Annotated in this window: 58 protein-coding genes and 2 tRNA genes (2 of these 60 running past the window's edge); 36 read left to right on the top strand and 24 right to left on the bottom strand. The window is 66.0% G+C overall.

Translation table 11 applies throughout. The features are described from left to right. The 4 genes from IEY28_RS03540 to IEY28_RS03525 form a co-directional block, all read left to right on the top strand. A protein-coding gene (locus IEY28_RS03540; protein ID WP_188994569.1) for a TatD family hydrolase crosses the window boundary here: on the top strand, nucleotides 1-730 show its 3' portion. The gene continues 71 nt to the left of window position 1, outside the view; the window shows 730 of its 801 coding nt (coding positions 72-801); the start codon falls outside the window, past its left edge; the stop codon is at nucleotides 728-730. 1 nt (nucleotide 731) lies between these two features. Continuing rightward, nucleotides 732-1562 (top strand): sugar phosphate isomerase/epimerase family protein, encoded by an 831-nt coding sequence (locus tag IEY28_RS03535; protein WP_188994567.1) that lies wholly within the window; start codon nucleotides 732-734, stop codon nucleotides 1560-1562. Then, the gene (locus IEY28_RS03530; RefSeq protein ID WP_188994565.1) at nucleotides 1553-2485 is read left to right on the top strand and encodes a UbiA family prenyltransferase; all 933 of its coding nucleotides are present in this window, start codon (nucleotides 1553-1555) and stop codon (nucleotides 2483-2485) included. Before IEY28_RS03535 ends, IEY28_RS03530 begins: the two co-directional genes overlap by 10 nt. A 70-nt stretch (nucleotides 2486-2555) precedes the next feature. Beyond that, on the top strand, nucleotides 2556-3404 hold the full coding sequence (locus tag IEY28_RS03525) for a sugar phosphate isomerase/epimerase family protein (protein WP_188994563.1): 849 nt from the start codon (nucleotides 2556-2558) through the stop codon (nucleotides 3402-3404). Nucleotides 3405-3418: 14 nt separating this feature from the next. Here IEY28_RS03525 and IEY28_RS03520 read toward each other — a convergent pair whose 3' ends face one another. From IEY28_RS03520 to IEY28_RS03500, 5 genes are all read right to left on the bottom strand, one after another. Continuing rightward, on the bottom strand, nucleotides 3419-4162 hold the full coding sequence (locus tag IEY28_RS03520) for an MBL fold metallo-hydrolase (protein WP_188994561.1): 744 nt from the start codon (nucleotides 4160-4162) through the stop codon (nucleotides 3419-3421). A 58-nt stretch (nucleotides 4163-4220) separates the two neighbouring features. Continuing rightward, nucleotides 4221-5873: an ATP-dependent DNA ligase LigA gene (gene ligA / locus IEY28_RS03515; RefSeq protein WP_188994559.1), complete on the bottom strand. Its 1653-nt coding sequence runs from the start codon at nucleotides 5871-5873 to the stop codon at nucleotides 4221-4223. Nucleotides 5874-5911: 38 nt separating this feature from the next. Continuing rightward, a complete protein-coding gene (locus IEY28_RS03510; RefSeq protein WP_188994557.1) occupies nucleotides 5912-8353 on the bottom strand; it encodes a type II secretion system F family protein in 2442 nt (813 codons plus the stop codon). A 1-nt stretch (nucleotide 8354) separates the two neighbouring features. Continuing rightward, nucleotides 8355-9977 carry a type II/IV secretion system ATPase subunit gene (locus tag IEY28_RS03505; protein WP_188994555.1) on the bottom strand — a complete coding sequence of 541 codons (1623 nt, stop codon included), beginning with the start codon at nucleotides 9975-9977 and terminating at the stop codon, nucleotides 8355-8357. Nucleotides 9978-10061: 84 nt separating this feature from the next. After that, complete coding sequence (locus tag IEY28_RS03500) at nucleotides 10062-10562, bottom strand: TIGR04206 family protein (RefSeq protein WP_188994553.1); 501 nt, start codon at nucleotides 10560-10562, stop codon at nucleotides 10062-10064. Between the two features lie 121 nt (nucleotides 10563-10683). On the opposite strand from IEY28_RS03500, the gene IEY28_RS03495 reads away from it, so the two are divergent. After that, nucleotides 10684-11115, top strand: coding sequence for a DUF5793 family protein (locus tag IEY28_RS03495; RefSeq protein ID WP_188994551.1), 432 nt, complete (start codon nucleotides 10684-10686; stop codon nucleotides 11113-11115). Here IEY28_RS03495 and IEY28_RS03490 read toward each other — a convergent pair. After that, nucleotides 11112-11870, bottom strand: a complete 759-nt coding sequence (locus IEY28_RS03490) for an NAD-dependent deacylase (protein ID WP_188994549.1) — start codon at nucleotides 11868-11870, stop codon at nucleotides 11112-11114. The genes IEY28_RS03495 and IEY28_RS03490 overlap by 4 nt on opposite strands. Nucleotides 11871-12095: 225 nt before the next feature. Here IEY28_RS03490 and sucC point away from each other — a divergent pair, with 225 nt between their 5' ends. The 4 genes from sucC to IEY28_RS03470 all read left to right on the top strand — a co-directional run bounded on the left by sucC (nucleotide 12096) and on the right by IEY28_RS03470 (nucleotide 15893). After that, entirely contained in the window at nucleotides 12096-13244 is a 1149-nt protein-coding gene (gene sucC, locus IEY28_RS03485; RefSeq protein WP_188994547.1) for an ADP-forming succinate--CoA ligase subunit beta, read from the top strand. After that, on the top strand, nucleotides 13241-14113 hold the full coding sequence (gene sucD / locus IEY28_RS03480; protein WP_166969626.1) for a succinate--CoA ligase subunit alpha: 873 nt from the start codon (nucleotides 13241-13243) through the stop codon (nucleotides 14111-14113). Before sucC ends, sucD begins: the two co-directional genes overlap by 4 nt. 366 nt (nucleotides 14114-14479) lie before the next feature. Beyond that, nucleotides 14480-15478 carry a hybrid sensor histidine kinase/response regulator gene (locus IEY28_RS03475; protein ID WP_188994545.1) on the top strand — a complete coding sequence of 333 codons (999 nt, stop codon included), beginning with the start codon at nucleotides 14480-14482 and terminating at the stop codon, nucleotides 15476-15478. Between the two features lie 178 nt (nucleotides 15479-15656). Then, a complete protein-coding gene (locus IEY28_RS03470) occupies nucleotides 15657-15893 on the top strand; it encodes an HVO_2901 family zinc finger protein (RefSeq protein WP_188994543.1) in 237 nt (78 codons plus the stop codon). 21 nt (nucleotides 15894-15914) lie between these two features. Here the strand turns inward: IEY28_RS03470 and IEY28_RS03465 are convergent, their stop codons facing one another. Further along, nucleotides 15915-16355, bottom strand: coding sequence for an SRPBCC family protein (locus IEY28_RS03465; protein WP_188994541.1), 441 nt, complete (start codon nucleotides 16353-16355; stop codon nucleotides 15915-15917). A gap of 60 nt (nucleotides 16356-16415) precedes the next feature. Here IEY28_RS03465 and IEY28_RS03460 point away from each other — a divergent pair, with 60 nt between their 5' ends. The 4 genes from IEY28_RS03460 to IEY28_RS03445 are packed head-to-tail and all read left to right on the top strand — an operon-like array spanning nucleotide 16416 to nucleotide 21293. Continuing rightward, nucleotides 16416-17318 carry an ABC transporter ATP-binding protein gene (locus tag IEY28_RS03460; RefSeq protein ID WP_188994539.1) on the top strand — a complete coding sequence of 301 codons (903 nt, stop codon included), beginning with the start codon at nucleotides 16416-16418 and terminating at the stop codon, nucleotides 17316-17318. Continuing rightward, entirely contained in the window at nucleotides 17319-19193 is a 1875-nt protein-coding gene (locus IEY28_RS03455; protein WP_188994537.1) for an ABC transporter permease, read from the top strand. Further along, on the top strand, nucleotides 19186-20274 hold the full coding sequence (locus IEY28_RS03450) for an ABC transporter permease (RefSeq protein WP_188994535.1): 1089 nt from the start codon (nucleotides 19186-19188) through the stop codon (nucleotides 20272-20274). Before IEY28_RS03455 ends, IEY28_RS03450 begins: the two co-directional genes overlap by 8 nt. Before the next feature lie 41 nt (nucleotides 20275-20315). Next, nucleotides 20316-21293: an aldo/keto reductase gene (locus IEY28_RS03445; protein WP_188994533.1), complete on the top strand. Its 978-nt coding sequence runs from the start codon at nucleotides 20316-20318 to the stop codon at nucleotides 21291-21293. 153 nt (nucleotides 21294-21446) lie between these two features. Here the strand turns inward: IEY28_RS03445 and IEY28_RS03440 are convergent, their stop codons facing one another. Together IEY28_RS03440 and IEY28_RS03435 are read right to left on the bottom strand one after the other, a co-directional pair. Further along, nucleotides 21447-21683, bottom strand: coding sequence for a DUF8145 family protein (locus tag IEY28_RS03440; RefSeq protein WP_188994531.1), 237 nt, complete (start codon nucleotides 21681-21683; stop codon nucleotides 21447-21449). After that, nucleotides 21680-22180 (bottom strand): macro domain-containing protein, encoded by a 501-nt coding sequence (locus tag IEY28_RS03435; RefSeq protein ID WP_188994529.1) that lies wholly within the window; start codon nucleotides 22178-22180, stop codon nucleotides 21680-21682. Before IEY28_RS03435 ends, IEY28_RS03440 begins: the two co-directional genes overlap by 4 nt. A gap of 93 nt (nucleotides 22181-22273) precedes the next feature. Here IEY28_RS03435 and IEY28_RS03430 point away from each other — a divergent pair, with 93 nt between their 5' ends. From IEY28_RS03430 to IEY28_RS03395, 8 genes are all read left to right on the top strand, one after another. Beyond that, the gene (locus tag IEY28_RS03430; RefSeq protein WP_188994527.1) at nucleotides 22274-22960 is read left to right on the top strand and encodes a YqjF family protein; all 687 of its coding nucleotides are present in this window, start codon (nucleotides 22274-22276) and stop codon (nucleotides 22958-22960) included. 43 nt (nucleotides 22961-23003) lie between these two features. Then, complete coding sequence (locus IEY28_RS03425; RefSeq protein ID WP_188994525.1) at nucleotides 23004-23699, top strand: DUF2071 domain-containing protein; 696 nt, start codon at nucleotides 23004-23006, stop codon at nucleotides 23697-23699. A gap of 43 nt (nucleotides 23700-23742) precedes the next feature. Next, nucleotides 23743-24375, top strand: coding sequence for a DUF998 domain-containing protein (locus IEY28_RS03420; RefSeq protein ID WP_188994523.1), 633 nt, complete (start codon nucleotides 23743-23745; stop codon nucleotides 24373-24375). Between the two features lie 80 nt (nucleotides 24376-24455). Then, nucleotides 24456-25181 (top strand): ABC transporter ATP-binding protein, encoded by a 726-nt coding sequence (locus IEY28_RS03415; RefSeq protein ID WP_188994520.1) that lies wholly within the window; start codon nucleotides 24456-24458, stop codon nucleotides 25179-25181. Next, nucleotides 25178-26575: a hypothetical protein gene (locus IEY28_RS03410; protein ID WP_229783069.1), complete on the top strand. Its 1398-nt coding sequence runs from the start codon at nucleotides 25178-25180 to the stop codon at nucleotides 26573-26575. The genes IEY28_RS03415 and IEY28_RS03410 overlap by 4 nt, the downstream gene beginning before the upstream one ends. 71 nt (nucleotides 26576-26646) lie before the next feature. Next, nucleotides 26647-28014: a sensor histidine kinase gene (locus tag IEY28_RS03405; RefSeq protein WP_188994518.1), complete on the top strand. Its 1368-nt coding sequence runs from the start codon at nucleotides 26647-26649 to the stop codon at nucleotides 28012-28014. Between the two features lie 36 nt (nucleotides 28015-28050). Beyond that, nucleotides 28051-28842, top strand: a complete 792-nt coding sequence (locus IEY28_RS03400; protein WP_188994516.1) for an HAD-IIA family hydrolase — start codon at nucleotides 28051-28053, stop codon at nucleotides 28840-28842. Nucleotides 28843-28907: 65 nt separating this feature from the next. Continuing rightward, entirely contained in the window at nucleotides 28908-29501 is a 594-nt protein-coding gene (locus IEY28_RS03395; protein WP_188994513.1) for a DJ-1/PfpI family protein, read from the top strand. A 229-nt stretch (nucleotides 29502-29730) separates the two neighbouring features. Here IEY28_RS03395 and IEY28_RS03390 read toward each other — a convergent pair whose 3' ends face one another. Further along, complete coding sequence (locus IEY28_RS03390; protein ID WP_188994511.1) at nucleotides 29731-31053, bottom strand: PQQ-dependent sugar dehydrogenase; 1323 nt, start codon at nucleotides 31051-31053, stop codon at nucleotides 29731-29733. 122 nt (nucleotides 31054-31175) lie between these two features. Here IEY28_RS03390 and IEY28_RS03385 point away from each other — a divergent pair, with 122 nt between their 5' ends. After that, the gene (locus tag IEY28_RS03385; protein WP_188994509.1) at nucleotides 31176-31424 is read left to right on the top strand and encodes an MTH865 family protein; all 249 of its coding nucleotides are present in this window, start codon (nucleotides 31176-31178) and stop codon (nucleotides 31422-31424) included. On the opposite strand, the gene IEY28_RS03380 is transcribed toward IEY28_RS03385, so the two are convergent. Then, nucleotides 31421-31921 (bottom strand): metal-dependent hydrolase, encoded by a 501-nt coding sequence (locus tag IEY28_RS03380; protein WP_166969600.1) that lies wholly within the window; start codon nucleotides 31919-31921, stop codon nucleotides 31421-31423. The two genes, IEY28_RS03385 and IEY28_RS03380, sit on opposite strands and share 4 nt — an antisense overlap. 86 nt (nucleotides 31922-32007) lie before the next feature. Between IEY28_RS03380 and IEY28_RS03375 the strand changes: the two genes are divergently transcribed. The 6 genes from IEY28_RS03375 to IEY28_RS03350 all read left to right on the top strand — a co-directional run bounded on the left by IEY28_RS03375 (nucleotide 32008) and on the right by IEY28_RS03350 (nucleotide 38782). Further along, a complete protein-coding gene (locus IEY28_RS03375; RefSeq protein ID WP_188994507.1) occupies nucleotides 32008-32160 on the top strand; it encodes a hypothetical protein in 153 nt (50 codons plus the stop codon). Nucleotides 32161-32223: 63 nt separating this feature from the next. Continuing rightward, complete coding sequence (locus tag IEY28_RS03370) at nucleotides 32224-32916, top strand: metal-dependent transcriptional regulator (RefSeq protein WP_166969596.1); 693 nt, start codon at nucleotides 32224-32226, stop codon at nucleotides 32914-32916. Next, the gene (locus IEY28_RS03365) at nucleotides 32913-33620 is read left to right on the top strand and encodes a TMEM165/GDT1 family protein (protein WP_188994505.1); all 708 of its coding nucleotides are present in this window, start codon (nucleotides 32913-32915) and stop codon (nucleotides 33618-33620) included. The genes IEY28_RS03370 and IEY28_RS03365 overlap by 4 nt, the downstream gene beginning before the upstream one ends. A gap of 41 nt (nucleotides 33621-33661) precedes the next feature. Continuing rightward, nucleotides 33662-34252 carry an AsnC family transcriptional regulator gene (locus IEY28_RS03360; protein ID WP_188994503.1) on the top strand — a complete coding sequence of 197 codons (591 nt, stop codon included), beginning with the start codon at nucleotides 33662-33664 and terminating at the stop codon, nucleotides 34250-34252. A 132-nt stretch (nucleotides 34253-34384) separates the two neighbouring features. After that, on the top strand, nucleotides 34385-37012 hold the full coding sequence (locus IEY28_RS03355; RefSeq protein ID WP_188994501.1) for a heavy metal translocating P-type ATPase: 2628 nt from the start codon (nucleotides 34385-34387) through the stop codon (nucleotides 37010-37012). 48 nt (nucleotides 37013-37060) lie between these two features. Continuing rightward, the gene (locus IEY28_RS03350; protein ID WP_188994499.1) at nucleotides 37061-38782 is read left to right on the top strand and encodes an ABC1 kinase family protein; all 1722 of its coding nucleotides are present in this window, start codon (nucleotides 37061-37063) and stop codon (nucleotides 38780-38782) included. On the opposite strand, the gene IEY28_RS03345 is transcribed toward IEY28_RS03350, so the two are convergent. Continuing rightward, the gene (locus tag IEY28_RS03345) at nucleotides 38783-40309 is read right to left on the bottom strand and encodes a cryptochrome/photolyase family protein (RefSeq protein ID WP_188995686.1); all 1527 of its coding nucleotides are present in this window, start codon (nucleotides 40307-40309) and stop codon (nucleotides 38783-38785) included. A 259-nt stretch (nucleotides 40310-40568) separates the two neighbouring features. On the opposite strand from IEY28_RS03345, the gene IEY28_RS03340 reads away from it, so the two are divergent. After that, nucleotides 40569-41114, top strand: coding sequence for a halocyanin domain-containing protein (locus IEY28_RS03340; protein ID WP_188994497.1), 546 nt, complete (start codon nucleotides 40569-40571; stop codon nucleotides 41112-41114). A gap of 25 nt (nucleotides 41115-41139) precedes the next feature. Here the strand turns inward: IEY28_RS03340 and IEY28_RS03335 are convergent, their stop codons facing one another. Beyond that, on the bottom strand, nucleotides 41140-41442 hold the full coding sequence (locus IEY28_RS03335; protein ID WP_166969584.1) for a DUF7521 family protein: 303 nt from the start codon (nucleotides 41440-41442) through the stop codon (nucleotides 41140-41142). Continuing rightward, nucleotides 41439-41801 (bottom strand): winged helix-turn-helix domain-containing protein, encoded by a 363-nt coding sequence (locus IEY28_RS03330; RefSeq protein WP_220639370.1) that lies wholly within the window; start codon nucleotides 41799-41801, stop codon nucleotides 41439-41441. The genes IEY28_RS03335 and IEY28_RS03330 overlap by 4 nt, the downstream gene beginning before the upstream one ends. Before the next feature lie 229 nt (nucleotides 41802-42030). Here IEY28_RS03330 and IEY28_RS03325 point away from each other — a divergent pair, with 229 nt between their 5' ends. Then, complete coding sequence (locus tag IEY28_RS03325; protein ID WP_188994493.1) at nucleotides 42031-42912, top strand: halocyanin domain-containing protein; 882 nt, start codon at nucleotides 42031-42033, stop codon at nucleotides 42910-42912. A 432-nt stretch (nucleotides 42913-43344) separates the two neighbouring features. Here the strand turns inward: IEY28_RS03325 and IEY28_RS03320 are convergent. The 3 genes from IEY28_RS03320 to IEY28_RS03310 form a co-directional block, all read right to left on the bottom strand. Next, nucleotides 43345-43418: transfer RNA gene (locus IEY28_RS03320), tRNA-Arg, on the bottom strand. Between the two features lie 65 nt (nucleotides 43419-43483). Further along, nucleotides 43484-43732, bottom strand: coding sequence for a twin-arginine translocase TatA/TatE family subunit (locus IEY28_RS03315; protein ID WP_188995684.1), 249 nt, complete (start codon nucleotides 43730-43732; stop codon nucleotides 43484-43486). A gap of 181 nt (nucleotides 43733-43913) precedes the next feature. Next, the gene (locus tag IEY28_RS03310; RefSeq protein ID WP_188994491.1) at nucleotides 43914-44150 is read right to left on the bottom strand and encodes a hypothetical protein; all 237 of its coding nucleotides are present in this window, start codon (nucleotides 44148-44150) and stop codon (nucleotides 43914-43916) included. Nucleotides 44151-44287: 137 nt separating this feature from the next. Between IEY28_RS03310 and IEY28_RS03305 the strand changes: the two genes are divergently transcribed. The 3 genes from IEY28_RS03305 to IEY28_RS03295 are packed head-to-tail and all read left to right on the top strand — an operon-like array spanning nucleotide 44288 to nucleotide 46090. Continuing rightward, nucleotides 44288-44761 carry a redoxin domain-containing protein gene (locus IEY28_RS03305; RefSeq protein WP_188994489.1) on the top strand — a complete coding sequence of 158 codons (474 nt, stop codon included), beginning with the start codon at nucleotides 44288-44290 and terminating at the stop codon, nucleotides 44759-44761. 46 nt (nucleotides 44762-44807) lie between these two features. Continuing rightward, nucleotides 44808-45620, top strand: a complete 813-nt coding sequence (locus tag IEY28_RS03300; RefSeq protein WP_188994488.1) for an HD domain-containing protein — start codon at nucleotides 44808-44810, stop codon at nucleotides 45618-45620. Between the two features lie 56 nt (nucleotides 45621-45676). After that, nucleotides 45677-46090, top strand: a complete 414-nt coding sequence (locus IEY28_RS03295; RefSeq protein ID WP_229783068.1) for a hypothetical protein — start codon at nucleotides 45677-45679, stop codon at nucleotides 46088-46090. A 58-nt stretch (nucleotides 46091-46148) separates the two neighbouring features. On the opposite strand, the gene IEY28_RS03290 is transcribed toward IEY28_RS03295, so the two are convergent. From IEY28_RS03290 to IEY28_RS03275, 4 genes are all read right to left on the bottom strand, one after another. Continuing rightward, on the bottom strand, nucleotides 46149-46655 hold the full coding sequence (locus tag IEY28_RS03290; protein WP_188994487.1) for an NUDIX domain-containing protein: 507 nt from the start codon (nucleotides 46653-46655) through the stop codon (nucleotides 46149-46151). Between the two features lie 57 nt (nucleotides 46656-46712). Continuing rightward, entirely contained in the window at nucleotides 46713-48077 is a 1365-nt protein-coding gene (locus tag IEY28_RS03285) for an ArnT family glycosyltransferase (protein WP_188994486.1), read from the bottom strand. Between the two features lie 709 nt (nucleotides 48078-48786). After that, a tRNA-Gly gene (locus IEY28_RS03280) sits at nucleotides 48787-48857 on the bottom strand. A gap of 103 nt (nucleotides 48858-48960) precedes the next feature. Beyond that, the gene (locus IEY28_RS03275) at nucleotides 48961-49620 is read right to left on the bottom strand and encodes a class I SAM-dependent methyltransferase (protein WP_188994485.1); all 660 of its coding nucleotides are present in this window, start codon (nucleotides 49618-49620) and stop codon (nucleotides 48961-48963) included. A gap of 318 nt (nucleotides 49621-49938) precedes the next feature. Here IEY28_RS03275 and IEY28_RS03270 point away from each other — a divergent pair, with 318 nt between their 5' ends. Continuing rightward, entirely contained in the window at nucleotides 49939-51573 is a 1635-nt protein-coding gene (locus IEY28_RS03270) for an ammonium transporter (RefSeq protein WP_166969568.1), read from the top strand. A 27-nt stretch (nucleotides 51574-51600) separates the two neighbouring features. Here the strand turns inward: IEY28_RS03270 and IEY28_RS03265 are convergent, their stop codons facing one another. Both IEY28_RS03265 and IEY28_RS03260 read right to left on the bottom strand, forming a co-directional pair. After that, on the bottom strand, nucleotides 51601-52641 hold the full coding sequence (locus IEY28_RS03265) for a tyrosine--tRNA ligase (protein WP_188994484.1): 1041 nt from the start codon (nucleotides 52639-52641) through the stop codon (nucleotides 51601-51603). Between the two features lie 60 nt (nucleotides 52642-52701). Beyond that, complete coding sequence (locus IEY28_RS03260; protein ID WP_188994483.1) at nucleotides 52702-53355, bottom strand: DUF4013 domain-containing protein; 654 nt, start codon at nucleotides 53353-53355, stop codon at nucleotides 52702-52704. Nucleotides 53356-53453: 98 nt separating this feature from the next. Between IEY28_RS03260 and IEY28_RS03255 the strand changes: the two genes are divergently transcribed. Beyond that, complete coding sequence (locus tag IEY28_RS03255) at nucleotides 53454-53891, top strand: DUF7960 family protein (protein ID WP_188994482.1); 438 nt, start codon at nucleotides 53454-53456, stop codon at nucleotides 53889-53891. A 59-nt stretch (nucleotides 53892-53950) separates the two neighbouring features. Beyond that, the gene (gene asd, locus IEY28_RS03250; protein WP_188994481.1) at nucleotides 53951-54988 is read left to right on the top strand and encodes an aspartate-semialdehyde dehydrogenase; all 1038 of its coding nucleotides are present in this window, start codon (nucleotides 53951-53953) and stop codon (nucleotides 54986-54988) included. Here the strand turns inward: asd and IEY28_RS03245 are convergent. Further along, a protein-coding gene (locus tag IEY28_RS03245; RefSeq protein ID WP_188994479.1) for a D-2-hydroxyacid dehydrogenase crosses the window boundary here: on the bottom strand, nucleotides 54985-55219 show its final stretch. The gene runs 719 nt beyond the window's last position; only the last 235 of its 954 coding nucleotides appear in the window; its start codon lies beyond the right edge, outside the window; its stop codon occupies nucleotides 54985-54987. The genes asd and IEY28_RS03245 overlap by 4 nt on opposite strands.

Below are 55219 nucleotides of genomic sequence, written 5' to 3'. Positions count from 1 at the left end.
GGGCGTCGAGTGCTGTATCGAACCGGCGTTCTGGAGCGGGCAGGACAAGCACAACGCCGGTGCCTTCTTCGACTACTTCGAACAGATAATCGGACACGAGACCCGGCGGGCGGACCGCGTGGCCGGCATCGACCACTACGTCACCATCGGCCTCGAACCGAAGGAAGCCAACTACCGAGAGATGGCCGAAACGGTCCTCGAACGCCTGCCCGAGTATCTCGACCGTGACCCGGTCGTCGGCGTCGGCGAAATCGGCCTCGATCAGGACACCGCCGACGAGGAGTGGGCGTTCCGGAAGCAACTCCGAATCGCCGACGAGCGCGAACTGCCCGTCATCGTCCACACGCCACACGAGAACAAGCCCGACGGGACGCGCCGAATCGTCGACATGATAGAAGACGAGGGCGTCACGCAGGAGCGAATCATCATCGACCACAACACGGAGCGAACCATCGACACCGCCCTCGAAACCGACTGTTGGCTCGGCTTCACGCTCTACCCCGGGAAGATAGCGATCGACGACGCTATCGACCTGCTCGAAGCGTACGGGACCGAGAAGATGATACTCAACAGCGCGGCCGACTGGGACCCGTCCGACCCGCTCGCGGTCCCGAAGGCCCGCGACGCGATGCTCGACCGGGGGTGGGACCGCGAGACGGTCCGACGGGTCGTCTTCGAGAACCCCTACGAGTTCTTCGACCAATCGCCGAACTTCGAGTACGCCCGTTAACATGCAGTTCGGATTCTCTACCAACGCGTTCCGCGACTACAGTTTGCCCGACGCCATCGACCACATCGGGGCCGCCGGCTACGACGGCGTCGAGTTGCTGTTCGACGAACCGCACCTCTATCCGGAGACCACGACCGAGGCCGACCTCGCCGCGGTTCGGGCCGCACTCGCCGACGCAGATGTCGCCGTCAGCAACGCGAACGCGTTCATGCTGACCGCAATCGAGGGGTTCCACCACCCGTCGTTCGTCGAACCCGACGAGGCGTACCGACGGCGGCGGGTCGACTACACGCACGACGCACTAAAACTCGCGGCGGCGCTCGACGTCGACACGGCGTCCATCGAGCCCGGCGGCCCGATACCGGACGGCAAATCACGCGAGTGGGCCGAAGACCGGTTCGTCGAAGGGCTCCGCGAACTGGCCGAGACGGCGGCAGACGTCGGCGTCGACGTGCTGGTCGAACCGGAACCCGACCTGCTCGTCGAGACGAGTGGGCAGTTCCTCGACCTGTTGGACCGAGTCGACTCCGACAGGGTCGGCTGTAACTTCGACGCCGGACACCTCTTCTGCGTGGGTGAGGACCCGTCGACGGCGCTGGAAGAGCTGCTTCCCTACGTCGAACACGTCCACATAGAGGACATCCCGGCCGACCGCAGTCACGAACACACGCAACTGGGCGACGGAGCGATGGACATCGACGGGTTCCTCGAAGCCCTCGAAGCGAGCGGGTACGACGGGTTCGTGACCGTGGAACTGTACCCCTACGGCGAGACGCCGGTCGCCACGGCCGAGGACGCGATGGCGTATCTGGAAGCCCACGGATGGGCCTGACGGTCGGTCCGACTACAGACTCGATGCGGGAGCGAGTGCTGGCGTACGCCGCGCTCGTCCGGCTACCGAACGTGTTCACCGCTCCGCCGGACGTGCTTGCGGGCGCGGCACTCGTCGCAGTGATGGGAGCGACGGCCGGTCCCGTCGAGGTCGGTGGACTGGCGCTGGCCTCGGCCTTCGTGTACGCTGGCGGAACCACGTTGAACGACTACTTCGACGCGAACATCGACGCCGTCGAGCGGCCGGAACGACCGATTCCTGCAGGGCTGGTCTCTCGACGGCGAGCGGTGGTGCTCGGTGTGACACTCCTCGGGTGTGGCGTAGCCGTCGCACTGGTGGCTGGTGGCCCCCAGTCGAGCGTCGCGGCGGGAACGCTCGCGGCCCTCGTCGTGGTCTACGACGGGGTGGCGAAGGGGACGCCACTCGGGTGGGGCGTCATGGGGCTGACCCGGGGTGCGAACGTGATTCTCGGGACGACGGTCGGGAGCGGCGTTCTCTCGGACGGATGGTGGGTGGTCACGGTTCCCCTCGGCGCCACGGGGTACGTCGCCGCGGTGACGTGGATGGCCGACGACGAGGCCCACGGCACGGACCGGACCGCGGTCGCCGCCGTCGCGGGCCTCGCCGCGGTGTTGGCCGTGGTCCCACCGGCCATCACGGTCGTCGCGGGGCGCGACGTAGTCCTGACGACGGTCGCCGCGGGCCTCGGCGTCGGCTTCCTCGCCTTCGTCGGCCCGCTACTCTTGGCGGCGTACCGCAGGCCGACGGCGTCTCGCGTCGGGCCCGCAGTCGGACGGTCGGTCCTCGGACTCGCGGTCGTGCAAGCCGCGGTTGCGACGGTCGCCGGTCTCGCGTGGACTGCGGCCGCGCTCGGGTGCTTCGTCGTCGCCCGGTTGTTGGCCGGCGCGTTCGACGTCTCGTAGCCACCTGTAAAGCGGTACTAACGAGTGGTACGCGATTGGTAACTATACGGAGATAGGCGTGACGGGCGGTATGGTCACTCTCGCGTTCTCGACGAACGCCTACACCGAACACTCGCTGTTGGAGGCCGCGGAACGCATCGCAGGACACGGATACGCTGGCGTCGAGATACTGGGCGACGAGCCCCACGCGTACTTTCCGTCGCTCGACACGCGGGAGACGGACCGAATCGCGACGGCGCTCGCCGACATCGGCATCGCGGTGGCGAACGTCAACGCGAACACGGCGATGGGGTACTACGACGACGCGCCACCGACGCCGTTCTTCGAACCGAGCGTGATTCGCGCGGACGATTTCGCTCGTCGGTGGCGCATCGAGTACACCAAGTGTGCAGTCGACCTCGCCGCAGCGGCGGGAGCGCCGGCTATCAGTCTCACGAGCGGCCAACCGGTGCCCGGGACACAGCCAGCGGCGGCCAGGCGACTCCTCCACGAATCCCTCCGGGAGATACTCGAATACGCCGACTGGAAGGGCGTCGACGTCGGCATCGAGTACGAACCTGACCTCCTCGTGGGCGACACCGACGACGTACTCGAACTCATAGCGGAAGTCGGCCACGACCGACTGGGCGTCAACCTCGACGTGGGCCACGCCGCCGTCAGTGGCGAAGACGTGCCCACGGCGATTCGCCGGGCGGCGGGTCACATCACGGGTGTTCACCTCGAAGACATCGTCGGCGGCCGTGGCGGGACGCACTACCACCGAATCCCGGGGGATGGCGACCTCGACTTCAGAGCGATATTCGACGCGTTCGACGACGTCGGGTACGACGGCTACGCCACACTGGAGCTGTACACGTACCCCGACGAACCGGATCGGGCCGCACGGGAGTCCTACGAGGCGCTCGTTCGGTATCTGTAACCGACGGCAGAGCCCTATCGGTCCAGCACGACCGGGACGCGCCTGCTCGCGACGTCGGCGGCGAAGGCCTCGTCGTCGGCCTCCAGCGCCTCGAACGTGTTGTAGTGCATCGGGAGGACGAGGTCAGGGTCCATCGCCTCGGCCAGTTCGGCCGCCTCGTGCCGGTCCATCGTGAAGCTCTGGGAGATAGAGGGAACGAACAGGGAGACGTCCAGTTCGGCGTGACCCGCCAGCACGTCCGTGTCGCCGGTCCAGAACACCCGGGTGTCGTCGAGTGCGAGCAGGAAGCCACAGCCGATACCCTTCGGGTGAATCGGTTCGCCGTCCGCGCCGACGTTCGGGCCGTCCGCGTGGTTGTACGCCGGCACTGTCCAGATAGGGACGCCGTCGACGAAGAGTTCGTCCTCCATGCTCACCTTGCGGACCTCGTAGTCGAGGTCAGAGAGTCGGTCGAGGTCGCGGTCGGTAGCGTGGACGTTGATGCCCTCGAACGCCACGACGGTGGCGTCGTCGGCCGCGACCCGACGGATGCCGTCCGGGTCGTAGTGGTGGACGTGCGTGACACAGACCACGTCGCCGTCTTTCGGCGCGTAGTCTCTCGTCTCGGGGTGGCCGACGCCCGGCGTATCGGGTTCCCACTCGCCGGTCAGCACGCCGTACCGGCCGGGGTCGAGGTAGACGACTGTGTCGTCGCCTTCGAGTCTGAGCGTGGCGTAGCCGAGCCATTCGGCCGTGATGCCGTCGTGTCGGATAGTCATGTGCCGGGATAGCGCTACCGACGTGATACGACTGTCGGTCAGCGCTGGTCTCACGCCGTCACGCGTTCTCGGCGAGGCGTTCGACCCGTGAGAGCGAGTCGGCGTCGGCCGGCGTCTTGTCCTCACGAACCGCCAGAAAGCGCGGGAAGCGAAGCGCGTAGCCCGAGTCGTACGTCGTCGAGGTCTGTATCTCTTCGTAGCCCACCTCGAAGACGATTTCGGGAGCGATTGCGACGCTTCGCCCGTCCTCGGCGGTGACGTGGGGTTCGAGGCGGGCGGTCAGGTCGTCGAGTTCCGCGTCCGTGATGCCGGTGGCGACGTTGCCGACCTGCGCGTAGCCGTCGTCGGTGCGCACCGACAGTTCGAACGTCCCGAGGACGTTCGCTCGACGGCCCTCTCCCCACTCGGCCCCGGTCACCACACAGTCGAGCGTCTCGACGTCGGGTTTGCGTTTCCGCCAGTTCTTCCCGCGCTTGCCCGGGGTGTAGGCCGCATCGGGATCTTTCAACATGATGCCCTCGTGGCCGGCTTCGAGTGCGTCGGCCTCCACCTCGCCGATTTCGTCGGCATCCGTCGAGAGCCACAGGTCCGAGACGACGCCGTCGTCGAACAGGGCGGCGAGGCGGTCGTGTCGCTCGCGGAGCGACGCGTCGAGCAAGTCCTCGCCGTCGACGTGCAGACAGTCGAACAGGTGGAGGCGGACGGTGACGTCTTCGCGGGTCGCCGCCACGTCGTGTTTCCGCCGGAACCGCCGCAACACCTCCTGAAACGGGAGCGGAGCGCCGTCGTCGGCCACCGCGACCACCTCGCCGTCGAGGATGGCAGGCACGTCGAGTGCATCCTCGACGGTGGCCACGACTTCGGGAAGCGGGTCGGTCACGTCCTCCATGTTCCGCGAGAAGAGGCGGGCGGCTTCGCCGTCGTAGTGGACCTGCACGCGAGCGCCGTCGTACTTCCACTCGACGGCCACGTCGTCCCAGTCCTCCAGCGCCCCGGTGACGGTGCCGGCCTGTGCGAGCATCGCCTGCACCGGACGGCCGACTTCGAGGTCGATTGCGTCGAGCCCCGTCTCGCCCTCGTCGCGGGCCACCTCGGCGACGTAGCCGTAGTCGTTCGACACCTGTAACGCGCGTTCGACGACGTCGACCGGCACGTCGAACGCCGCGGCCACGGCGTCCCGAACCGTCCCGTCGCCGACGCCGATGCGCATCTCCGAGAGGACGAGTCGAGCGAGATAGCGGGCTTCGTCGGGGTCACAGCGGTTGAACAGGCCAAAGAGGACGTCGACCTTCGTCTCCTGACTGCCGTCGCCGGCGACGGCGGCGAGGTCGGTCAGTTCGCGTGCCACCTCGGCCACGGTGAGCGCGTCGGCCCCGCCACCGCCGAACGCCGCCAGTCCTCGCTGGCCGCCGAAGTCGTAGCTCGCGGCCACGTCGCCGATTTCTCCCCGTTCTGCGAGTCGCGCCTCCACGTCGTCGGCGCTCACGTTCCGGCCGGCGGCGCGGGCGATCGCCTCGTAGCAGAGGCGTGGCCCGATGTCGAGGGTCGTCGACTCGTGAGCTGGGAACACGCGGCCCTGTACGAACCGGGCCAGCGTCGCGAGGTCGTCCCCGGCGTCGGCAAGCAAGTCGGTGACGCACTCGGTGATGGCGGTGTCGGCACTCTCGGCTTCGATAGTCGCGGCGCGGTCGGCGAAGGCGGCGAACTCCATCGGCCACCTCTACCCGATAGGTGACCGTAAAGCCAGCGTCACCGGAGTTCGACTTCGATAGCGACGGTGTTTTGCTGTCCGGGCGCGGGGTAGGGGGCGTCGGGTCCGCCGGGGGTACCGAAGTCGTAGTCGAACAGTCCGTTGCCGTTCGTGTCTTGGTGGACGACGAGGACGACGGTCCGGCCGGACGCGGGCGGGTCGTCTACCTGAATCGCCACGTCACGGTGCGTCCCGGGTTCGAGGTACGGAGACACCCCGATGACCTCGCCGTCGGCGTCGTAGGCGTGGACGACGACGAACCCGCCGGAGGAGAGCGAGGCGGAGTCGACCGTCAGTTCGCCGCTCTGTACCGTCGGCTGGTCCACCGTCAGCGACGCGACGGGCGAGGAGAGCAGAACGAACGCGACGTAGGCGACACCCAGCAAGACCGCGGCGTGTTTCGCCCCGTCCTTGAGCGTGCCCTCGCCCAGTTGGCCGCCGATGAATCCGGTCAGGACGGCCTGGATGAGCGCGGTGTGGAAAAAGACCAGCGTGTACGCGGCCTTGTCTATCTGCCCGAGGCGAGCGAACTGGTCGGTTCCCACGCCCAGTCTGTTCCCGGACGGCGGCGTCGGCACCGACGACGGGAGCGCTGGGACCAGCACCTCCTGGACGGCGACGATGATGACGAGGAAGACGAGAAAGGAGACGTAGATGACCACAAGATAGGTGAGCATCTGCTGGCGTCGACGGTTCCGAAGCCGCCGGTCCGCCCGGGACTGAGTCGCGGCGATACGCAGGACTGGCCCCAGTTGCCCGGACGCTCGCATCGCGTTCGTCAGCAGCGTCACGACGCGGGTGACAGACACCGTCCGGATGCGACGACCGAACCGAACGAGTGCGTCGTCGACGTTCGCGCCCATCTGGATGTCCGCCCAGATGCGGTCGATTTCCGGCGAGAGGACGCCGACGTCGCTGCCGCGCACCCTGCGGATGCTCTCTACGAACGTCATCCCCGCTTCGTTGAGGCTCGCGAGGCGTTCCAGTAGCTCCGGCGTCGCGTCCTCGATACGTCGGATGCGCCGGGAGTACAACGTCCGAACGACGGCAAAGGAACCGAGTACGAGCAACACCGATTGTACCACGAGGTCGTCCAGCAACCGGACGTTGACGACGCTCGTCTGGAATGCGACGGGGGCGCGAACGGCGAAGCTGACCACGGCCACCGGCACCGCGATGTACAGCACGTGCGTCGGGTTCCAGAGGAGGGTCTGGGTCGGCGAGCGAAGTACCCGCCTGACCGACCGGAGTCGGTCGTGGAACTGGAGGCGGCCCCAGTTCTGGTCCGTCCCGGGGACGACGCCCCCGTCGGTCAGTCCGGTCCGGTCCCGTGGTGCCGCCGGGCGACCGAGCGTCGCCGTCTGCTCGCGGTCGAGGACGTCGGTGTTCCCACCGTCGCCGATACCGAGGGCGTCGAGGGTCTGGCTCAGGTACACCATGAATCCGACGTTCGCGAGCGGGATGGCGAGATACGCGAGCATCTGGAGGAACCCGAGCGTGTCGGAGGTCGTCAGGCCGAACACGAGCAGAATGGTGATGAGGAACAGCACCCCGGCGACGAATATCGTCACGTACGCCTCGGCGATGGTCGCGAGCGATTCCAGCAGGTCGGCCTGCCGTTCGGCGGCCTCCTCGTGGTGACGCTCGTACTGGTTTCGGAGGAACGTCGAGAGCGACTGGCCGCTCTGGAGGACACTCGAGAGGTTCTCCGCGAACGTCTCGAACCGGTCGCTCGGCGTCCGGTTGGACATCCGCTCGATGGCCGATATCATGTCCCGGCCGAAGATATCCATCTCGCGGACGGCGACGGCCATCTCACGGGCCGTGTCCCCGTATATCTCGTCGTTCCGGGCGAGTAACCCCATCACTTCGGGGAACGCGATGCCACCCCGCGAGAGCGCGTACATGAACGCGATGGTCCGGGTCATCCCCTCGTCGATGTTCCGCTGTCGCACCTCGGCGGTGTTCTTCGGGAGTTCCCAGCGAAGGGTGTAGGTCAGCGCGGCGGCCAGGACGCCGCCAGCGACGCCGCTGCCGATGAGAACCAACAGCGTCTGATTCGAGGTGAGGACGAGTTCGAACCCGCGGATGCCGAACGCAGCGACCATCGTCGGCGGCAAGCCCATGAGCAGGTCGACGATGGCCGGGACGGCGAGCAAGAATCCACCGACGGTGTACGCCCCGACGACGGCGCCGCCGATGGCGGCTAGCCCAGTGTACAGGAACGTCCGGGCGGCGTATCCCCGGTACGTCTGGCCGATGTACGCCGCCTCCAACTGGCGTTCGCGCTCGGTCGAGACGGTCACGTACCGTCCGAAAAGCCGTCGCGAGAGGCGCGTCAGACGCCGGTCGACCCCATCGTCGACCGACGCGAGGCCGACGATACCGAGGATGCCGACGACGACGGCAAGCGGTGCCAATCCCAGCGGGTTCAGCGCCATGTTAGGCCGTCACGTCGGTCCCGATTCGGGCCAGCACCTCGTCCTTGTCGGCGTAGTACTTGTTGACCATCGCGGTAAATCGCCGGTAGTCGGAGACGCCCTGCTCGTGGAGGTATCGGAGGAAGCGCTTGCGGTCGTTCATCTCCCGGAGCAGTTCCGACTGGTTCCACCCGCGTTCCTGCCGGATCTCATCGAGGAGTTCGCTGTTGCGTTCGGCGAAACGGTCCTCGGTGGCCTGCCACGAGTAACTCGTCGAGTAGTCGAGTTCGCCGGTCCGCTGGTCGATGCCCTCTATCTCGGCGAGCGTCTTCGCACGGCGGACGCGTTCGTCACCCGACCGGGCCAGCACCTGCACACAGAGGATGTCGAGGCTCTGGACCATCGGCCGCGGGACGTTGATCGGTTCGTTTTCCAGCCTGTTGATGACGGTCTGGACGGAGTCGGCGTGCATCGTCGAAAACGTCGTGTGGCCGGTGTTCATCGCCTGAAACAGCGTGATGGCCTCCTCCCCGCGCACCTCGCCGACGATGATGTACTCCGGGCGGTGTCGGAGCGCAGAGCGCAGGAGGTCGTACATCGTGATGTCGGACTCGTCGAGACGCTCGCGAGTCACCGAGGAGAGCCAGTTGTCGTGGTACAGCGACAGTTCGCGGGTGTCCTCGATGGTCAGCACTTTCGAGCGCGGCGGGACGAACATCGCCAGCGCGTTCATCGAGGTGGTCTTGCCGGCCGCGGTCCCCCCGGCGAAGATGAGCGACTTGTTGGACTCGATAGCCAGCCAGAGGTACGCGAGCATCTCCAGCGAGAAGGTGCCATACTCCAGCAGGTCGATGGGCGTGAACGGTTCGTCGGCGTACTTCCGGATAGTGAACGCGGACCCGCGCGGGGTCACCTCCTGTCCCAGCGCGAGTTCGATACGCGACCCGTCGGGCAGCGTCGTCGAGACGACGGGGTCGGAGACGGAGACGTGCTGGCCTGAGCGCTGTGCCAACTGGATGACGAAGTCGTCCAGTTCCCCCCCGTCGTAGACGATGTTCGTCTCGATGTCGGTGTAGCCGTCGTGGTAGACGAAGATGGGGAGATCCGGCCCGTCACAGGAGATGTCCTCGATGTTGGGGTCGTGCATCAGCGGGTCGATGTGCCCGTACCCCTGAAAGGACCGATAGAGGTAGTAAAACAGGCGGTAGAACGTCTCGGCTTCGACGACGACGCCGTACTCTTCGAGTCGGTTACGCAACTCTTCTCCGAGTGCCCGTTCGGGGTCGCTGTCGACGTCGTTCCGGTAGATGAGCGGCCCCCTGATGTCTTCGAAGAGTCGGTCGAGCAGTTCCCGCTCGATATCTGTCAGCGACGGTTCGACGACGTGATAGCGGTGTTCGTCGTTGTCGGGGTCGTAGTTGATAGAGACGAACGCGAACGGCGCGTTGAGCCAGTAGCGCTCTAACTCCTCGAGCCCGTCCAGCCCGTCGAAGCTCACGAGCGACCCGTGTCGACCGGGGTCGTAGTTCGACTCGGGGACGGCAGCGCCGGAGAGAATCGTCGCGGTTCGAGAGAGCCACGACTGGACGTGGCCCAGTGGGTCCTTGACGACGTCGCCGGGGTCGGGAGTCTCGGGGTTAGACATCAGTGGTGAGAGACCGCACGCAGTCGCGATTTACGTGCCATAGTGTGGCCACCTACTTAAATTCGCTCGCCGACTCGCCAGTCGTTACGTCCGGTCGACGGTGAGCAAGAGGTACGCGAGGACGGCGGCGACGAGGGCACCGACGGGCAGGGAAAACCCCGGGAAGTACCGGACGAACAGCACTGTCGCGGCGAGTGTCAAGAGCGCTACGAGCGCGAGCAGTGCGCCGAAGACGCGGACGGGGTCGACTGGAAGCGCTGCGGCGAGGCGCCCCTCCTCGAAGTAGTAGAACAGGCTCAGAGCGAACGGGATCGAGGACGCGACGAAGGCGGCGAAGCCGAGATACCCGGCCAGCGTAAGTTCCGGCGACGACTGAAAGGCCGCCACTTCCCAGGCCCAGAGAAACGGCCGCTCGTTCTGGAGTGCCGCGCCGAAGATGAACTGGAACCGGAAGGGGAGAAAGCGAAGCGCGACCACGGTCAGTCCAGCGGCCTCGAACACCGACGCCGACCACGGCGCGAGGGTGACCAGCCACGTCGACAGCACCGCCAGTTCGCCAGCGTACTCAGATTTGACCCACGCCATCCTGTCTGCAGGGCCAGCAGGCAGGGGGTAAAAGCTACCGAAAGGGCGCGGATAAGACCCTTGCGGTGGTGGCACCGCCGTTACGTTCATGGCGGGCGGTCCCCAACCTATAATCACCCGAATGAGGCGCGACAACTTCACCGTCGACATCGACAGCAAACCCGACGACGACGGCACCCCGACCATCAGTATCGACTACGACGGTCCGTCGGGGGCACTCCGCGAGCGCCTCACAACGACCACAGACGGGACCCTCGATGCGGACGAGGTAGACGTCGCTTTCCGCAGACAGGCCGGGGCCGACAGCGGCGTCCTCTCCCTTACGAACCGCCTGACCGGGGAGTTCGTCCTCGAAGTGGCTGCCGCCGTCGACGAGATGCAGGCTCTCGTTACGGCCGCCGAGCGCCGGGACGACGACGGCGAGTACGAGGTCCGTCTGACCGACAGTGAGGGCAAATCGCTGGTCTACGAGAAGCGGACGCTCCTCGTCTACGACCACGACGGCAGCCTCCTCCGGCAGCAGAGCCTCATCCCCGGCGGGGTCGAACTCTAGAGTCGGTCGACGACGGCCGGCAGCACGTCGGTCACGTCGGCCCGTATCACGTGGTCGGCCGCCGAATCTCGCGGCGTCTCCTCGAAGTTCACGACGACCAGCGTCGCCTCGGCGTCGGCCGCTATCTTCGGTAGCAGCGACGCGGGCCTGACCGACAGCGACGACCCGACGGCGAGGAACACGTCGCTGTCGCGGGCGAGTCGCTGGGCCTCGCTCATCGCCACGTCGGGGAGTGATTCGCCGAACAGCACCACGTCGGGTCGGTAGATGCCCCCACAGGGACAGCGAGGCGGGAGGTCGCCGTCGGCCGCCCGCTCGAACGCCGCGTCGGCGGGCAGCCGGTCCCCGCAGTCGTCACAGCGCACCCGCCGGTTGGTTCCGTGGAGCTCGACGACCCGCTCGGACCCCGCCGCGTCGTGCAGGCCGTCGACGTTCTGCGTCACGACGGCGTCTAAGTGACCCCGCGACTCTAGCTCGGCGAGTGCCAGATGCGCGGCGTTCGGCGTCGGGTCCACGTCGCCGAAGAACTCCGCACGCAGTTCCAGTCGGTCCCGCCAGAACCCCTCCGGGTCGGCGTCGAGTCGCCGGCGGTGGAAGTCCGTCGGGTCGCGGCGCTCCCAGATGCCGTCCTCGCCGCGGAACGACGGGATGCCCGAGGCCGTAGACACGCCCGCGCCGGTCAGCGCGACGGCTGTGTCGGCGTCTCTGAGCGCTCCGGTGATAGCGTCGACCGCGTCGTCGTAGGCCTCACTCATGGACGGCCGTTACGGGGCGGCGACCGTGTCTCTATCGGTCACTCGGCTGCGGTGTCCCGTCCCCCGCGGGCACGGCGCTCCATCAGGCGCTCTTTCACGAGTGTGACATCGTTCAGTCCCGGGACGCATTTCCGGACGTTCCGCCACTTCTGTTCGGCCAGACTCCCGGCCACTGCGACCGAGAAAGACGGATTTAAAACGCCGCCGCGCGCCTCATAGTATGACATGCGATTGCACGAATACCAGGCGAAGCAGGTCTTCGCCGACGCGGGCGTTCCGACACCCGCCTCGCAGTTGGCCGAGACAGTTGACGAGGCCGTCGACGCGGCCGAGGACATCGGCTATCCCGTCGCCATCAAGGCGCAGGTCCACGTGGGTGGACGCGGGAAGGCCGGAGGCATCAAACTGGTCGAGAGCAAGGAGGAAGCCCGCGAGGCCGCCGACGCCATCCTCGGGATGGACCTCAAGGGCTATCACGTCTCGAAGGTCCTCGTCGAGGAGGCCGTCGACTTCGTCAACGAACTGTACGTGGGCGTGACCATGGACCGCGGCGAGGGCAAGCCCGTGGCGATGGTCTCGACGAAGGGCGGCGTCAACATCGAGGAGGTCGCCGAGGAGGACCCCGACGCCATCGCTCGCGAGCACATCGACCCCGCGTTCGGGATGCATCCCTATCAGGCCCGGAAGGTCGTCTACGAGGCCGGCGTCGACCGCGACGTCGCCAACGACGTGGCCTCGGTCCTGACGACGCTCTATCAGCTCTGGGACGACCGCGACGGCAGCGACGTCGAGGTCAACCCGCTGATGATCACGAGCGACGACGAGGTGATCGCCGCCGACGCCGTCATGAACATCGACGACGACGCCCTGTTCCGCCAGCCGGAACTCGCCGAGATGAGCGAGGAGGCCGCGGAGGGCGACGAACTCGAACAGAAGGCCGACGAGTACGGCTTCGACTACGTCCGCCTGTCGGGCAACGTCGGCATCATCGGTAACGGCGCGGGCCTCGTGATGACCACGCTGGACCTCGTCGACTACTACGGCGGCGAACCCGCCAACTTCCTCGACGTCGGTGGCGGCGCGAAGGCCGACCGCATCGCCAACGCGCTCGACATGGTCTTCTCCGACGACAACGTCGATTCCGTCGTGTTCAACATCTTCGGCGGCATCACCCGCGGTGACGAAGTCGCACAGGGCATCAATCAGGCCTTAGAACAGTTCGACGAGATTCCGAAACCCGTCACTGTCCGTCTGGCCGGCACGAACGCCGAGGAAGGGATGGAGATTCTGAACGAGGACCTCGTCACGGTAGAGTACACGCTGGAGGACGCCGTCCAGCGTGCCGTCGAGTACGCGAAGGAGGTGCAAGCATGAGTGTTCTAGTCGACGAAGACACGCGCGTCGTCGTGCAGGGTATCACCGGCGGTGAGGGCAAGTTCCACACCGAGCAGATGCTGGAGTACGGGACCAACGTGGTCGCCGGCGCCGTCCCCGGACGCGGTGGACAGGAAGTCGCCGGCGTCCCCGTCTACGACACCGTCCAGCAGGCCGCCCGCGAGGAGGACGCCAACGCCTCCGTCGTGTTCGTGCCGCCCGCGTTCGCGGCCGACGCCTGTTTCGAGGCCATGGACGCGAAGGGGCTGGACCTCGTCGTCGCCATCACCGAGGGCGTCCCGACCCAGGACATGGCTCGGGTCTACCGAAAACTGCAGGAGACCGACACCTACCTCGTCGGACCCAACTGCCCGGGTCTCATCACGCCCGGCGTCGCCAAACTCGGCATCCTGCCGGGCAACATCTTCTCGTCGGGCAACGTCGGCCTCGTCTCCCGCTCGGGAACCCTGACTTATCAAGTCGTCGACAACCTCACCGAGCGCGGTCTGGGCCAGTCCACCGCCATCGGTATCGGCGGCGACCCCATCATCGGGACTGACTTCATCGACGCGCTGGAACTGTTCGAGAACGACCCCGACACCCACGCCGTCGCCATGTGTGGCGAAATCGGCGGCGAGGACGAGGAAGAGGCCGCCCGCTACATCGGCGAGCACATGGACACGCCCGTCGCCGGGTTCATCGCCGGCCGCACGGCCCCGCCGGGCAAGCGCATGGGCCACGCCGGCGCCATCGTCTCCGGGAGCGGTACCGGCACCGCCGAGTCGAAGATTTCGGCGCTCGAAGACAACGGCGTCCCGGTCGGCGACACGCCCGAGGAAGTCGCGGACCACATCGAAGACCTGCTCTAGCGGGCCTTTCCACGTCCATATTTCCTATTTTTCGTCTGCGCAACTCGCACACCGCCGAGTCGAAGATTTCGGCGCTGGAGGACAACGGCGTCTTCGCGAGCGGAGCGAGGTCGACCAGCGAGAGACCTCGATGTGGAACGGCGAACAACGTGAACCGTGGAGCAGAGCGAGCGAAGGCTCGATAGACGAGAGAGACGAGGGCGACCGGCGGAAGCCCTCGATGCGAAGCGGTGAGTGAAGTGAACCGCGGAGCGAAGCGAGTCTATCGGCGTCCCGGTCGGCGACACGCCCGAGGAAGTCGCGGACCGCATCGAAGACCTGCTGTAACCCGCCCTTTCTTATCCACGCTTTTCGTATGGCCGATGAATGACCGCGTGGGGACACACCAGACGCGTCGCACTGACTGGACACGACACGGCCGGACTCGACGGCGTCTCCACAGCCCTCGCCGACGTCGAGGGGATCGACGTCGAGGAAGTCGGCCGGTCTGACCTGTTAGGCCGTCTCGACGGCGGGGAGTTCGACGCCGTCGTACTCGGGGACAATCCGCCGGAACAGGACGCCGTGACGATGCTGGACGAGATTCGAGCGGCCGGCGTCACACTCCCCGTCCTCGCTGTGGGTACCGACGTCGACACCGACCGCGTCGAGACGGCGCTCGTGGCCGGCGTGAGCGACTACGTCCGCTGGCACGACGACAGCGGGCCGGAGTTGGCCGGTCGTCTCCGTGCGCTCCTCCGGCAACCGTGGCGCGACGGAACCATACAGGCCGCCTGGTGGGAGGACGCCCTCGGGTCGCTCGCCCACGACGCGAAGAACCCGCTCAACGTCGTCACCGGGCGACTGGAACTGCTGGACGTCGAGACGACACACAGCGAGGCGATGAATCGGTCTATCAGCCGGGTGGAGGCGATGCTCGACGAACTCTCGACGGTCGCCACCGTCTCGGGACCGGTCGGGGCGACGGAGTCAGTCTCGCTCGCGGACGTCGCCAACGAGGTCTGGGGCCGGCTCGATGCCCGCGATGCGACGCTCGACGTCGAATCTGACGGGACCCTCACCGTCGACCCAGACCAGCTAGGCGTGGTTCTCGAACGCCTCCTCGAGAACACGCTGCTCCACGGCGGCGACGACGTATCCGTCACCGTCGGCGCGACAGACGAGGGGTTCTACGTGGCCGACGACGGCCCGGGAATCCCGGACGCGGACGTCGAGCGCGTGTTCGAACAGGGGTACGGGACGGCGCGGACCGGAGAGGGGTACGGGTTGTTCGTCGTCGCACAGGCCGCGGCGGCACACGGGTGGTCCGTCGACGTAGGAGAGAGCGATAGCGGCGGCGCGCGGTTCGACGTGGCGGTCCGCTGACCCGTCGAGAGTAGGGCCATCTGAACCGTGTGACCGAACGTCCACCGACAGCACGGGGAAATATCGAGACTGGACGGCTGACCACCAAACAGCGGCCGGATAGTGTGAATCCATACCACGTTCTCAGAGACGTGAACGTTCCGGTGTAGCTATAAGGCACGAATATCAACGTTCGGGTATGCCCCACACCTGCCGGAACTGCAAGCGGACCTTCGGGACAGAACTCGAGCTCGAACTCCATCTCGACACCTGCTCGGCCGGCCAGTTGTACTGCGACGAGTGTGGCGACCGGTTCACGGAGCGAGCGGCCACCGAGGACGGGTGGCACTATCGCTGTCCGAACGACGACTGCGACGGGGAAGGTATCGACGACGACATCCACCGCGTATCCGACGCTCGCGTCGCCAAACAGTAGTTCTCGACGTCGCTGCCTCGCTTACACCCCCTCACGAGCGGCTGCCGTCGCGATGTCCGCGATGCGGGCACAGGCGCGCGCACACACCGGCGCGTAGCCGGCCGCGAGGACGGGTATCTCGAAGCCGACGACTGCGCCGGCAGGGTGGGCCTCGACGAAGTGGCCGGTCGCCGGGACGCCCGCGACCGACCACGTCCAGCGGTGGGTCGCACACGTCGTCACGCGAAACCGCACCCAGAGGCCACCGACGGTTTTCACACGGCCGGTCGTCCCGGCCTCGACGTAGCGGTCCTCACAGTCGACGGCGGTGATCGACGGCCCCCACTCGGGCCAGCGCTCGGTATCGGTCAGGACCTCCCACACAGTCTCGACCGGTGCGTCGACCGCCCGGCAAACGACGAGACGGCGACCGTCCGGTGTCTGTGCCAGTTCGACGTCGGTGTCGCCCACTGAGACAACCATTATCAGTTGCAATAGAGCGGAGACAAGGTATAGGTTAGTTCGGTCGTTACGCATCGCCAGATGATCGACGCCCGCGACCTTCGCAAGGAGTACGGCGGTTTCGTCGCCGTAGAGGGCAGCACCTTCTCGGTCGACAGCGGCGAAGTCTTCGGCATCATCGGCCCCAACGGGGCCGGCAAGACGACGACGCTGAAGATGCTCGCCGGCCTGCTGGAACCGACCGACGGCGAGGCCGAGATAGCGGGCCTCGACACGCAGACGACGGAGATGCGAGAGCAACTGGGCTTTCTCCCCGAGGAGTCGCCGCTGTACGAGGAGATGACGCCCGTCTCGTATCTGGAGTTCTTCGCGGACCTCTACGACGTGCCAAGCGACGTGGCCCACCGGCGGATGCACGACACGCTGGACGAACTCGATCTGGAACACCGCGACCGGAAACTCGGCGACATGTCGAAGGGTATGAAGCGGAAAGTCGCCATCGCCCGGTCACTCATCAACGACCCCGACGTGCTCATCTACGACGAACCGGCGTCGGGGCTGGACCCGCTGACGACGAACTACGTCATCGAGTTCACCGAGCAACTCGCCGCGGACGGCAAGACCATCGTCTTCTCCGCGCACAACCTCTTTCACGTCGAATCTATCTGCGACCGCGTCGTCATCATGAACGAGGGACAGATCGTCGCTCGCGGCGACCTCGAACAGTTACAGGCAGAGTACGGCGAGACGCGCTATCACGTCTACACGACCGTCGACGTGCCCGAGGCCGCGGCGGAGAACGGCCACTTCAAGCGGGTCGTCGGCAGCATGGACGCCGTCGAGGAGACGCGCGCGGCCGCCGAGTCCGCGGGCGGCACCGTCGTCGACATCCGTACCGAGGAGTCCAGCCTCGAAGAGGTGTTCCTCAACGTCGCGGAGGCGGGCACCCGCGGCACCCGCTACGTCGGGGAGGACGCGGAGTAGATGCAGTGGGACAAACTGCTCCGGGTCGCGAAGTGGGAGGTGACGAAGAACGCGGGCGGCGTCGACAGGCGAACGCTGGCCATCATGGCCGTCGCCGTCGTCGCGATGGGCGGCGTCGCGGCGGTCGCCGTCGCGGGCGCGAGTCCCGGACTGGACGCCGACATCTATCGCATCGGCGTCGAGGAGTCGAGTCCGTACCACGGCGTCGCAGAGGCCGACGGGAGCTTCAGGATACAGGACCCGAACCCGAAGGCCGTCCGCCGCGGCGAGCAAGAACTGGCCTTCGACGGTGACAGACTGCTGGTCCCGCCACAGTCGGGAAAGCAGGCGGCCGCGCTGTCGGCGCTGCGTGACAGCACCGAGAACTACAACGACCGGACGCTCGCCCGTGACGACAACCAGACTGCGGCGTTCCCGGTGTCGGTGACGGTGGTGTATCAGAAGCAGGGCGGGCCGAACCCATTGGACCCACGCGACGACGCGGCGGGTGGCGACGGCGGGACAGACGAGAGCAGTGAGAGCGACGGTGGAACCACCGGTGGCGGTGACGGAGCGACCGGCGGCGGTGGCGACGGCGCGGCTGGCGGTGGTGGTGACGGCGCGGCCGGCGGCGGCGGTGCGAACCTCGGGAACATCGGCGCCCGGCTGACCGGCGACGTACAGGGCGGGACACCCTCGGACATCGCCCCGCCGTTCCCCTTCGAGTCGCTGGTGCTTGCCTTCCTCTATGTCGTCCCGATGAACTTCGTCATCCAGGCGTACGGGTCGTCGATGCTGTCCGAACGGCTGAATCGACGCGGCGAACTGTTGCTCGTGACGCCGGCCTCGCGGGGCGACATCATCGGTGGGAAGACGCTCCCGTACTTCCTCGGCGCCGTCGGCGTCGCGGCGGCCATCACGGCGGCGCTCCGGTTCAGCGGCGTCGCGCCCGATGGCAGCGCCATCGCGGTGCTCGCAATCGTCCCCATCGCCATGCTCTTCCTCGCGGCGACGTTCTGTGGCGCGATGTTCGCGCGGTCGTTCAAGGAACTGACCTTCGTCACCGTCACCATCACCGTCTCGCTGACCTCCTACGCGTTCGTCCCGGCCATCTTCACCGACGTGACTCCCATCGCGCTCATCTCGCCGCTGACGCTCGTCGTGATGGACCTCACCGGACAGTCTATCTCGCTGGCGGAGTTCGCCTTCTCGACGGTGCCGCCGCTGCTGACGGCGCTGGTGCTGTTCGGCCTCGGCGCCGGCCTCTACCGCGAGGAGGACATGTTCACCCAGCGCGCCATTCCCCTGAAGGTGCTGGACGCGCTGGCGGGCCGCATCAAGTCCCGGAAGAGCGCGCTGAAGATGAGCGCCCTCCTCCTCCCGCTGGTCGTCGTCGCCGAACTGGTCGCCGTCGCGTTCCTGTTCGTGCTGGACTCGGTGTCGCTGAACGTCTTCGGGACGAACCAGACGCTGGCCGTCGTCCTCGTCCTCGGCGTCGTCGCCGTGGTCGAAGAACTGGCGAAGAGCCTCCACCTCTATGCCGGGTACGCCAACGCACGCTACGAGCGCACGCTTCGGTCGGCTATCGGCCTCGGGGTCCTCTCGGGGCTCGGGTTCTTCGTCGCCGAGAAGGGCCTGCTCATCGCCCGCCTCTCCAATCTGGAGAGTCTCCCGGTCGGGAACGCGGCTTTGCAGGGTGCCACCCCGCCGTCGGGCGTCCCGCTGTGGGTGGTGGCGCTCCTCTTCCTCTTCGCGCCGCTGGCGCTACACTCGGTGACGGCGGCCATCTCCTCGGTCGGCGCACAGCGGGGGCGCGGCGCCTACGCCGTCGGTGTGGGCGTGGCCGTCCTCGTTCACGTCGCGTACAACCTCACGGTGGTGGTCGGCCTTGCCTGAGGACCGTCCGTGGTACCGTGACCCCCGACTCGTCGTCGCGCGCCGCGACGTGGCCTCCCTCTCGCGGGAGAAGACCATCGTCCTAGCCTTGCTCATCCAGTTGTTCGTCGCGGGCTTTTCCTCGTTCCTCGTCGTCGGCCTCACCTCCCTGTACGACCCCGGGTCCGTCTCCGCGGGCGAGGTGGAGGTGGCCGTCACGGGCGACGCACGGGACGCGCTCCTCGACGCGGCCGCCGAACAGGAGGGGGCCGACGCCGTCGCCTACCGGAACCCCGACGCCGCGATACTCGCGTTCGAGGAGCGTCGCGTCGACGCGGTGTTGAACGCCCGGTACGTCGAGGCGGCGTCGGGCGACGGGAACCGGATAGCGGTGACCGCTCGCGTCCCCGAGGGGAGCGTCCGCTCGACGCTCATCGTCGTGGAGGTGCGGCGGGTCCTGAACGCGCTAGAGCGGCAGGAACGCGTCGAACGCGCCGGGTCGCTCGACACCGACCCGGTTCCGCTCCCGCCGGAAGCCAGCGCGAGTCCGTACTTCGGCTTCACGTACACCGTCCTCATCCCCCTGTTGCTCTTTCTCCCGGCGTTCATCAGCGGGTCGGTGGTCGTCGACACAATCACCGAAGAGATAGAGCGCGGGACGCTGGAACTCCTGCGGGTGGCCCCCGTGTCGTTGCTCGACGTCGTCGACGGGAAGGCGCTCGGGATGGTCCTGCTCGCGCCCGCACAGGCGCTCCTGTGGGTCCTCCTCCTGATGGGCAACGGAATCCCGGTGGCGAACGTCCCGGCTATCCTCCTGTTCGTCGCGGCCGTCGCGGTCGTCGTCGTCACCATCGGCGTCGTCCTCGGCGTGGCGATGCGTCGTCGTCGGCCAGCGCAGTTGCTGTACTCCGTCCTGACGCTCGTCGTCTTCGGGGCCGCGGTGCTGCTCCCGGAGCATCCGGCGACGACGGTGGCGAAACTCGCCGTCGATAGCCCGACGCTGCTGACCTACGGGCACGTCGCCGGCAGCGTCGTGCTGGCGGTCGCCGGCTACGCGGTGGCCCGGCAGTACGTCGCCGGTGTCGACGCCGACGCGCTCTGACCGACGCGCAACTTTTTGTCCGCGGCGGCCGGCGCTCCGGTATGGAGTACACCACCCTCGGTTCGACCGGGATGGAGGTCAGCCGCCTCTGTCTCGGGTGTATGAGTTTCGGGACGCCGGAGTGGCGCGACTGGGTTCTAGGCGAAGAGGAGAGCCGCGAGATTATCGAGCGGGCCATCGACCTCGGCATCACCTTCTTCGACACCGCGAACATGTACTCGAAGGGCGAGTCCGAACGCGTCCTCGGGAACGTTCTCGCAGACTACGAACGCGACGGGCAGGTCGTCGCGACGAAGGGATACTTCCAGATGGACGACCAGAACCCGAACTCCGGCGGCCTCTCGCGGAAGGCGCTGGAACAGGAACTGTCGAACTCGCTCGACAGACTGGGGATGGACACCGTCGACCTCTACCAGATTCACCGCTGGGACTACGACACGCCCATCGAGGAGACGCTGTGGACCCTCGATGATGCGGTCCGCCGCGGCGACATCCGGTACGCCGGCGCGTCCTCGATGTGGGCTCACCAGTTCGCCGACTCGCTACGGACGAGCGAGCGCGAGGACCTCGAACGGTTCGAGACGATGCAGAACCACTACAACCTCCTCTACCGGGAGGAAGAGCGGGAGATGCTGCCGCTGTGCCAGAAGGAAGGTATCGGCGTCCTCCCGTGGAGTCCGCTGGCCCGTGGCTACCTCACCCGCCCCCACGAGGAGGTGGCGGCGACGGTCCGGGGCCAGACCGACGACTACGCCCGCGAACACCCCTACTACGAGGGCGGCGGCCGCACGGTCAACGAACGCGTACAGGAACTGGCCGAGGAGTACGACGCCACGATGGCCCAGATTGCGCTGGCGTGGCTGCTGGACAAGGAGTGGGTCGACGCACCGATTATCGGGACGTCGAGCGTCGAACACCTCGAACAGGCCGTCGAAGCGCTGGACATCGACCTCTCGACGAGCGACGTCGAGTATCTGGAAGCACCGTACGAACCGGTCCGGGTGTCGGGCCACGAGTAGCGAGGTTCCGAACACAGTGAGGAACCTCGACGGAGCGGGGAGCAGAGCGACCCGTGGAGTAGCGAGGGGCACGAACGGGGTGAGCGCCCCGCAAAGCGCAACGGCGACCAGCGGGAGAGCCCTCGAACGCGAGTGGGCGATACCCGCGACCGCTCACGGCACCCGCCCGCCGACAGTCCCGGACTCGCCGCCGTCGGACTGCTCGTGGGTATGGTGGAAAAAGCGGATGAGCGGCGTCCCCTCGTCGTCGCTGACCGGCTGGAAGCAGGCCCGCCGGAACCGCTCGTCGTCACGGAGTTTCACCATCAGTCCCTCCTCGTGGAGCGACACCGACTCGAAGTCCGCGCCACAGATGGGGCAGATGACCGGCCCGTCGGCGTCGTCGCTCACGCCTGCACCTCGTCGGCGACCCGCTGCATCGTCTCGAACCCCTCGTCGTCGTAGGCGATGAGGTACACGTCGGTCAGCGACTCGGGGTCGAACGCCGCTATCTCCTCGCAGATGATGCGGATGCCGTCCTCGAAGTCGTAGCCGGCGATGCCACACCCGATGGCCGGCAGGACCACGGACTCGCAGTTCAGCGCGTCGGCCTCCGCCAGCGCGTTCCGGGTGGCATCGCGGATGCTCTCGGCCGTCGACTCCCCGCCGGGCGGCATCGCTGCGGCGTGAACGACGTACTCGGCGTCTAAGTCGTAGGCGTCCGTCGTGGCGACGCCGCCGAGTTCCACGGGTCCCTTCGCGACGGCTTCGTCGTCGATGCCGGACCCGGCGGCGCGTTTGAGCGCGCCGGCGACGCCAGACCCCATCCGGAGACTCGTGTTCGCGGCGTTGACCAGTGCGTCCGCGGACTGGGCGGCGATGTCGCCCTGGATGACCTCGAATTCCATGCGAGAGGGTGGGACCGTCACCCTCAAAGAACTACGGGGGCATGCGATAGCGTCTCACGCCAGCCCGAAAGCCGTCCAGCCCCTATGCCGAGTATGGACCTCCTCAGGATGGACTGGCGGGACGTGGGGTTCGTCCACTGGCCGGTCGACCCGGAGACGGTGGCGGCGACGCTCCCCGATGGGGTGACCGTCGACACCTACGATGGGCGGGCGTGGCTGGGCGTCGTCCCGTTCGAGATGGCCGACATCCGGCCGCGGGGCAGTCCCATCGGCCGCTCGTTCGGGGAGTTGAACCTCCGGACGTACGTCACCGACGGCGAGACGCCGGGGGTGTATTTCTACAATCTGGACGCCGACGACCGCCTGAGCGTCGGCATCGCCCGGCGGTTCTTCGAGTTGCCGTACTACCGCGCGTCGATGGAGATAGCCCGCCGGGACGACGAGGTGCGGTTCCGGAGTCGACGGACCGACGCCAGAGCGCCGTCGGCGAACTTCGACGCCACCTACGGCCCCGCGGTGGGGGCAGAGCCCCACCCACCGGAACCGGGGAGTCTGGAGGCGTTCCTCGTCTCCCGCTATCGGTTCTACGTCGCTGACGGCGACGGACGCATCTACTACGCCGACATCGACCACGATCCGTGGCCCTTGCAGGACGGCACCGCCGAACTCCGACGCAACGACCTGTTCGCGGCCAACGGGTTCGAGACGCCCGCTGTCGACCCCGTCGTCTACTACAGCCCCGGCATCTCGGTGACCGCGGGACGACTCCACCGCCGGTAGCGCCAGCGCTACACTGATTGTCCCACCGGCCCCACTGTGACATGTGTTCTCGGTTCGCCCGCTCACGGTGGTACTCGCCGACGTCTGTTTCTGTCACTGGCCGGTCGACGCCGACGCCCTCTCGCGGTCGATACCCGACTGGCTCACCGTCGAGACGGCCGACGGCGACGCGTGGGTGACGGCCGTCGCACACACGATTAGCGGCGTCTCGTCGTTCGGCGTCGACCTGACCGGTCCCGTGGCGGCCGTCACCGTACGGACCTACGTGCGCGGCCCGGACGGCCATCGCGGCGTGCGCTTTCTCGCCGTGTACGCCGACGACGCGCTGACCGCGACAGTCACGGAGCCAGCACTCCGCCTGCCCTACCGCGAGGGTCGACTCGGCCGACGAACGGACGACGGCGAGTACCGAACGCGGCGGACGCTCGACGTGGACGGCCGCTGCGTCCTCGACGTTCGCTACACGCCGGGCGACGGCGAGACGACCACCGCACCCCCGGACTCGCTCGCCGCCTTCCTCGTCGAACGGCACCGCTACTTCACGACTGGCGGGTTCGGGACCCACCTCGTCGGCAGCGTCGGCCACGACCCGTGGCCGCTGGGCACCGTCGACGCCGACGTTTCGGGGACGCTCCTACCGACACTCGGTCTGCCGGACCCCGCCGGGTCACCGCTCGTCCACTACAGCCCCGGCACCGAACTCGGCCTCTCGCCGCCGCGGCCCCTGTGGCTGGACTGACCCCGAGGCTTTAGAACTTGCCGCGCGTGGACAGTTGTATATCGTGACGGGCCTCGACAAGGCCAGCGGGTGGGCCGGCGTCGCATCGGTACTGCTGACCAACGTGGCGACGGTGGGCGCTACGGTCGCGTCGCCGTCGTTCGAGTGGACGGGCAACGCACTCTCCGACCTCGGGCAACCCGGGACGCCGGTGGCGACGCCGGTGACGACGCTGCTGTTCGACGGCGGCCTCGTCCTCGGCGGCCTCGTCGGCCTCGGCTTCGCCTATACGCTCTGGACGGCCGGGGAGAACGTCGTCGAGCGACTGGCGGTCCTCCCCTTTGCCGTCGCACTGGTCGGGATGGCCGGCGTCGGCGTCTTCCCGTCCAGCCAGCCACTCCACGCGCCGGCCGCAGTCACGCTGTATCTCGCCTCGATGGTCGCGATGGCAGTGTACGCCGTCGGGAACGCCGTCGCCAGCGCACTGCGACGGGGGGCCGTGACGCTCGGCCTCGTCTGTGCCCACGTCGGCGTCTGGTGGTGGTGGGCGAGCGGCGGGTCGGTGGCCCGTGACGGCCTCGCAATCCCCGAAATCGTCGGTGCGTTCCTGTTCAGCGCGTGGGTCCTCTGGACCGCCCACTGGCACCTCGCCGGCGAACGGGCACCGGACGGGGCCGGCGTCGTCGCGTCGGCGTAGCCTTCGCCGCAAACGCGGCTAGCAAACGGGTGTCCCGTGGCCAAACAGCTAAGGGACCACCGACACTGGTCCAGTTCGATATGGCAGCCATCGAGACGACTGGCCTGACCCGGCGGTTCGGCGACGTCACCGCGCTGTCGAACCTCTCGCTGACCGTCGAAGAGGGGGCGCTGTTCGGTCTGCTGGGCCCCAACGGCTCCGGGAAGACGACGACGATAGAACTCCTGACCGGCCAGCGCGAACCGACCAGCGGGACCGCTCGCGTCGTCGGACGCGACCCGGTGACGGACCCGATGGGCGTCACGGCGGCCATCGGCATCCTCCCCGAGCGCGAGGACCCTCCGAGTTTCCTCACCCCGCGTGAGTACCTCTCTTTCGTCGCCGAGGTGCGCGACGTAAGTGACCCCGACCAGCGAATCGAAGCGTGGGCCGACCGACTCGAATTCGCGGGCATCCTCGATGCGCTCTCGACCGGACTCTCGGAGGGCGAGCGTCAGCGGGTGATGCTCGCCGCGGCGTTCCTCCACGATCCCGACCTGGTCTTCATCGACGAACCGCTCGTCAATCTGGACCCGATCATGCAAGAACGGGTCAAGCGACGACTGGCGGACTACTGCGCCCGGGGGAACACCCTCTTTCTCTCGACGCACTACGTCGACGTGGCCGCCGAGTTGTGCACCCACGTCGGCATCGTCGATGACGGCCGCCTCGTCGCCGAGTGTGACCCACGGGGGATGAGTGAGGACGAACTTTTGGAGTACTTCGTCGCCGAAGTGGGCGACGAGAGTGCGGAGGTCCGGACGTGACCGGCGCGCTCTTTCGCTGGATGCTGCGCGAGGAGTGGCGACTCCACAGCCACTTGTTCGGTGGCCCTCGATTCGCCGCGTTTCCCCTCGTCGTGGCCGTCCTGACCGGCATCGGGACGTGGCTCCTCTCGGTCACCGGGACGCCACCGGCGAGCGTCGCGGGCGGACTGGTTGGGCTAGTCGGCTTTTTCGGCCTGCAGGTGGGCACCATCGGACTGGTGGGCCGCGACGCACTGCGGGACGTTCTGGGCGACGTGACGCTGCTGGTGTTCTCGGCGCGGACCCTGCCGCTATCGTGGCAGCGTTTGCTCGCCACGTTCCTCCTCAAGGACGTCTGTTACTACGCCGGTCTCGTCCTCACGCCCGTGGTGCTGGGCTACGGCGTCGTCGCCGTCGCTTCGGGCGTCACCCCGGGGAGCGTCGCACTGCTGTGGCTCTCGGCGATTGGCACGTTCGCCTTCGGTGCGTCGCTGAGTCTCGCGCTCGTCGCGCTGGCCGGACGGCGTCGACTCGCGGCGCTCGGAGCGCTCGTCGCCGGGACGGCGACGGTCGTCAGTGGCGTCGTCGACCCAGTCGCGTACACTCCCTACGCGCTGTACGCGGAGGGGACGCTCTCGGGGGCCGTCCGCGGCCTCGTCCCGACGGCCGTCCTCGCCGCCCTCGGCGTCGCGCTGTTCGAACCGGGCGACGACGATTCTTCGGGCCGCCACCGGGCGACTGAACGCCTGTTCACGAGCGTCTCGGACCCGCTGGCGCGGCGGTCGCTGCTGTCGGTCGCGCGCTCGTCGGGGTCGGTCTGGAAAGTCGCGTTCTCGATGGGGGTTCTGTTCGCGGTGACGGCGCTCTTGCTCGGGCAGGTGACCGCCGGGACGGGTACCGCCCCCCACCCCGGCATCGCTTTCGGGACGCTCCTCGGTCTGGGCGCGTTCACCACGTATAGCTGGGTGACGCAGTTCGACTCGCCCCGCGAGTACCTCCGATTCCCGGTCACCTACGCCACCGTCTTCGCCGGGACGATGCGAGCCTATCTCGTGCTCTCGCTCGTGGCCGGCATCGGCTATCTCGCCGTCGCGGCGCTCTGGTTCCCCGTGGGCCGCCTCGCCGTGGGCGCGCTGGTGCTGCCGGGGGTCGCCGTCTACGTCTTCGGCGTCTCGGCGTACCTCACGGGTCTCGCGCCGAACGAACTGCTCTTCGACACCGCGCTGTTTGCGGTGTTCGGCGCGGCGCTTGCCGCGCTCGCGGTACCGTTACTGGTCGCCGCACTGGTCGTCAGTGTCGCACCGCAGCCCGTCGTCGGCGGCGCCGTCACGCTCTCGATAGGTGCCGGCGTCGTCGGATGGCTGTTGGCCCGCCGCGCCGGGCCGCGGTGGGAACGCCGACTCCGCACCGCGTGAGCGGGTTACCGACGTTCCCTCTAATTATAAGTGCCAGACTCCCTCGATAGAGACGTACGGATAGAGCCACGATGGCAAGGGGAGATATAAGGGCACTCGTCGTCGACGACAGCGAGTTCTTCGCCCAGATGACGGCCGAGACACTGACCGAAGAACACGACATCGAGGCCGTCGCCGTCAACGGGGGCGATGCGGCGCTAGATGCGATGGCAGACAACCACTTCGACTGTATCGTCAGCGACTACGAGATGCCGGGTATGAACGGCTTAGAGCTGTTGGCGACGGTTCGAGAGTCGAACCCGACGCTGCCGTTCATCCTCCTCACCGGGCGGGGCGACGAGGAGACGGCGAGCGAGGCTATCGCGGCGGGCGTCGCCGACTACCTCCTCAAACTGGAAGTCGTCGAGGACAAGCAGTACGGTCGACTGGCAAACCGCATCGAGAGCGTCGTCGAACAGGAGCGGACGCGCAAGAAGTTCGAGTCCCTCGTCGAGAACTCGCCGGACGGCATCGCACAGGTGACCGGCGACGGTGTGTTGCTGTCGGTGAACCCGGTGATGGCCGACCGACTGGGCGCGCCGGCGGACGAACTCGTCGGCGAACGCCTCACCGACGTGATGGACACCGAGGCGGCCCGACGGCGCATCGCGGCGGTCCGCAGTGCGCTCGATAGCGGTACGACCGAGAAGCGAGAGGACGCTATCGACGGTCGCCATTACCAGACGCAGTTCGTCCCCGTCGAGAGCCACCTAGATGGGCACACCGTCCAACTGGTCTCCCGCGACGTCACCGACCGCGTCGAGCGCGAACGGGAACTAAAGCGACAGAACGAGCGGCTAGAGGAGTTCGCGAGCGTCGTCAGCCACGACCTGCGGAACCCGCTCAACGTCGCACAGAGCGCCATCGAACTGCTCGACATCCCCGACGAGTCCGACGACCTCGTAGCGAAAGTCGAGCGCTCGCTGGACCGCATGAGCGAGATAATCGAGGACGTGTTGACCCTCGCCCGGGAGGGGCGTACCGTGGACGACCCCGAAGCCGTCAGCATCGAGACGCTCGCCACCGACGCGTGGGCGTGGGTCGAGACGGGCGAGTCTGCCCTCGTGGTCGAGGACGACGTCGAGATAGTCGCCGACGCCACTCGGGTACAGGACCTCTTTGCGAACCTGTTTCGCAACGCCGTCGAACACAACGACGCGCCCGTGACCGTCGAAGTCGGCGTCGGCGACGACGGGTTCTACGTAGCCGACGACGGGATGGGCGTCGACGGCGACGCCGACGTCTTCGAGATGGGTCACTCCTCGACCAACGAGGGCACCGGTATCGGTCTGGCTATCGTCTCGCAGGTGGCACAGGCCCACGGGTGGAGCGTCGGCCTGACCGAGAGCGCCGACGGCGGCGCCCGGTTCGACGTCCGCGGCGTCGAGACGACTGCCTGAGACGGGTTTTTCACGCCTGACACCCTAGGCGGGACGATGACAGTTCGGGGCGTTATCGTAGATTTGGACGGGACCGTCTATCACGGCGACCGCCTGTTGCCCGGCGCTGCCGCCGCCATCGACCGGTTGCGCGAGCGCGGATTGTCGCTGTGCTTTTTCTCGAACAATCCGTTGCACGACGGCACGGAGTACGTCGAGCGACTGAGCGAGTTGGGCGTCGATGCCCGGCCGGGGGAGGCCTGCTCGTCGGCCGTGGTCACTCGGGAGTACCTCGACGCGAACCACGCGGGCGACGGCGTCTTCGTCGTCGGAGCGCCCTCGCTCCGTGACCGGGTCCGAACGACGCGTGCGAAACTCGTCTCGGACCCACGCGCCGCCGACGCACTGCTCGCGTCGTGGACCGACGAGTTCCACTACCGCGACATGGTCGATGCCCTCCGAGCGCTCGACGACGAGACGGTGTTTCTCGGCACCGATCCGGACCCGACCTTCCCCGACGAGGACGGCAACCCGACGCCGGGGTCGGGCGCGATAATTCGAGCCATCAGCGGCGTCGTCGAACGGGACCCGGACCTCGTCCTCGGAAAGCCCTCCGACGTGGCCGTCGAGGCGGCCCTCGAACGGGTCGGCTGTTCGGCCGAGGAGTGTCTGGTCGTCGGTGACAGACTCGATACGGACGTCGCCATGGGCGAACGCGCGGGGATGCAGACCGCCCTCGTCAGGTCGGGCGTCAGCGACGACGCCGACGTCGAACGGAGCGAGGTGACGCCGGACCACGTCGTCGACTCGCTGGCGGACGTCGACGGCGTCTTCGATGCTATCCGCTGAGCCTTCGTGTAGCCTCACCTACGACTTTATGGCGCACGCGGTCGTACCATCGGCCGGTGCTACCGATGAGCAAAGACATCCTGATGATAGTCGGTGACTTCGGCGAAGACTACGAGATAATGGTCCCGTACCAGACCCTCCTGACCGTGGGCCACAGCGTCGACGCCGTCTGTCCGGACAAGGAATCGGGCGACACTATCAAGACGGCCATCCACGACTTCCGGGGCGACCAGACGTACATGGAGTCGCGGGGGCACAACTTCGAACTGAACGCGACGATGGCCGACGTAACCCCGAGCGACTACGACGCTCTCGTCGTCCCCGGCGGACGGGCACCGGAGTACCTCCGGACCCACGACGAGGTTATCGAGGCGGTCCAGCACTTCTTCGAGGCCGACAAACCGGTCGCGGCGCTCTGTCACGGCCCGCAGATACTCGCCGCCGCCGGGGTCCTAGACGGCTACGAGATGACGGCGTATCCGGCCTGCCGGGCCGAGTGTGAGGCCGCCGGGTGTTCGTGGGTCGACGGCGTCACCCGCGACCGGAACCTCGTCACCGGGCAGGCGTGGCCCGACCACCCCGAGTGGTTGAGCGAGTTCATGACCGTGCTCGGCGACGAGGTCAGTCACGGCGACGCGGCCGTGGCCGCCGACGACTGACCGACCGTTCGGAAATGGTTAGCAGGACAATATTTGTATAGCACACCATCCAACGTTAGAGTGCAATGGTCGCAAACACCGCACTTCTCGGCCTGTTCGTGCTGGCCGGGGTTGCCCTCCCAGCGATACTCTACCTCCTGCTCGGAGGGGGTCGAGGACGGCGAATCGAGGCGAACCGATAGCGGTCCGACGTGGCGGACCGAAGCCAGTGTGACGAGACGGCCCTTCCTCAACCTGTGGCCGGCCGAAGACGGTGGACGGCCCCGGTCTCGCCGGAGACGCCTCGTTTGTCCGTGGTACAGACGAGTAGTTCGCCGGCCGTCGTCCGGCCGAACGAGAGGACGTTCGACCCGAGTCCGTCGCCCTCGACCGGGACTGCCCTGACCGGCCAGCGGTCGTCGCCGCGGTCCGTCGCGACGAACAGATCGCCTCGGGCCCGCCAGTCGGCGAACACGTACCGCCCTTGCAGGGCCGGAATGTCCGCTCCGTCGTAGAGGTACCCCCCGATGACCGAGATGCCGGAGACGTCACCCCCCTCGTGCGGGTACTGGACGATGGGGTCCCGAAGAGGGGCACCGTCGGGCGTCTCCGTCGGGCAGTCCTCGACCCGGAAGCAGTTGGCACCTTCCCGGACGTTCCACCCGTAGTTGCCGCCGCGTTCGACGACGCTGACCTCCTCCCACTTCGACTGGCCGACGTCCGCGACGAAGAAGCGTCCGTCCGGACCGAAGGAGAACCGCCACGGGTTCCGGAACCCCCACGCGAACTGTTCGGGTAAGCCGTCCTTATCGACCAACGGGTTCCCGGACGGAATGGCGTAGGGTCGACCGTCCTCGCCCTCGCTATCCACGTCGATGCGGAGGATACTGCCCAACAGGTTCTCGGTGACGTCCTGTCCGTTGCCCCCGTCGACGGCGTCGTACCAGTCCTCGACGTGGCCCTGCCCTTGGTCGTTGCCGGCCCCGCCGTCACCGACGGCGACGTAGAGGTAGCCGTCGGGGCCGAACGTCACGGCGCCCGCGTTGTGGTTGCCCTGCGGTTCCGGAATCTCCAGTACCGTCCGTTCGCTGTCGGGGTCGATGGTGCCCGAATCGACCGCGAACTCCGAGAGGACGAACGTGTGCGAGTAGTTCTCGGGCGTTCCGTCCCGGCGTGGGGCACTGTACCGGAGGTACGCCCGACCGGCTCCGTCGTAGTCGGGATGGAACGCCAGTCCCAACAACCCGCGTTCGTCGTACCCGCTCACGCTCACCATCCGGTCGGTGACGTCCAGTGCGACCTGTGGGTCGGCGTCGGGGCCGTCGACGACGTACACTTGGCCGGCTTGGTCGACGACCCAGTACTCCTCGGCCCGCGGTACGACCACGTCGAGCGGTGAGGTGAATCCCGTCGACACAGCCTCGGCTCCGAGTTCGAGCGAGTCGATCGAGGGGTCACTGGTCGCCGTCTCCGTCGCCTGTCCGCTCCCGGAACCGCCGTCTACACACCCGGAGAGTGCCGTGAGTGCGATACCGCCCGCTTTGAGGAAGCGCCGCCGCGTCGAATCGTCCATACTGTGTTGGCGGGTGCCACACGCAAGAATATTCGCCGGCATCGGATAAACTTAGAACAGCGGGGAAGTGTACCGATGTCGAACCCTTTATGAAACGGCTCACGCTATGGTCAAGACGAATCATGGTTGACAAAGCGGACCTCCGCGACCAGTTCACCGAGGCGTTCGAAGACGCAGACTACCCGATTGCCAGCCCGATGGACCTCGTGCCGGCCCTGCCGAACGGTCCGTCCACGAAGTTCGAGTCTGGCGACTTTTCGATGAGTGCGATGGAACTCAACACCAAACTCGACGGGGAGTTCCCCTACGAGAGCGTCGACGACTTCGTCGACGACGTGATGGATTCCCTCGAAGCCCAAGACCTCATCTAAACCGTCAGCAGCGACGGGCGAGCGACGGCGACGACGAACGCGACGGCGAACACGCCCAGTGCGAGGAGGAGGTAGTTCGCGAGCGTGTTGTCCGCCCGAGTCAGCCCCAGCGTGTAATTCTTCCCCGAGAGTGGCCAGAACGGCGCGATGCCGGCCGGAGTGACGACGTCCGCGAGCAGGTGTGAGACGATACCGGTCAGGCCGACGACGACACCGAACGCCGCCAGTCGCGTCGCCGTTCCGACGCCGTTCGCGGACCCGACCAGCCACCCGGCGCCGCCGAGCGCGAGGCCCACGACGGCGGCGAACAGCAACGTGTGGGTCACCCCGCGGTGGCTGACGAACGGCACGCGCTGGTCGTAGTCCGGGACGGGCGCGAGAGCGAGCGAGAGCGCCCCGCCGGCGACGGCGAGGCCCGGTGCGTCGACGAGGAGGAGTGCGAGGCCGAGCGGCGCGTACACGAGCAAGGCGGCACCGTAGTGGCCCGGTCGATACATGGCTGGCTCTCTGGGTCTCCAGTGGCTTGTAGCTGGCGTGTCCCGGTATCCTTGCGGTTTATGTGGGGCGCTGCCAAAGGCCGCGTATGTTCGTGACGCCGGGACTGGACCTGCTCGTCGAGACGTTCGGCCCCTTCCTCATCCCGGCGACGCTGTTCGTCCTCGGCGCCATCGGCTATCTCTTCCTGTGGCTGCTGACCCGGTCGCGACGCGAGACGTACACGGCCGACGACGAGTGAGAGCGGTGAGCGCCGCAGTTTAGCACCGCCACGCTTTTGCATTAGACTCGTCTAATTCTTCCCATGCTGAGCGCGAAGATGGAAGATTACCTCAAGGCGATATATCGGCTCGAACGAGAGGGCGAGCCGCCGGTCGCCACGTCGACCATCGCCGAGACGCTGGACGTGACGCCGCCGACAGCGACGAGCATGGTAGAGAAACTCGAAGACCGTGAACTCGTCGAGCGAGAGAAGTACAAAGGTGTCACGCTCACCCCCGAGGGCGAGACGGTCGCACTGGAGGTCATCCGCCACCATCGCCTGTTGGAGACGTTCCTCACCGAGGAACTGGGCTACGACTGGTCGGAGGTCCACGAGGAGGCCGAGATCCTCGAACACCACATCAGCGAGGAGTTCGAGCGCCGCGTCGCCGCCGCGCTAGACGAACCGACCGTCGATCCGCACGGCGACCCGATTCCCAACGACGAACTCGAACCCATCGACGACCACTCGGCGTCGGCACTCGCAGACCACGGCGAGGGCGCACGGCTGGAGGTCGCTCGCGTCCGCGACCGCGATTCCGACGAACTGACGTATCTCGACGAGGCCGGCATCACGCCCGGGACCGACCTCGTCGTCGAGGAGGTCGCACCGATCGGGATGGTGACGGTCCGTCTCGACAGCGGTGAGAGCGTCGCGCTCCCGGACCACATCGCAGACGCGATTCAGGTCCGGACCCCCGACGACTCCGTCGCCGACGAGGTGAGCAAGGTGTGAGCGAGGCGACGTGGCTGACCGTCGTCTTCGTCGCCGCCGGGGCCCAACTTGCGGTTCTCCCCGGCGAGAAGGTGCAGTTCATCATCGCCGGCCTGTCGACCCGCTTCAGTCCGTATATGGTCGTCGCGGCCGCCGGCACGGCCTTTGCTGGTTGGACCGTGGTCGAAATCTGGCTCGGGCAGACGGTGACGACCATGCTCCCCGGCGCCTACTTAGACGCCATGACGGCGGTCCTGTTCCTCGCCTTCGCCGTATTGTTGGTCGGAACCGCCCCGGCGTCGGACGCCCCCGAGCGAGAACCGGCCAGCGGCGTCCTGACCGACGGCGGCGAACTCGACGTGCGCGTTCCGGTCGCCGACTGGCAGGTGCCGAACAAGATGGGCGGGTTCCTCCCTATCTTCGCGATGATGGCCTTCGGCGAGTTCGGCGATAAGACCCAACTCGTCACCATCTCCTTGGCCGCCCAGTACGCCGCCTTCCCGACCGCTATCTGGACCGGCGAGATGCTCGCCATCATCCCCGTCAGTATCGCCAACGCCCTGTTCTTCTACCGCTTCTCCCACACGTTCGACGTTCGGAAGGCCCACTTCGCCGGGGCGGCGCTGTTCCTCTTCTTCGCCGGGGACTTCGCCGTGAACGTCCTCTTTGGCGTCTCGGTCTGGGAGACGCTCGTGTCCGGTATGGCCGGTGCCCTTCCCTTCTGACCGACGGGGACACTCATTAGGCAGGCCCGACGAGTTCGGGTATGCGCGGACTCGACGACACCGACCGTGGCATCGTCAGACTCCTGCTCGAAGACGCACGGCGTCCGTTCAGCGACATCGCAGAGGAGGTCGGTCTCTCGGCCCCGGCCGTCTCCGACCGGGTCGACCGCCTCCAGGAGATGGGCATCGTCCGCGGATTCACGCTCGACCTCGACCGCTCGCTGCTCCGCGCTGGCGTCCCCGTCCTCGTCGAGATCGACGCCGAACCGGGCCGTGCGGCCGCGGTCCGAGACGGACTCGCCGACGCAGACGCCGTCGAACACGTGTTTCGGACTGCTGATGGCAGAGTGACGGTGACGGCGACGGTTCCGCAGGCCGAAGTCAGCGACCTGCTCGACGCCCACGTCGACCTGAACGACGTCGACAGCTACGAGGTGCGACTCGTCGCCGACAGCGAGTGGACGCCGGGGCTGGGCACCGCCGAGTTCGCGCCGGAGTGCGCCGAGTGTGGCAACACCGTCGACGAGGAGGGCGAGCGCACTGTCCTCGACGGCGACAGCTACTACTTCTGCTGTGGGTCCTGCGAGTCGCGGTTCGTCGACCACTACGAGTCACTCAAAGAGGGAGCGTAAGTCAGCACACGGCGGCACCAGTTGTGAAGGTCTCGCCCTGCTTCCAATTTCGAATCGAAATTTCAAAGGCGCATTCGGATTCGTTTCACAAGGACAAACCGCATCAACGAGTATCCCGTACTACTAGGCGAGATGACCGAACGGACAGTCCGCCTCGAACTGACGGGGATGAGTTGTGCGAACTGCTCGGCGACCATCGAGGAGCGCGTCGCCGAGTTAGACGGCGTCGAGTCCGTCGACGCGAACTACGCCACCGACGAGGGGAGCGTCACCTACGACCCCGACGTGGTGTCGCTGGGCGACGTGGTGGCGGCCGTCGAGGACGCGGGCTACGGCGTCGTCACGGAGACGGTGAGCGTCGCCATCACCGACATGTCGTGTGCGAACTGCGCCGAGACGAACGCCGAGGCGCTGGAACGCACCGAGGGCGTCGTCGCCGCCGACGTGAACTACGCCACCGACGAGGCGCAGGTGACCTACCTCCCGTCGGCGGCGTCGCTGTCGGACCTCTACGACGCCATCGAGTCGGCGGGGTACACGCCGGTTCGAGAGGACGAGACGAGCGGCGAGGGTGGCGGCGGCGGGGGCGAACAGTCCTCGACGGACCGCCGCGACGCCGCCCGCGACGCCGAGGTGAAAAAGCAACTCCGACTGACGCTGTTCGGCGCGGCCCTCTCGCTGCCGCTCCTCGTCTTCATGGCCGACCACCTGCTCTCGCTGGGGCTGTTCGAGTCGACGCTGTTCGGCGTTCCGCTGGGCTGGGTCCAGTTCGCGCTCGCGACGCCTGTCCAGATAGCGCTCGGCAAGCCGTTCTACGAGAACGCGTACAAGGCGCTCGTCCGGAACAAGCGCGCCAACATGGACGTGCTCATCGCACTCGGCTCCTCGACGGCGTACGGCTACTCCGTCGTCGCCCTGCTGGACGTCATCGCCAGTACCGGCCTGTACTTCGACACGGCGGCGTTCATCCTCGTGTTCATCACGCTGGGGAACTACCTCGAAGCCCGCTCGAAGAGTCAGGCCGGCGCGGCCATCCGTCAACTGCTGGAGATGGAGGCGGACACGGCCACCGTCGTCCGCGAGGACGGCTCCGAGGAGGAGATTCCGCTGGACGAAGTCGAGGTCGGCGACCGCCTGAAGGTCCGCCCGGGCGAGAAGATACCGACGGACGGCGTCGTCGTCGACGGTGATTCGGCCGTCGACGAGTCGATGGTCACCGGCGAGTCCGTCCCCGTCGAGAAGGGCGAGGGCGACGAGGTCATCGGCGCGACGGTGAACCAGAACGGCGTCCTCGAAGTCGAGGCGACGAAGGTCGGGTCCGAGACGGCGCTCCAGCAGATCGTCGAGCGCGTCAAACAGGCCCAGTCCCGCCAGCCGGAGATTCAGAACGTCGCCGACCGCATCTCGGCGTACTTCGTCCCGGCCGTCATCGCCAACGCGTTGCTGTGGGGGGCTCTCTGGGTCGTCGCGCCCGACACGCTGGCGAGTTTCGTGGGCGGGTTGCCGGTGTGGGGACTGGCGGCCGGCGGTCCCGCCACCGTGGGCGTCACCGAGTTCGCCGTCGTCGTCTTCGCGTCGGCGGTCCTCATCGCCTGCCCCTGTGCGCTGGGGCTGGCGACGCCCGCCGCGACGATGGTCGGGACCACCATCGGCGCCCGCAACGGCGTCCTGTTCAAGGGTGGCGACGTGCTGGAACAGGTCCGCGACATCGACACCGTCGTCTTCGACAAGACGGGGACGCTGACCGAGGGCGAGATGGAACTGACCGACGTGGAAGTAGTCGAAGCGGCCGCGGACGGTGGCGAGCAGACTGCCGCCGACGGGGGCGAACTCCGTGAGGCCCCCGAACTCACCGAGGCGTACGTCCTCGAACTGGCCGCCAGCGCCGAGAGCGGGAGCGAACACCCCCTCGCACAGGCCATCGTCGAAGGTGCTCGGGAACGCGGTATCGACGTCCCGAACGCCGAGGACTTCGAGAACGTCCCGGGTCACGGCGTGCGGGCGACGACGCCCCACGGCGAGGTGCTGGTCGGCAACCGGAAACTGCTCGAAGACAACGGTGTGGACACCTCGCCCGCCGAGGAGCAGATGGACGCCCTCGAACGCGAGGGGAAGACGGCTATGTTGGTCGCTGTCGACGACACGGACTCGGGATTCCGCCTCGCCGGCGTCGTCGCCGACGCGGACACCGTCAAGGAGAGCGCCGCCGACGCCGTTTCCGGCCTCCGCGAACGCGGGACCGACGTCTGGATGATTACGGGTGACAACGAGCGCACCGCTCGCGCCGTCGCCGAAGAGGTCGGCATCGACCCCGAGAACGTCCGCGCGGAGGTGCTGCCAGAGGACAAGGCCGAAGCCGTCGAAGACATCCAGTCTGGCGGGAAGCGGGCGATGATGGTCGGCGACGGCGTCAACGACGCCCCGGCGCTCGCGACGGCCACGGTCGGGTGTGCGATCGGCTCTGGCACCGACGTGGCCATCGAAGCGGCCGACGTGACCCTGCTCCGTGATGACCCCGCGGACGTGCTGAAGGCCATCCGCATCTCCGAGGCGACGCTCCAGAAGATCAAGCAGAACCTCTTCTGGGCACTGGGGTACAACACCGTGATGATTCCGCTGGCCTCGCTGGGTCTGCTCCAACCGGCGCTCGCGGCGGCGGCGATGGCCGCCTCCTCGGTGTCGGTGCTGGCCAACAGCCTCGCGTTCAGGCGCTACACCCCTGACGACGACTACGAACTGCTGGGCTTCTTCCGGCCCTGACCGGGGGTTCCAGTACACTAATCTGGCACGAGACCCGAGTGGAGGCCAGTGAGCGATTCACAGCGCGCCGACCGGTCGGGAGCGGACAAACGGCCGACGGGACTGGGCGTCCGTCTGCGGGCGCTGTGGCGCGCCCTCGTCGTCGGCTGGCAGTTCGTCCCCTTCGTCCTCGCGTGGGCCCGCGACCGAAAACGGTTCCTGTTGTTCGGCCGCTCGCGCTCGGTCTCCAGCGACGACCGGACTCGGCGGGCGCGAAAACTGAAACAGACGTTCGTGGACCTCGGGCCGGCGTTCATCAAACTCGGACAGATGCTCTCGACGCGGCCCGACGCACTGCCGGCCGAGTACATCGAGGTGCTCTCGGAACTACAGGACAAAGTGCCGCCGGACCCGTGGGCCGACATCGAACCGCTGCTCGAACGGGAACTCGACGGCGCCGTCGACGATCGGTTCGGGGCGTTCGACACCTCGCCCATCAGCGGCGCGTCGCTCGGACAGGTGTACGAGGCAGAACTCGACGGCCAGCGAGTCGCCGTGAAGGTGCTGCGGCCCGGCATCCGCGAGCGCGTCGAGTCGGACCTGCGTGTGCTGGCCGCGCTGACGCCGATTTTGACCTCGGGCGCGGGCCCCGGACAGGCGTTCACGCTGGAGAACCTCACAGCGGAGTTCTCGGCGACCATCCGCCGCGAGATGGACTACGCACACGAGGCCCGGATGCTCCGAGAGATCGGTGCCAGTTTCGCCAACGACGAGGGCGTCGCCATCCCGGACGTGATAGAGAGTCACACGACGGGCCGCGTGGTGACGATGGAGTACGTCGACGGGGTGAAAATAGACGACGTGGCACGGATCGACGAGCTGGGTATCGACCGGGCTGAGCTCGTCCAGCGCCTCGAAGAGGTGTACATCCAGATGATCGTCGAGGACGGGCGCTTCCACGCCGACCCGCACCCCGGCAATCTGGCGGTCCAACCCGACGGGACTCTCGTCTTCTATGACTTCGGGATGACGGGGCGACTCGGGCCACAGACGCGCGACCAGTTGATGGAGTTCTACGTCGGACTGGCGACTGACGACGTCGACCGGGTGATGGACGCGTTCGTGGCGATGGGGGCGCTCGACCCGATGGCCGACCGCGAGGTGATGCGCGAGGCGTTCGAGATCGTCATCGAGCAGTTCCGCGGCGAGGACATCAGCGAGTACCGAATCGAACAGCTCGTCGGCCAGTTCGAAGACCAACTGTACGAGTTCCCGATGCGACTCCCGCAGGACCTCGCGCTGGTCGTCCGCGTGACGACTGTACTCGAAGGCGTCTGTCGCACGCTCGACCCCGACTTCGACTTCATCGAGATAATCACCGAGTACGTGATGCAACAGGGTGCGGCCGACGCTGGCAAAGCCATCCGCGAGGAGGTGCAAGCGACGATGAGTCGGGCGGGCCGGTCGCTCGTGACGACGGCCCCGAAGGCGGAGGCGGCGCTTGACACGGCGAGCCGTGGCGAGTTGGTGCTGGAGACGATACTGAAAGACAGCGACGGCCTCGCCCGGCAGATGGCCAGACGGCTCTTGCTCGGGATGGTCGCCGCCGCCGGCGTCCCGGTGGCGGCGTTCTTCTACGTCGATGCGACGCTCCCGTCCACCGCGCTCGCGCTCGGCGGATCGGCCGCCACGCTCGGGCTACTGGCGTGGTCGTTCCGCCGACAGCGGCGGCCCGCGTTCACGACGCCGCAGTTCACGCGCCACGAGATGCGACGGCGGCGCGAGGAGTAATCAGAGGTCGCCCGAGCGGGCCAGCCGTCGAATCTCGTCGGCCCGCGCTCGTATCTCGGTCCACTCCTCCTCGTCCGTGTTGTCGACGTGGGTGTACAGCAGTCCCATCCGGTGGTTCGAGCGCAGCGCGTCCTCGTTCCGATCCAGAAAGTCCCAGTAGAGCGCGTTGAACGGACACGCACCCTCGCCGGTGGTCTTCGTCTCGTCGTACGGACACCCCGAGCAGTAGTCGCTCATCTCGTCGAGGTAGTTCGCCGAGGCGGCGTACGGTTTCGTCGCGAAGACGCCCGCCCCGTAGAGGCCCATCTCGACGACGTTGGGCGTCGTCACCCAGTGGAAGGCGTCGACGTAGCCAGCGTGGAACCAGCGGTTCAGTTGCGCCGGTTCCACGCCGTAGATGAGCCCGAAATTGGCGAGAACCATCAGGCGCTCGATGTGGTGGGAGTACCCACGGGCCCGGACGCCATCGACCACGTCAGAGAGGCAGGCCATGTCTGTCTCGCCCGTCCAGTAGAACTCGGGCACGTCCTCGGTCGCGCCGAGTTGGTTCGCGTCGGCCAGCGCGGGCATCTCCCGACGGTAGACGTGCCGGAGAAACTCTCGCCAACCGAGGACCTGTCGCACGAACCCTTCGACGCTGTTGAGCGGGGCCTCGCCGCCTTCGTAGGCGGCTATCGATCGTTCGACTACCTCGTCTGGAAGGAGCAGGCCGAGGTTCAGCGACGTCGACAGGAGACTGTGACTCATGGCCCACTCGTCGCCGCGCATCGCGTCCTGATACGGCCCGAAATCGGTGAGGCGGTGGGTGACGAAGTGGTCCAGCGCACGAACCGCCTGCCGTCGGGTCACCGGCCAGCAGAACGACTCGGGGTCGGCCCAGTCGCCGCCGTACGGCGGGTCGTCGTAGCTACCGTCGAACGTCTCTCGGACCCACTCGGCGACGGCCTCGGTGGTCTCGTCCCGTTCGAAGGTGGGTGGGTCCGCCGGGGTCCAGTCGTCAGGCGGTGTCTCGCGGTTCTGGTCGTCGTAGTTCCACTCGCCGCCGACCGGGTCGCCGTCGTCCATCAGGTACCCCGTCGACCGGCGCATGAACCGGTAGAACTCCTCGTGACGGTAGCGGCCGTCACTGGCCCACGTATCGAACTGGCCGGGTGAACAGAGAAACCGCTCGTCCGGGACGAACTCGACGGCGCCGCCCGCGTCGGCGACGATGCGCTCGATGCGCTCGCGTGCGCCGGGCGCCTGCGGCATCGTCGTCACCAGCGTGTCGTCCGGACGGCCCTCGAAGTGGGCGGTGAGTCCTTCCTCGAACGTGTCTACCTGTCGGTAGTCGACAGTCCGTCCCTCGGCGCGGAGGTCGTCTCTGAAGTGCCGCAACGCGGCGAACACCAGCGTCAGTTTGTGTGGGTGATACGGCAGTTTTCGAGCGAACGACTCGGCTTCGACGAGGAGGACACGCTCGTCCGGTCGACGCGCCAGCGGCCCCCGCCGCCGAACCAGATGGTCGGCTCTGAGCCAGACCGTCACGACAGCCACCTCACTCGCATACCGGGACACACGACAGCCACCGGAATGAACCCCCGTCCAAACTGTGTCGGTATCGAGTACTTGATCCCGAGATCACCGATACGCAGAAGAGTCAAGTTTCTGTAACGAACTCGTTCGGCGCGGCCGTTTTATCTACCACCGGAACTGCCGAATTTCAGACTCTCGGACCCACATGATCGTCTATTCTGTTGTCGTCGAAGCGACTACCTTTAGTGTCTGGAACTCGAAATTCGGGCGCATGACAGACCACCTCGATCGGCGGACGTTCATCCAGAGCACCGCGGCCGTGTCGGGCGCCGGACTCCTCGCTGGCTGTGGCGGGTCCGGCGGCGACAGCGGTGGGTCGGATGGCGAGTCCGGCGGCGACAGCGGTGGCACCGAGACGGCCGACAGTACGCCGACGGACACCGAAGGCGGGAGCGGCGGTGACGTCCCGTCCGACGTGAGCGACTACCTCTCCGACGTCGGGAACTTCGACGGTACCGTCGCGGACGAGACCGGGACCGGGAACGTCGAAGTGACAGTCGGTGCCGAGGGCAACGGCGGCGCCTACGCCTTCGCCCCCGCGGCGGTCCGCATCGACGCCGGAACGGACGTCAACTGGTCCTGGACCGGCGAGGGTGGCTCCCACAACGTCGTCCACGAGGAAGGCGAGTTCGAGAGCGACCTCGTCACCGAGTCCGGCAACGACTTCCAGCACACCTTCGAGTCCGCTGGCGTCTATCTCTACTACTGTCAACCACACAAGAGCCTCGGCATGAAGGGCGCCATTATCGTCGAGTAACGGTTTCCGACTCGGGTCTCCGTTTTCACCGACCGCCCAGTGACGACCGCCCCGCGACGTACAGCGAGTACGCGACGACGGCGAACCCCACCATCGTCAGCGCGTTCTCGAACACCAGCGCCGTCTGGGTATCGAAGCCAAAGACCTGATCGGCCACGCCGGCCAGCAACGACCCGGACGTGACCGTCCCGAACCCGACGGCGAGATACGTCAGCCCCCGCGACCGGGACTTCACCGCCGCCTTGGCGGCGAAGTAGGTGATGAGACCGCCCAGTAGCAGCGTGACTGTCTTGAACCCGAGGACGACGAGTGGTATCTGTCCGTTCATAGTTCCTCACTGACGCGGGACCAGAGGCGCGCTAACCGCTCGTCCGGCGTCTCGCGGTCCCGCAAGACGTCGACGTCGAACGAGTCTCTCCCGTCGAGAGCGACGAACACCCCGGTACAGTCCCGGACGTACGTCGTCTCGTGGTGGCCGTCGGACCGGATGTCCGTCTCTTCGGAAACGAGTGCGGCGTCGCTCAACTGTTCGAGCTTTCGGTACGTACTCGTCAGTGGGAGTTCACAGGCGTCGGCCACTCGTTTCGCGGAGAGCGGTTCGTCGAGCGTCGCGAGGATGTCGCGACAGTCCGGGTCGGCCAACGCCTCGAACGTGGCCTGCTGGTCGGGCGGGTCGTCTCCTGACACGGGGGGACCTCCTGTGGGCGACAGTGGGGCGGATGGAGTGGTACGCTCGGTTTCGTGACGGCGACTCTCGGTGGCTTTCCCACGGAGCGGCATTCAACGTGACGGTCGGGTCGGCGGGTCCCGTCCGGTCGGTGATAAACGACCATCAGATAAAGGGTGCCCGTTGATTTCCAGATTCTGGAAAGCACGCCCACGGTTTTCGGGTCGCCCTCGCGTAGCGGGACACGCAATGGAACGGCCCTCCACCCGCAGACGGTTCCTCGCGAGTACAGCACTGACCGGACTCGCCGCGACCGCCGGTTGTCTCTCGACCGGTGAGACGACACAGGCCGTCGGAGACGCGGCCGACGGTACAGTCACCGCGTCGACCGAGACAGCCGAACTGACGCCCCCTGACTCCCTCGAAGAGTGGCTCGCGGACGCCAACGGCTACGACGGGGACCCCCGAACGTTCGGACGGGGGTCCCGGCCGACGATCTCCGTCGGCCACGAGACGGACCGTGGCTGGGCGTTCGACCCACCGGTCATCGAAGTGACGCCGATGACCTTCGTCCGGTGGGACTGGACCGGTCACGGCGGCCAGCACAACGTCGTCGCCCTCGACGGGACGTTCGACAGCGGCCGCACGAACGCCCAGTCGGGCACTGGCTACCACTTCATCTTCGAAGAGACGGGCGAGTACCCCTTCGTCTGTGAACCTCACAGCGAAGCGGGGATGAAAGGCGCCGTCATCGTCCGCGAGGTGCCGACGACGGGCTACGAGGCAGTCGACGAGTGGGTAGCCGAGGCCGGCAACTTCGAGGGGACCGTCGCCGACCGTACCGGCAGCGACACCGCCGCGGTCACCGTCGGCGCCGAGGGCAACGGCGGCGCCTTCGCGTTCGACCCGCCCGTCGTGCGAATCGACGCCGGGTCGACCGTCCGCTGGGAGTGGACCGGGGACGGCGGCGCTCACAACGTGGTGTTCGAGAACACCGACGTCAGTTCCGGCGACGTGGCGAGCGAACCCAGCACGACGTTCGAACACACGTTCGACGACCCGGGACAGTATCTCTACGCCTGTCTGCCGCACAAGGCACTCGGGATGCGGGGCGCTGTCGTCGTCGAGTAAACGACCACGCCGCGGTACCGTCCCATACTTCCCCTCTCCGAGTCCGCGTCCCTCGCCTCCGCTCCTCGCAGAACGGGCGTGCAGTGAACGCAGCGAGCGAACCGGCACGGCGGGATTCGAACCCGAGGCAACCGCTCACTCCGTTCGCGTTTGCGTGATCCGAATCCAGTGCCCGTTCGCTCGTCGCCCCCGCTCCTCGCAGAACGGGCGTGGCGGGATTCGAACCACGGTCACTCCCGTTCGCTCGCGATGCTCGCTCACCTCTCGTTCCCTGATTAGAATCCTGCCATGCCGGTTCGCTCCCTGCGGTCGCTGCACGGGCGTGACGGGATTCGAACCGGAGCAAGACGGTCGCCTCGCTTCGCTCGGCGCTGCGACTTGCAGGGCTCGAACTCCGTGCCCGTTCGCTCGTCGCCCCCGCTCCTCGCAGAACGGGCGTGGCGGGATTCGAACCCGCGCTCTAGGGGTTAGGAACCCCTCGCCCTCGTCCACTAGGCCACACGCCCTGCCCGGACGGTGGCGTGACTGCTGGAAAACGATTTCGTTCGGACGAAAGAGGAAAATCCGGGGCTTAGTTGTTCGACTCGGTCGCCGTCTCCTCGGTACTCGAGGTGTCCGTGCTGGCGTCGGCCGTCTCGCCAGCGCTGGCGTCAGTACCGCCCTGTTTCATCTCTTCGAGTTCCTGTTCGACCTCTGTCCGCCCTTTCTGGAACTCACCCATCGCCTCACCGGTCGAGCGTGCGAGTTTCGGAATCTTGTTCGCCCCGAAGAGGAGGACGGCGATGAGGAGGATGACCATCATCTCCGTCGTGCCCGGCATCCCCGGGAACAGTGGTACGAATGTCCCTGACATTGTAACCGAAGTTTACGTGGTTGCTATTATAGTCTTTTTGCTCATCGTCGGCGCGTGATACCGCGTTATAGGCCTTTTCACGCTTCGAGCATGGAATTCACTCCGACGCGAACAGCGACTGGATAGCAGGTGGGTTCGAAACAGGGACCTACTGCTGGGCTAAGCGTGCCGTAACGTCGTCTACCCACTCGGGGACGGCGACATCGGCGAGGGTGCCGTCGCGCCACGTCGTCACGACGTCTGTCTCACCGTCACGAGTCAGGTCGATACGCCACTTCCGGCCGTCCTCGGCGGTGATGTCGAAGCGAGCGCCGCCGGAGGACAGCGACTCGACGTGTTCGACGGTCACTTCGATTCCGGTATAGACCTCCATCGTGTCGGGCATATCCGGGGAGACGGGTCCCGGGGTGTTAAAACGAACCGTCGAACTGATCGGATAGGTGTCGGATAGTCGCTAGTAGAGGCATCAGGGACGGCAAAACGGTCACAAAGGATTTCAGACAGGAGGCGAAAGCCACGGCCATGCTTACAGTCGGTGACGAGGCGCCCGATTTCACCGCACCGCTCGCCAACGGTGGCATCGGTGAACTGTCGCTGTCAGATGCCGTCGCCGACGGCCCTGTCGTCCTCGCGTTCTTTCCCGGCGCGTTCACGAGCGTCTGTGGCGACGAACTGGAAGCGTTCGACGAGCGTCGGGACGAACTGGTCGACGCGAGCGCGACGGTCTACGGCGTCAGCATCGACACGCCGTTCGCACAGAACGCCTTCCGCGACCAACTCGGCCTCGGTTTCGCTCTCGTCAGCGACAACGAGCGAGCGATAATCGACGCGTACGACGTCTCGATGGACTTCGAGGGACTCGGCGTCTACGACCTGGCGAAACGCTCCGTGTTCGTCGTCGACGACGGGCGACGGATAACCTACGCGTGGGCGACGGACGACCCCGGAGTCGAACCGAACTACGACGACGTCCTCGATGCAGTGCGGGCGACCTGATCGAACGGGGGCGGCCTTTTTCTCGCTGGCACGCCTTGTCGTATCTATGAGCGAGACAGAGGGTGCTGCCGCCGGGCGTATCTACGACCCCAGCCGTGACCACGCGTTTCCGGACGAACGGGTCAACGCCGTCCTCGAACTGTTGGCGAGCGACGACGAGGTACAGGCGTACCTCCACGCCCAAAACGTCAACCCGGTCATGCGAAAGCGGTACAACGACCACGGAAAGAAACACATCGACATCGTCCGCAACCGGGCGCTGTGTCTCTACGACCTGCTCAAACAGGGTGGTGTCGAGTTCAACGGTGCCGACGACCACGACCTAGACGAGGCCGACGAGGCCGTCATCATCGCCTTCGCCGCGACGCTTCACGACATCGGACACGTCGTCCACCGCGACGAACACCCGTACTACTCGATACCGCTCGCCGCGGACCTGCTGGACAGACTGCTAACGGAGTTCTACGACGTGAACGAACTGGTTCGGGTGAAAGGCGAAGTGCTCCATGCCATTCTCTGTCACCACACCGAGGAGATCCCGCTGACGCTGGAAGCCGGCGTCGTCAGAGTCGCCGACGCGCTGGACATGGAGCGTGGTCGCTCGCGCATCCCCTACGAACGGGGCGGCCGCGGCATCAACACCGTCTCCAGTCAGGCCATCGAGACGGTGACACTCAGCAGCGGCGAGGACTACCCCGTGCTGGTCGAAATCGAGATGAACAACGCGGCGGGCGTCTATCAGGTCGACAACCTCCTGAAGGCGAAGTTGAACGACTCCGGCCTCGAAGAACACATCCGCATCGTCGCGTTGAACTCCCGCGAGGACGGCAACCGGATCGTCGAACGCATCGAGCTCTGAGACGCAAACCTGTATCTGACACAACCGTTTTGTAGCCCGCCGCCGTACCTCTGTGTATGAGTCTCACACCCATGGACGAGCCAAAGGGTGACCACACCGGTGCGCTCCCAGAGGTGGAGGACGACCCCGGCCTCGTCCAGCGGTTTCGGCTTCGGGCCCGTGGGTTCCTCCGCAGTCTTCCGGGTGGGGACCGACTGCTCTCGTGGGGCGACGACCGCGGCGGTGACCGTCCACAGTCTCGGGTCCACATCGACGGCCTCGCCGACCGGGCCGTAGAGCCACCCGAATGTCCCCGTATCGGCGACCTGCCACGGCGCGACCGCCCGTTTACCTACCCCACTCGCAACCACAGCGAACGGAACCGGGTCGACCTCGTCTGCGTCGAGACGGACGACAGACTGACAGTCTCGCTGCCGGAGAACCCCGACGCGACGCTGACCTCCGACACCTGGGAGCGCGTCGAACCGTAACCGTCGCTCGCTCGTTTCTCACGTTCAGATCGGTGTGTCGAGCGACGGACACACCGGCTTACTCGAAGAACAGATCGGTCCCCGGCACTGCGACGACGTCGGCCGGCAGTTCGGTGAGCCACTCGGTCCCCTCTGCGTCCCCGTCGCCACTCGACTGGTCGTTTTGTAGCGACGCCGCGAAGACGACGAAGTACCGTTCTGCAGTCCGGTCACCGTCTGCGCTGTGAGCCTCGTAGTGCCAGACGCCCTCGACGGCGGTGAGTTCGACGGCGTACCCAGCGTTCGTCTCGATCCACTCTCGAGCGGTCGCCGCGAAGTCCTCGTTCGGGCCGACGCTCGCCGACGGAATCTTCCAGTCACACGTCTCGGTGACCTGCATCACCAGCGTCTCGCCGTCGCCGTTGCGGACCCCGACTGGCGCCATGTCGTCCATCTTCTCGAGTTGGTCGACCGTGGCTGCGTCGACGGTATCCGTCTCCTCGTGGAACGTGACGTCGTCGCGGTCGCGTAGCGATTCGGCGTCGTAAATCGGGCCGGTCGTGGGCGCTGCGTCGGATGCAGTCATAAATTCTTGAGTGGGCCAGACAAACTCAAAAACGGGATCTACTATCGAACAGTCGAGTTAAGATTCCCTACTCTTGACAGACACAATCAGTATCTGCTCATTTTGATATTCAGCAGTATATTTCTCAGATTCACTGAAAGAGCTTTCAGTCACCAGGTGTCGCTGAAGGTATAGATAATCTGGGTCGAGGTCGTTTTCCGCGGTCAATTTGCTGAAACAGGTTGTGTTTGAGCAACTATACACTGATTCCAGCATTTCTAAGTGGTGTTGGTACGCGCCGGGGCCATCCCACTCTGCACCCCAGGGCACGACCAAACTCGTGCGTTTAGCGAAAAAAGGGAACTCTTCTTCAGCGCCTTGAACTATGAATGTTGCATCACTGGCAGTCTCAGTTTTGGCCCATTTGGCGGCATCTCTATCTGCATCGGAAAACGAATCGTGTGGTAACGATTGGGCAGCTCCGACTCCGGCGAAAGCCGCGGCAAAAACCAAGCCGACACTTACGATCGCAGCACTTCGCCGTCTGAGCGACAATTGGTCTATATCGATTTGACTGACCCAGTTCGGAAGGAAATCGATAACCACAATCGCTATAGATATTAACAGCAGAGAAAACGTGAATCGGATTGTCCCTCCTAAGAAGACTGCAGTCGCCACGAAGAGAGCAACCACGTGGAAGCGATACTCGTAGAATAAAATACCGAGGCAAAGAATACCGAGGTACCATAGCAGTTTCTCGATGAGTCCGTGTGTTGGCAGCGATATTACTGCGTAGAGATGGTGGTGAACTTCGAATAACCCCCCATGAGTTCCTGAGGCATATAAAAAAATATCAACGCCGTGAGTGAATGTAACCCACAGTATCCATGGTGCCGAAATGAGAAAGCCGATAGTAGCAATATTGCCACCACATCTGAAGCCGTCAATTGATCTGTCACTACCAACCCAGAGACCCACTGTTCCAAAGCCAGCGAATACTGCATAGACTGGATGGGTCAGGACAGTAAGTCCAAAGGCAACACCAGCTCCGATTTGAAGTTTGGCGGACTCTGTCTGAAAAGATTTTAACGCGAGTGCGAGCGTCACAAAAGATAGGCAAAACGCAAGACCACGGATGACTCCTCCGTGACCTAGATGCCATCTAAAAACAGGTAGAGAAATAGTCACCAGCACCGACGCTAAGGCCGCTGCTCGTCTTGTCGATAGTTGTCTCACGAATAGGTAGATAGCGAGCGGACTGAGAGTAAACCAGAGAAGCCGCAAGGCAAATGAGGCATATCTGTAAGATAACCCTGATACATCAACACCGATTGCAAGTAAATAAAACCCAAGTGGCGAATAGCCAAACGGAATCCCGTTTGAAGTGAAGTATGGAATTGTTTTTGGAGGCACATAACCGTTTGAAGAAATTGACTCTGCCATTGCCCAGAACAGAGCCGGATACTGACCTGTTTTGTGGGTTGAGATATACACTACGGAGATTAAAATCGCAGACAATACTCCTGGAATAGTATATAAAAATCGTCTGTATTCAACCACTTCTAGCGGTGTTAATTGAGTAGGTTACTAACACTTGTGGTTTATATATTAATCTAGTTAATGCGATAATTGACTGAGTACATATTATTTCCGTCCACAGTATCAACTACAACCCTGTACTGACCGGACCGGTTTGTTCGATTAGGAGCTGAGTCTGTGCGAGATATGCGCCCCATGTCTTGCACGGCTATCAGAACAGCTTTCTGAATCGGTAGAAACTCCGATTGTCAATACGCAGTGACGTTCTAACAGTTCATTCGCTCGCTCTGGTCTATAATCAGTGACCCATATCGATCAATAGAGACGAAACAGTAGCCGTCTTACTGATATACGCCGATAGAAATACTATCAGGGCGGACTTCGACACGAAAGTTTCGACCGTATTCGATATGATATTCTCCGAATGTCACCGACCCGGTAATACTCATACCGTTGCCCTCAACGCTCAGTTCGTATGTCCCCTGTTGGCGGATACCCGCTTCGACTACCATGGCTTCGCCAGACTGGACTGTTTCACTGCGCGCACTGCGACTTAGAGGGTTCAAATCCCGCAAGTCCGCAGTTCCGACTCACGGTTTGTTCGTCGGAAAAGTGCGGCGGCCGGGATTTGAACCCGGGCCATGAGCTTGGAAGGCTCAGGTCCTACCACTAGACCACCGCCGCTCACTTCGGTCGCGTCGTCGTTCGCAAACCCCGCGGATGTGTTCACCACCGCCGCACGTACTACGGCACTGGTGCGCGAACGTATGCACTGATAGAGGGAAGGTCAATAAGGAACTTTCCTTTCTGGTTCGACCACGGCGTAGCAGTTCCCGCTCGATAACTCCATCGAGCGGCGGGTCAGGCCGCTTGCGGCGACGTCGCGTTCGAACTCCGCCGGCGCGTAGATGTGATAGAAGCGTGGCACCGTCTCCCCGCCGGGGAGCGTCCAGTCGACTGTCGTGTCGAACCCCGTCTCGGCGTCGGCGGGCGCGTCGAAGCGGTCGTGGGCAGTGCTCCACGCGCTGACGAGCGCTCGGCCGTCGGGGCGGAGGACGCGGGCGAGTTCGTCGAGACTGGCACGGCGGTCGGCGGCCGTCGGGAGGTGATGCAGCGTCGCGACGTAGATGGCGAGGTCCACGCTGTCGGCACGGAGCGGGAGTCGCGTGGCGTCGCCTTGCAACAGGGAGACGCGGGGTCCGATACGGTCCTGTGCTTCACAGAGCAGCGTCCGGCTGGCGTCGAGGCCGAGGACCCGGTCGGCGACGTCGGCCAGTAGTTCTGCGTGCCGGCCGTTGCCACACCCTACGTCGAGCGCCGTCCCAGCCCCGTCGGCGTCGTCGACGAACGACTCGACCTCCGGCCACGCGAACTCGCGAGTCTTCGAGAAGTGGTCGCCGATTCGCTCGTACGTTCGGCGAACGCCCACGCGGGAACGGTCGTCCATATGCAAGCCAGTGTGAACGACGGCTTACCCGTTTCGACCGCGCACCGCCTGTACAGCACAACTATATGCTCGATTACATAAATATCCGTCCAAGAGGGATTGGATTTTGCCGAATATTCTGGACGGATGCTGACCTTATACTCATTATACTGTGCACTATATTGGACGTACGGTGTTTTTCACCCGCACTAATCGGTCATTGTTTAGGTGAGATTCAAATAGGAGTCTTCCAACCCACCGGGTGATGCGAAATACGTTGACAAACGGACGAAGAAACAGACTCGTTTCAGACGAACAGTCACAAATGGGGGCAGACCCATGGTGAGTGTCGAGACGCTGGCCACGGGCGTGAACCTGCTGTGGGTCCTCATCGCGTCGTTTCTCATCTTCTTCATGAAGGCTGGGTTCGCGATGTTGGAGGCCGGGCAGGTCCGTGCCAAGAACGTCTCGAACCAGTTGACACAGAGTCTCATCACACTGTGTGTCGGGCTGTTGGTGTTCTTCGTCGCCGGTGAGGCCGTCGCCCGCGGCGTCGCAGTCGCGACCGGGGCCGACGTTCCGACGCTGTTTGGCTACATCGGTGGGGACCTGACCACGTCGGTGAACTGGCTGATGGGCGGGATGTTCGCCATCGCCGCGGCGAACATCGTCTCCGGTGGCGTCGCCGGTCGCTGTCGGCCCCGGATGTACGTCATCTACACCGCGTTTATCACGGCCCTCGTCTATCCGATCGCCGTCGGTCTGACGTGGAAGGGTGGGCTACTCGCACAACTCGGCTTCACCGAGTTCGCCGGCGGGATGGTCATCCACGGGATGGGGGGCCTCTCCGGTCTGACCGCCGCCTACGTCCTCGGGCCGCGACTGGGTCGCTACAACGAGGACGGGAGCGCGAACGTCATCCCCGGCCACTCCGTCACGCTGGCGGTGCTGGGGACGCTCATCCTCGCGTTCGGGTGGTACGGCTTTAACGTCGGGACGGCGGCGACGGTGTTCTCGCCAAACGGCGGCGAGATTTCGCTCGGCTCCTTTGCGGCCGCCGGCCGCGTCGCCATCGCGACGTCGCTCGGGATGGTCGCCGGTGGTCTCTCGGCCGGCGTCGTCGCGTGGTACAAGACCGGCAAGGTCGACACGCTCTACCTCGCCAACGGGATGCTCGCCGGTCTCGTCGGCGTCACCGGGGCCGCGAACGTACTGACGTGGGCCGGTGCGCTGTTCCTCGGTACCCTCGCTGGTGCGCAACTGCCCGTCGTCTTCGACGTCGTCGAGAAACGCCTCCAGATAGACGACGTCTGTGCCGTGTTCCCCGTACACGGCTCTGCCGGTATCCTCGGTATCGTGCTGTACCCGCTCCCGTACGTCTCGACGGTCGGCTTCGATCCCGGCCAAATCGCCGTGCAGGCGCTGGGCGTCGTCGTCATCGGGAGTGTCAGTGTCGCCGCCACGTACGCGCTGTTCACCGTCACGACAGCACTCGGCTGGGCGCGCGTCGACGCCGACAGCGAGCGCGAGGGCCTCGACATCTCCGGCCACGGAGTCGAGACGTACCCCGAGTTCGCCAGTCCCGACACGCTGAACGACTCCGCCGTCCGCACCGACGGCGGGCACGCGTCCGACATCGAACTCGTGATGGCCGTCGTCCGTCCCGAGAAACTCGGCGCGGTCAAGGAGGCGCTCACCGACGTCGGCGCACCGTCACTGACCGTGACGAACGTCTCCGGTCGGGGCTCCCAACCCTCGAAGACGGGGCAGTGGCGCGGCGAGGAGTACGTCGTGGACCTCCACCAGAAGGTCAAGGTCGAGTGCGTCGTCGCCGACGTCCCCGGTCAGCAAGTCGCCGAAGCGGTTCGGGAGGCGGCTCACACGGGCGAGAAGGGCGACGGCAAGGTGTTCGTCGTCCCCGTCTCCGACGCAGTGCAGGTCCGTACCGGCAACCGCGGTCCGGAAGCGGTCTGAATCGAGCGCACAGACACCGAATTTTCGTTACTCGTCGCCGTACGTCTCGGGGTAGGCCTCGGCCAGCAATTCGGGCCGGTCGAGGAGGCGCTCACGCACCGGGTCGATGACCTCGGAGATAGCGGTCCCGACTGCGGGCTTGAGGTCGGCGGGGTGGAGTTCGCCGCTGACGAAGTCCTCCTCGACGGCCTCGTAGCTCTCGTAGGTCAGGTCGCCGCCGTACTCCTCGGGGCGTTCGACGACGAACGGTTCGCCCTCGACGTCGAGTACCGGGAAGACGAGGTGGTTCAGGTACTCCAGCACGCCGTTGTCCTCGACGTCGCCGGCCGGACAGTACGCCTGTCCGATCTTCTCCTCGACCTCGTCGGGGCTGTCCGTGAGGTTCACCTTCGAGGCGGCGTCCGAGGCGCTCATCTTGCCGCCCGAGAGACCCGACAGGAGCGGCGCGAAGACACAGACCGGCGAGTGGCCGCCGTGGTCGGGGAGAATCTCCCGGGAGAGCATGTAGATGCCGCGCTGGTCGACGCCGCCGTAGGCGATGTCGGCGTCTAAGGCCTTCACGTCGAGCGTCTGCATCAGGGGGTAGATGAGGCCGCCGAGGTTCGGGCTCTCGGACTCGCGGACGACTTCGCTGGCCGCGCGCTGGGTGCGGGCGATGGTCGTCTCCGCGGCCATGCGGTACATCTCCAGCGTGTACTCCTCGTCTAGCTGGAAGTCGGTTCCCCGGACGAACTCGACGTCGTCGGGGTCGGCGCCGGCGGCGTCTATCATGCCCTCGATGGCGACGCGGTAGTACTCAGAGCGGGCGTCCAGCAGGTCGAACGGGCTCTTGTTGTCGTCGAGATGGGCGTGCAGGTCGGCGATGAGCACCGTCACGTCGACGTCGGCCCGCAGGAAGTCCGCGAGCTTCCGCATCGTCGTGAAGTGGCCGATGTGCATCTCACCGGTTGGCGCGTAGCCGATGTACGCCGACGGGTCGCCGTCCTCGAACAGTCCCTCGAGCTCGTCTTCCGTGACGACCTCCTGAGTGTGCCGGCTCACGAGGTCGAGTCGGTCGGCCGTATCCATACGCTCCGGTCCCCGCTCCGGCGAGTAAAACGTTCCTGTGTGGCCCCGTCGGTCGAGTGCTTACTCGGCGGCAGTCTGCGGGCGGTGCATCGGGTCCTGCCCGTCGCCGATCGCGCCGGCGTACCCCCGCGCAAAGAGGTGGTAGCCGACGACCTGCCCGTAGAAGGCGAACACCGCGCCGACGAGGATGAGGACGAGGACGCCGCCCAGCCCCGCGATGACGAACAGGGCGACGTAGGCCTCGACGACGGCGACGACGTAGATTGGACGGCGGGCCACGCTCGCGATGACTCGAACCTCGAACGCCGCCGTGAGGCGGTCTGTCGTCGCCAGTCGTGTGAGCGCACCCGGCAGGAGATACGCCGAGGCGAGACCGGCGACCGACGCGAAGAGCAACAGGGCGCTCCCGAGCAACGGCGCGCCCGACACCCGAGCGAGGACGCCGCCCAGCGTCACGAGGACCGGGACGAGGAGGTAGGCGACCTGCACGCCGATGACTCGCGCGCCGTCGACGAACAGGTCGCCCCAGTCTTCGAACTTCGGTGGGTGTGGCCGGCCGTCGGCCGTCGACCGCAGTACGCGGAGGAGGTACCCCTGGACGGGGATAAGCGGGACGAACAGCACCGCGCCCACGAGCGTCAGCAGACTCCCCGTTATCACGGTCCAGAGCCACCCCGGGCCCCGCTGAGGGTAGAACAGCGCGTCGCGCAGCATTACGGGGTACTGCCCGGCCCCGATACTTATACCCCCACGCTGCGGCCACGGCCGCGGGGGACCCGAGTACACAAGCCCGTAGAGCCCAACTGTCGGGTATGTACACGGGGAAGACGGAGAAGGCGTGTTGCCTGTGCGGGAACCCGGACACGAAGACGCGGTTGGATCTCCCGCCGCGGGCGGTGCCCCTGCTGAAACACGCCGAACCTATCGCGTGGCGGGACATCGTCGGGGAGGTGTCCATCTACTTCTGTGCGGCCGACTGGGACACGGTGCGTGACCTCGTACTGGAGACGGGGATGAGTCCGCTGTCGCGCTGTAACGCCGCTCGCGCATCGTTCGACCTGCGGGAGGATTTCGAGGCCCTGCTCAACGACGTCCGGGACGAACCCGACCACAGCGACCTCGAAGCCGAGATGCTGGCCGATGCCGACGGGATACTCGAAAACCCCGAGGACCCCTACGTCGAGGAGCGGGACGTGGTCGAAGCGCGGGTCGTCCAGTGGGTGTTCGAGGACACCGAAGCGGAAGCCTGACCGGGGGACAGCGGGGCGTATCCAAACTGTTTTGAACACCCACGGCCCTGTGTCAACCGATGACTGTACGCGTAGGCGTCCTCGGAGCAACCGGCGCGGTCGGACAGCGACTCATCCAGTTACTCGACCCGCACCCGGACTTCGAGATCGCCGCACTGACAGCCAGCGAATCGAGCGCCGGAAAGAGCTACCGCGACGCCGCGAAGTGGCGCGTCGAGGCGCCCATCCCGGACGACGTCGCCGACATCACCGTCGGCGCGACGACGCCCGACGCCGTCCCGGACGACGTCGACCTCATCTTCTCCTCGCTGCCCTCTAGCATCGGCGCGGAGGTCGAACCCGAGTTCTGTGAGGCGGGCTACGTCGTCTCCTCGAACTCCTCGAACGGGCGGATGGACGAGGACGTCCCGCTGACGATTCCGGAGGTCAACGCCGACCACGTCGACCTCATCGAGGTCCAGCGAGACGAACGCGGCTGGGACGGCGCACTGCTGAAGAACCCCAACTGCTCGACCATCACGATGGTCCCGCCGCTGGCCGCTCTCGACCGTGCCTTCGACCTGACCGACGTGCGCGTCTCGACGCTGCAGGCCGTCTCCGGGGCGGGCTACTCCGGCGTCTCTTCGATGGAGATTATCGACAACGCCATCCCGCACATCGGCGGCGAAGAGCAGAAGATGGAGACCGAGTCCCGGAAGCTGCTGGGCTCTTTCGACGGCGCCGAAGTCGAACTCAACGACATGGACGTCGCCGCCTCCTGTAACCGCATCGCGACGCTCGACGGCCACTTAGAGAACGTCTGGACCGACACGGCCGACGACGTCACCGTCGAGGAAGCCGAAGACGCGATGGCGTCGGTCACCGGAATCGACCTCCCGTCCTCGCCCGAACGCCTCATCACGGTGTTCGAGGAACCGGACCGGCCCCAGCCCCGACTCGACCGGAACGTCGAGGACGGGATGGGCGTCGCAGTCGGCGGGTTCCGCGAGACCACCGACGGCGTCCAGTTCAACTGCCTCGCACACAACACGATGCGCGGCGCGGCCGGTGCGAGCGTGCTGAACGGCGAACTGCTCGCCCAGCGCGGGTACATCTAAAGCGAAATCTGATTCTGTAGCCCGTCCCACGCGCCGGTCTCCTCGGCGCGGCGGACGTTCTCGGCGACGATGTCCGCGAGCCTGTCGAAGTAGCTCGGCGTGTGGCCGGCGTTGTGCGGCGTGACGAGCACGTTCTCGAAGTCCCACAGGCGATGGTCGCTCGGGAGCGGTTCCGGGTCGGTGACGTCCAGTGCCGCCGCGCCGACGTGGTTGCGCTGGAGGGCGTCGACG

The sequence above is a fragment of the Haloarcula pellucida genome (assembly GCF_014647235.1).
Taxonomy (GTDB): Archaea; Halobacteriota; Halobacteria; order Halobacteriales; family Haloarculaceae; genus Haloarcula; species Haloarcula pellucida.
Note: the sequence above shows the minus strand (reverse complement) of the source record. Positions and strands in the feature narration are given on the sequence as shown.

Excerpts from the sequence above, each read along its gene's own strand:
- IEY28_RS03275 (WP_188994485.1), bottom strand. The coding sequence starts at position 49,620 with ATGGACGACCGTTCCCGCGTGGGCGTTCGCCGAACGTACGAGCGAATC.
- IEY28_RS03455 (WP_188994537.1), top strand. The coding sequence starts at position 17,319 with ATGCAGTGGGACAAACTGCTCCGGGTCGCGAAGTGGGAGGTGACGAAG.
- IEY28_RS03310 (WP_188994491.1), bottom strand. The coding sequence starts at position 44,150 with ATGCCCGACACGATGGAGGTCTATACCGGAATCGAAGTGACCGTCGAA.
- IEY28_RS03475 (WP_188994545.1), top strand. The coding sequence starts at position 14,480 with ATGACCGCGTGGGGACACACCAGACGCGTCGCACTGACTGGACACGAC.
- IEY28_RS03510 (WP_188994557.1), bottom strand. The coding sequence starts at position 8,353 with ATGGCGCTGAACCCGCTGGGATTGGCACCGCTTGCCGTCGTCGTCGGC.
- IEY28_RS03375 (WP_188994507.1), top strand. The coding sequence starts at position 32,008 with ATGTTCGTGACGCCGGGACTGGACCTGCTCGTCGAGACGTTCGGCCCC.
- IEY28_RS03305 (WP_188994489.1), top strand. The coding sequence starts at position 44,288 with ATGCTTACAGTCGGTGACGAGGCGCCCGATTTCACCGCACCGCTCGCC.
- IEY28_RS03520 (WP_188994561.1), bottom strand. The coding sequence starts at position 4,162 with ATGACTATCCGACACGACGGCATCACGGCCGAATGGCTCGGCTACGCC.
- IEY28_RS03390 (WP_188994511.1), bottom strand. The coding sequence starts at position 31,053 with ATGGACGATTCGACGCGGCGGCGCTTCCTCAAAGCGGGCGGTATCGCA.
- IEY28_RS03270 (WP_166969568.1), top strand. The coding sequence starts at position 49,939 with ATGGTGAGTGTCGAGACGCTGGCCACGGGCGTGAACCTGCTGTGGGTC.
- sucD (WP_166969626.1), top strand. The coding sequence starts at position 13,241 with ATGAGTGTTCTAGTCGACGAAGACACGCGCGTCGTCGTGCAGGGTATC.
- IEY28_RS03400 (WP_188994516.1), top strand. The coding sequence starts at position 28,051 with ATGACAGTTCGGGGCGTTATCGTAGATTTGGACGGGACCGTCTATCAC.
- IEY28_RS03255 (WP_188994482.1), top strand. The coding sequence starts at position 53,454 with ATGTACACGGGGAAGACGGAGAAGGCGTGTTGCCTGTGCGGGAACCCG.
- ligA (WP_188994559.1), bottom strand. The coding sequence starts at position 5,873 with ATGGAGTTCGCCGCCTTCGCCGACCGCGCCGCGACTATCGAAGCCGAG.
- IEY28_RS03525 (WP_188994563.1), top strand. The coding sequence starts at position 2,556 with ATGGTCACTCTCGCGTTCTCGACGAACGCCTACACCGAACACTCGCTG.
- IEY28_RS03385 (WP_188994509.1), top strand. The coding sequence starts at position 31,176 with ATGGTTGACAAAGCGGACCTCCGCGACCAGTTCACCGAGGCGTTCGAA.
- IEY28_RS03395 (WP_188994513.1), top strand. The coding sequence starts at position 28,908 with ATGAGCAAAGACATCCTGATGATAGTCGGTGACTTCGGCGAAGACTAC.
- IEY28_RS03530 (WP_188994565.1), top strand. The coding sequence starts at position 1,553 with ATGGGCCTGACGGTCGGTCCGACTACAGACTCGATGCGGGAGCGAGTG.
- IEY28_RS03295 (WP_229783068.1), top strand. The coding sequence starts at position 45,677 with ATGAGTCTCACACCCATGGACGAGCCAAAGGGTGACCACACCGGTGCG.
- IEY28_RS03430 (WP_188994527.1), top strand. The coding sequence starts at position 22,274 with ATGGACCTCCTCAGGATGGACTGGCGGGACGTGGGGTTCGTCCACTGG.
- asd (WP_188994481.1), top strand. The coding sequence starts at position 53,951 with ATGACTGTACGCGTAGGCGTCCTCGGAGCAACCGGCGCGGTCGGACAG.
- IEY28_RS03505 (WP_188994555.1), bottom strand. The coding sequence starts at position 9,977 with ATGTCTAACCCCGAGACTCCCGACCCCGGCGACGTCGTCAAGGACCCA.
- IEY28_RS03500 (WP_188994553.1), bottom strand. The coding sequence starts at position 10,562 with ATGGCGTGGGTCAAATCTGAGTACGCTGGCGAACTGGCGGTGCTGTCG.
- IEY28_RS03470 (WP_188994543.1), top strand. The coding sequence starts at position 15,657 with ATGCCCCACACCTGCCGGAACTGCAAGCGGACCTTCGGGACAGAACTC.
- IEY28_RS03460 (WP_188994539.1), top strand. The coding sequence starts at position 16,416 with ATGATCGACGCCCGCGACCTTCGCAAGGAGTACGGCGGTTTCGTCGCC.
- IEY28_RS03370 (WP_166969596.1), top strand. The coding sequence starts at position 32,224 with ATGCTGAGCGCGAAGATGGAAGATTACCTCAAGGCGATATATCGGCTC.
- IEY28_RS03300 (WP_188994488.1), top strand. The coding sequence starts at position 44,808 with ATGAGCGAGACAGAGGGTGCTGCCGCCGGGCGTATCTACGACCCCAGC.
- IEY28_RS03265 (WP_188994484.1), bottom strand. The coding sequence starts at position 52,641 with ATGGATACGGCCGACCGACTCGACCTCGTGAGCCGGCACACTCAGGAG.
- IEY28_RS03285 (WP_188994486.1), bottom strand. The coding sequence starts at position 48,077 with ATGGCAGAGTCAATTTCTTCAAACGGTTATGTGCCTCCAAAAACAATT.
- IEY28_RS03360 (WP_188994503.1), top strand. The coding sequence starts at position 33,662 with ATGCGCGGACTCGACGACACCGACCGTGGCATCGTCAGACTCCTGCTC.
- IEY28_RS03325 (WP_188994493.1), top strand. The coding sequence starts at position 42,031 with ATGGAACGGCCCTCCACCCGCAGACGGTTCCTCGCGAGTACAGCACTG.
- IEY28_RS03260 (WP_188994483.1), bottom strand. The coding sequence starts at position 53,355 with ATGCTGCGCGACGCGCTGTTCTACCCTCAGCGGGGCCCGGGGTGGCTC.
- sucC (WP_188994547.1), top strand. The coding sequence starts at position 12,096 with ATGCGATTGCACGAATACCAGGCGAAGCAGGTCTTCGCCGACGCGGGC.
- IEY28_RS03405 (WP_188994518.1), top strand. The coding sequence starts at position 26,647 with ATGGCAAGGGGAGATATAAGGGCACTCGTCGTCGACGACAGCGAGTTC.
- IEY28_RS03490 (WP_188994549.1), bottom strand. The coding sequence starts at position 11,870 with ATGAGTGAGGCCTACGACGACGCGGTCGACGCTATCACCGGAGCGCTC.
- IEY28_RS03495 (WP_188994551.1), top strand. The coding sequence starts at position 10,684 with ATGAGGCGCGACAACTTCACCGTCGACATCGACAGCAAACCCGACGAC.
- IEY28_RS03435 (WP_188994529.1), bottom strand. The coding sequence starts at position 22,180 with ATGGAATTCGAGGTCATCCAGGGCGACATCGCCGCCCAGTCCGCGGAC.
- IEY28_RS03535 (WP_188994567.1), top strand. The coding sequence starts at position 732 with ATGCAGTTCGGATTCTCTACCAACGCGTTCCGCGACTACAGTTTGCCC.
- IEY28_RS03445 (WP_188994533.1), top strand. The coding sequence starts at position 20,316 with ATGGAGTACACCACCCTCGGTTCGACCGGGATGGAGGTCAGCCGCCTC.
- IEY28_RS03355 (WP_188994501.1), top strand. The coding sequence starts at position 34,385 with ATGACCGAACGGACAGTCCGCCTCGAACTGACGGGGATGAGTTGTGCG.
- IEY28_RS03415 (WP_188994520.1), top strand. The coding sequence starts at position 24,456 with ATGGCAGCCATCGAGACGACTGGCCTGACCCGGCGGTTCGGCGACGTC.
- IEY28_RS03290 (WP_188994487.1), bottom strand. The coding sequence starts at position 46,655 with ATGACTGCATCCGACGCAGCGCCCACGACCGGCCCGATTTACGACGCC.
- IEY28_RS03340 (WP_188994497.1), top strand. The coding sequence starts at position 40,569 with ATGACAGACCACCTCGATCGGCGGACGTTCATCCAGAGCACCGCGGCC.
- IEY28_RS03380 (WP_166969600.1), bottom strand. The coding sequence starts at position 31,921 with ATGTATCGACCGGGCCACTACGGTGCCGCCTTGCTCGTGTACGCGCCG.
- IEY28_RS03315 (WP_188995684.1), bottom strand. The coding sequence starts at position 43,732 with ATGCCGGGCACGACGGAGATGATGGTCATCCTCCTCATCGCCGTCCTC.
- IEY28_RS03335 (WP_166969584.1), bottom strand. The coding sequence starts at position 41,442 with ATGAACGGACAGATACCACTCGTCGTCCTCGGGTTCAAGACAGTCACG.
- IEY28_RS03465 (WP_188994541.1), bottom strand. The coding sequence starts at position 16,355 with ATGGTTGTCTCAGTGGGCGACACCGACGTCGAACTGGCACAGACACCG.